44 protein-coding genes, 1 tRNA gene, 1 pseudogene and 2 riboswitches are annotated in these 49,898 nt (G+C 69.0%); of the genes and pseudogenes, 19 read left to right on the top strand and 27 right to left on the bottom strand.

The window, feature by feature from the left end:
• Positions 1 to 429, top strand: a 429-nt coding sequence (locus tag AC3IFE_RS23415) for a branched-chain amino acid ABC transporter substrate-binding protein (RefSeq protein WP_489192281.1), incomplete at its 5' end; no start/stop codon positions are given.
• Positions 430 to 558: 129 nt separating this feature from the next.
• Here AC3IFE_RS23415 and AC3IFE_RS23410 read toward each other — a convergent pair.
• Together AC3IFE_RS23410 and AC3IFE_RS23405 are read right to left on the bottom strand one after the other, a co-directional pair.
• A complete protein-coding gene (locus AC3IFE_RS23410; RefSeq protein ID WP_489192279.1) occupies positions 559 to 2,067 on the bottom strand; it encodes a class I adenylate-forming enzyme family protein in 1,509 nt (502 codons plus the stop codon).
• A 52-nt stretch (positions 2,068 to 2,119) separates the two neighbouring features.
• Positions 2,120 to 3,772 (bottom strand): acyl-CoA dehydrogenase family protein, encoded by a 1,653-nt coding sequence (locus AC3IFE_RS23405; protein ID WP_489192277.1) that lies wholly within the window; start codon positions 3,770 to 3,772, stop codon positions 2,120 to 2,122.
• Between the two features lie 121 nt (positions 3,773 to 3,893).
• On the opposite strand from AC3IFE_RS23405, the gene AC3IFE_RS23400 reads away from it, so the two are divergent.
• The 4 genes from AC3IFE_RS23400 to AC3IFE_RS23385 all read left to right on the top strand — a co-directional run bounded on the left by AC3IFE_RS23400 (position 3,894) and on the right by AC3IFE_RS23385 (position 8,204).
• Positions 3,894 to 4,562 carry a TetR/AcrR family transcriptional regulator gene (locus AC3IFE_RS23400; protein ID WP_489192275.1) on the top strand — a complete coding sequence of 223 codons (669 nt, stop codon included), beginning with the start codon at positions 3,894 to 3,896 and terminating at the stop codon, positions 4,560 to 4,562.
• A gap of 204 nt (positions 4,563 to 4,766) precedes the next feature.
• Positions 4,767 to 5,921 (top strand): pyridoxal phosphate-dependent aminotransferase, encoded by a 1,155-nt coding sequence (locus AC3IFE_RS23395; protein WP_011694020.1) that lies wholly within the window; start codon positions 4,767 to 4,769, stop codon positions 5,919 to 5,921.
• Between the two features lie 48 nt (positions 5,922 to 5,969).
• Positions 5,970 to 6,758: an ABC transporter substrate-binding protein gene (locus AC3IFE_RS23390; RefSeq protein WP_301739551.1), complete on the top strand. Its 789-nt coding sequence runs from the start codon at positions 5,970 to 5,972 to the stop codon at positions 6,756 to 6,758.
• A gap of 15 nt (positions 6,759 to 6,773) precedes the next feature.
• Positions 6,774 to 8,204: an FAD-binding oxidoreductase gene (locus tag AC3IFE_RS23385; protein WP_489192272.1), complete on the top strand. Its 1,431-nt coding sequence runs from the start codon at positions 6,774 to 6,776 to the stop codon at positions 8,202 to 8,204.
• Between the two features lie 45 nt (positions 8,205 to 8,249).
• Here the strand turns inward: AC3IFE_RS23385 and AC3IFE_RS23380 are convergent, their stop codons facing one another.
• The 4 genes from AC3IFE_RS23380 to AC3IFE_RS23365 all read right to left on the bottom strand — a co-directional run bounded on the left by AC3IFE_RS23380 (position 8,250) and on the right by AC3IFE_RS23365 (position 9,854).
• Positions 8,250 to 8,822 carry a PadR family transcriptional regulator gene (locus AC3IFE_RS23380; protein ID WP_089466329.1) on the bottom strand — a complete coding sequence of 191 codons (573 nt, stop codon included), beginning with the start codon at positions 8,820 to 8,822 and terminating at the stop codon, positions 8,250 to 8,252.
• A gap of 69 nt (positions 8,823 to 8,891) precedes the next feature.
• The gene (cadR, locus tag AC3IFE_RS23375) at positions 8,892 to 9,323 is read right to left on the bottom strand and encodes a Cd(II)/Pb(II)-responsive transcriptional regulator (RefSeq protein ID WP_089466330.1); all 432 of its coding nucleotides are present in this window, start codon (positions 9,321 to 9,323) and stop codon (positions 8,892 to 8,894) included.
• Positions 9,324 to 9,390: 67 nt separating this feature from the next.
• Positions 9,391 to 9,747, bottom strand: a complete 357-nt coding sequence (locus AC3IFE_RS23370) for a hypothetical protein (RefSeq protein WP_489192270.1) — start codon at positions 9,745 to 9,747, stop codon at positions 9,391 to 9,393.
• On the bottom strand, positions 9,678 to 9,854 hold the full coding sequence (locus AC3IFE_RS23365) for a hypothetical protein (RefSeq protein WP_226122078.1): 177 nt from the start codon (positions 9,852 to 9,854) through the stop codon (positions 9,678 to 9,680). Before AC3IFE_RS23365 ends, AC3IFE_RS23370 begins: the two co-directional genes overlap by 70 nt.
• A 4-nt stretch (positions 9,855 to 9,858) precedes the next feature.
• Between AC3IFE_RS23365 and AC3IFE_RS23360 the strand changes: the two genes are divergently transcribed.
• Together AC3IFE_RS23360 and AC3IFE_RS23355 are read left to right on the top strand one after the other, a co-directional pair.
• The gene (locus AC3IFE_RS23360; protein ID WP_489192268.1) at positions 9,859 to 11,967 is read left to right on the top strand and encodes a heavy metal translocating P-type ATPase; all 2,109 of its coding nucleotides are present in this window, start codon (positions 9,859 to 9,861) and stop codon (positions 11,965 to 11,967) included.
• 10 nt (positions 11,968 to 11,977) lie between these two features.
• The gene (locus AC3IFE_RS23355; RefSeq protein WP_089466332.1) at positions 11,978 to 12,370 is read left to right on the top strand and encodes a zinc ribbon domain-containing protein; all 393 of its coding nucleotides are present in this window, start codon (positions 11,978 to 11,980) and stop codon (positions 12,368 to 12,370) included.
• A 158-nt stretch (positions 12,371 to 12,528) separates the two neighbouring features.
• On the opposite strand, the gene AC3IFE_RS23350 is transcribed toward AC3IFE_RS23355, so the two are convergent.
• A complete protein-coding gene (locus AC3IFE_RS23350; RefSeq protein WP_089466333.1) occupies positions 12,529 to 13,410 on the bottom strand; it encodes an AraC family transcriptional regulator in 882 nt (293 codons plus the stop codon).
• A 276-nt stretch (positions 13,411 to 13,686) separates the two neighbouring features.
• Here AC3IFE_RS23350 and AC3IFE_RS23345 point away from each other — a divergent pair, with 276 nt between their 5' ends.
• The 4 genes from AC3IFE_RS23345 (at position 13,687) to eutC (ending at position 19,090) form a co-directional block, all read left to right on the top strand.
• The gene (locus AC3IFE_RS23345) at positions 13,687 to 15,150 is read left to right on the top strand and encodes a mechanosensitive ion channel (RefSeq protein WP_089466334.1); all 1,464 of its coding nucleotides are present in this window, start codon (positions 13,687 to 13,689) and stop codon (positions 15,148 to 15,150) included.
• 232 nt (positions 15,151 to 15,382) lie between these two features.
• On the top strand, positions 15,383 to 16,795 hold the full coding sequence (gene eat / locus AC3IFE_RS23340; protein WP_089466335.1) for an ethanolamine permease: 1,413 nt from the start codon (positions 15,383 to 15,385) through the stop codon (positions 16,793 to 16,795).
• 103 nt (positions 16,796 to 16,898) lie between these two features.
• A complete protein-coding gene (locus tag AC3IFE_RS23335; protein WP_301739546.1) occupies positions 16,899 to 18,296 on the top strand; it encodes an ethanolamine ammonia-lyase subunit EutB in 1,398 nt (465 codons plus the stop codon).
• On the top strand, positions 18,293 to 19,090 hold the full coding sequence (gene eutC, locus AC3IFE_RS23330; protein WP_089466337.1) for an ethanolamine ammonia-lyase subunit EutC: 798 nt from the start codon (positions 18,293 to 18,295) through the stop codon (positions 19,088 to 19,090). Before AC3IFE_RS23335 ends, eutC begins: the two co-directional genes overlap by 4 nt.
• Here eutC and AC3IFE_RS23325 read toward each other — a convergent pair.
• Positions 19,083 to 19,967 carry a LysR family transcriptional regulator gene (locus AC3IFE_RS23325; protein ID WP_489192263.1) on the bottom strand — a complete coding sequence of 295 codons (885 nt, stop codon included), beginning with the start codon at positions 19,965 to 19,967 and terminating at the stop codon, positions 19,083 to 19,085. The genes eutC and AC3IFE_RS23325 overlap by 8 nt on opposite strands.
• A gap of 159 nt (positions 19,968 to 20,126) precedes the next feature.
• Between AC3IFE_RS23325 and AC3IFE_RS23320 the strand changes: the two genes are divergently transcribed.
• Positions 20,127 to 21,740, top strand: a complete 1,614-nt coding sequence (locus AC3IFE_RS23320; protein WP_489192261.1) for an MFS transporter — start codon at positions 20,127 to 20,129, stop codon at positions 21,738 to 21,740.
• 161 nt (positions 21,741 to 21,901) lie between these two features.
• On the opposite strand, the gene AC3IFE_RS23315 is transcribed toward AC3IFE_RS23320, so the two are convergent.
• On the bottom strand, positions 21,902 to 22,330 hold the full coding sequence (locus AC3IFE_RS23315; RefSeq protein WP_489192259.1) for a pyridoxamine 5'-phosphate oxidase family protein: 429 nt from the start codon (positions 22,328 to 22,330) through the stop codon (positions 21,902 to 21,904).
• Between the two features lie 331 nt (positions 22,331 to 22,661).
• Between AC3IFE_RS23315 and exaC the strand changes: the two genes are divergently transcribed.
• From exaC to AC3IFE_RS23300, 3 genes are all read left to right on the top strand, one after another.
• Positions 22,662 to 24,188 (top strand): acetaldehyde dehydrogenase ExaC, encoded by a 1,527-nt coding sequence (gene exaC / locus AC3IFE_RS23310; protein WP_089466340.1) that lies wholly within the window; start codon positions 22,662 to 22,664, stop codon positions 24,186 to 24,188.
• A gap of 183 nt (positions 24,189 to 24,371) precedes the next feature.
• Entirely contained in the window at positions 24,372 to 24,920 is a 549-nt protein-coding gene (locus AC3IFE_RS23305; RefSeq protein ID WP_089466341.1) for a hypothetical protein, read from the top strand.
• A 205-nt stretch (positions 24,921 to 25,125) separates the two neighbouring features.
• The gene (locus tag AC3IFE_RS23300; protein ID WP_089466342.1) at positions 25,126 to 26,142 is read left to right on the top strand and encodes a helix-turn-helix domain-containing protein; all 1,017 of its coding nucleotides are present in this window, start codon (positions 25,126 to 25,128) and stop codon (positions 26,140 to 26,142) included.
• 185 nt (positions 26,143 to 26,327) lie between these two features.
• Here the strand turns inward: AC3IFE_RS23300 and AC3IFE_RS23295 are convergent, their stop codons facing one another.
• The gene (locus AC3IFE_RS23295) at positions 26,328 to 27,425 is read right to left on the bottom strand and encodes a glycosyltransferase family protein (RefSeq protein WP_089466343.1); all 1,098 of its coding nucleotides are present in this window, start codon (positions 27,423 to 27,425) and stop codon (positions 26,328 to 26,330) included.
• Positions 27,422 to 29,125, bottom strand: coding sequence for a thiamine pyrophosphate-binding protein (locus AC3IFE_RS23290; protein ID WP_489192256.1), 1,704 nt, complete (start codon positions 29,123 to 29,125; stop codon positions 27,422 to 27,424). Before AC3IFE_RS23290 ends, AC3IFE_RS23295 begins: the two co-directional genes overlap by 4 nt.
• Positions 29,126 to 29,461: 336 nt before the next feature.
• On the opposite strand from AC3IFE_RS23290, the gene vapB reads away from it, so the two are divergent.
• Both vapB and AC3IFE_RS23280 read left to right on the top strand, forming a co-directional pair.
• Entirely contained in the window at positions 29,462 to 29,698 is a 237-nt protein-coding gene (gene vapB / locus AC3IFE_RS23285; protein ID WP_012327630.1) for a type II toxin-antitoxin system VapB family antitoxin, read from the top strand.
• Positions 29,698 to 30,099 carry a type II toxin-antitoxin system VapC family toxin gene (locus tag AC3IFE_RS23280; protein WP_089466345.1) on the top strand — a complete coding sequence of 134 codons (402 nt, stop codon included), beginning with the start codon at positions 29,698 to 29,700 and terminating at the stop codon, positions 30,097 to 30,099. The genes vapB and AC3IFE_RS23280 overlap by 1 nt, the downstream gene beginning before the upstream one ends.
• A 67-nt stretch (positions 30,100 to 30,166) precedes the next feature.
• Here AC3IFE_RS23280 and AC3IFE_RS23275 read toward each other — a convergent pair whose 3' ends face one another.
• The 8 genes from AC3IFE_RS23275 to AC3IFE_RS23240 form a co-directional block, all read right to left on the bottom strand.
• Positions 30,167 to 31,555, bottom strand: a complete 1,389-nt coding sequence (locus AC3IFE_RS23275; protein ID WP_489192253.1) for an L-serine ammonia-lyase — start codon at positions 31,553 to 31,555, stop codon at positions 30,167 to 30,169.
• A 30-nt stretch (positions 31,556 to 31,585) separates the two neighbouring features.
• Positions 31,586 to 32,728: an alginate lyase family protein gene (locus AC3IFE_RS23270; RefSeq protein ID WP_489192251.1), complete on the bottom strand. Its 1,143-nt coding sequence runs from the start codon at positions 32,726 to 32,728 to the stop codon at positions 31,586 to 31,588.
• A gap of 152 nt (positions 32,729 to 32,880) precedes the next feature.
• Entirely contained in the window at positions 32,881 to 35,808 is a 2,928-nt protein-coding gene (gene gcvP, locus AC3IFE_RS23265) for an aminomethyl-transferring glycine dehydrogenase (RefSeq protein WP_489192249.1), read from the bottom strand.
• Between the two features lie 60 nt (positions 35,809 to 35,868).
• Positions 35,869 to 36,249 carry a glycine cleavage system protein GcvH gene (gcvH, locus tag AC3IFE_RS23260; protein ID WP_089466348.1) on the bottom strand — a complete coding sequence of 127 codons (381 nt, stop codon included), beginning with the start codon at positions 36,247 to 36,249 and terminating at the stop codon, positions 35,869 to 35,871.
• 124 nt (positions 36,250 to 36,373) lie between these two features.
• Positions 36,374 to 37,492 (bottom strand): glycine cleavage system aminomethyltransferase GcvT, encoded by a 1,119-nt coding sequence (gene gcvT, locus AC3IFE_RS23255; RefSeq protein ID WP_301739537.1) that lies wholly within the window; start codon positions 37,490 to 37,492, stop codon positions 36,374 to 36,376.
• Positions 37,493 to 37,575: 83 nt separating this feature from the next.
• Positions 37,576 to 37,709: riboswitch (glycine riboswitch) on the bottom strand.
• A gap of 12 nt (positions 37,710 to 37,721) precedes the next feature.
• Positions 37,722 to 37,824: riboswitch (glycine riboswitch) on the bottom strand.
• A 113-nt stretch (positions 37,825 to 37,937) separates the two neighbouring features.
• Positions 37,938 to 38,303 (bottom strand): hypothetical protein, encoded by a 366-nt coding sequence (locus tag AC3IFE_RS23250; RefSeq protein ID WP_089466350.1) that lies wholly within the window; start codon positions 38,301 to 38,303, stop codon positions 37,938 to 37,940.
• A 194-nt stretch (positions 38,304 to 38,497) separates the two neighbouring features.
• A complete protein-coding gene (locus AC3IFE_RS23245) occupies positions 38,498 to 39,550 on the bottom strand; it encodes an oxidoreductase (RefSeq protein WP_489192246.1) in 1,053 nt (350 codons plus the stop codon).
• A gap of 278 nt (positions 39,551 to 39,828) precedes the next feature.
• The gene (locus AC3IFE_RS23240; protein ID WP_489192244.1) at positions 39,829 to 40,536 is read right to left on the bottom strand and encodes an SGNH/GDSL hydrolase family protein; all 708 of its coding nucleotides are present in this window, start codon (positions 40,534 to 40,536) and stop codon (positions 39,829 to 39,831) included.
• Between the two features lie 310 nt (positions 40,537 to 40,846).
• Between AC3IFE_RS23240 and AC3IFE_RS23235 the strand changes: the two genes are divergently transcribed.
• Entirely contained in the window at positions 40,847 to 42,934 is a 2,088-nt protein-coding gene (locus AC3IFE_RS23235; RefSeq protein WP_050015912.1) for a UvrD-helicase domain-containing protein, read from the top strand.
• Positions 42,935 to 43,042: 108 nt separating this feature from the next.
• Here the strand turns inward: AC3IFE_RS23235 and AC3IFE_RS23230 are convergent, their stop codons facing one another.
• Positions 43,043 to 43,930, bottom strand: a complete 888-nt coding sequence (locus AC3IFE_RS23230; RefSeq protein WP_301740392.1) for a c-type cytochrome — start codon at positions 43,928 to 43,930, stop codon at positions 43,043 to 43,045.
• 251 nt (positions 43,931 to 44,181) lie between these two features.
• Between AC3IFE_RS23230 and AC3IFE_RS23225 the strand changes: the two genes are divergently transcribed.
• Positions 44,182 to 44,257 (top strand) — tRNA-Arg (locus tag AC3IFE_RS23225).
• Positions 44,258 to 44,322: 65 nt separating this feature from the next.
• Here the strand turns inward: AC3IFE_RS23225 and AC3IFE_RS23220 are convergent.
• The 7 genes and pseudogenes from AC3IFE_RS23220 to AC3IFE_RS23190 form a co-directional block, all read right to left on the bottom strand.
• Positions 44,323 to 45,399 carry a tyrosine-type recombinase/integrase gene (locus AC3IFE_RS23220; RefSeq protein WP_489192241.1) on the bottom strand — a complete coding sequence of 359 codons (1,077 nt, stop codon included), beginning with the start codon at positions 45,397 to 45,399 and terminating at the stop codon, positions 44,323 to 44,325.
• Positions 45,400 to 45,512: 113 nt separating this feature from the next.
• Positions 45,513 to 45,602: pseudogene (locus AC3IFE_RS23215) on the bottom strand (MerR family transcriptional regulator); the annotation flags it as partial.
• Positions 45,603 to 45,672: 70 nt separating this feature from the next.
• Entirely contained in the window at positions 45,673 to 45,969 is a 297-nt protein-coding gene (locus AC3IFE_RS23210) for a hypothetical protein (protein WP_489192239.1), read from the bottom strand.
• A 320-nt stretch (positions 45,970 to 46,289) separates the two neighbouring features.
• On the bottom strand, positions 46,290 to 49,082 hold the full coding sequence (locus AC3IFE_RS23205; RefSeq protein WP_489192237.1) for a toprim domain-containing protein: 2,793 nt from the start codon (positions 49,080 to 49,082) through the stop codon (positions 46,290 to 46,292).
• A gap of 2 nt (positions 49,083 to 49,084) precedes the next feature.
• Complete coding sequence (locus tag AC3IFE_RS23200) at positions 49,085 to 49,333, bottom strand: hypothetical protein (RefSeq protein WP_489192235.1); 249 nt, start codon at positions 49,331 to 49,333, stop codon at positions 49,085 to 49,087.
• Positions 49,330 to 49,692 (bottom strand): hypothetical protein, encoded by a 363-nt coding sequence (locus AC3IFE_RS23195; RefSeq protein WP_036036970.1) that lies wholly within the window; start codon positions 49,690 to 49,692, stop codon positions 49,330 to 49,332. The genes AC3IFE_RS23200 and AC3IFE_RS23195 overlap by 4 nt, the downstream gene beginning before the upstream one ends.
• 3 nt (positions 49,693 to 49,695) lie before the next feature.
• Positions 49,696 to 49,890 (bottom strand): hypothetical protein, encoded by a 195-nt coding sequence (locus AC3IFE_RS23190; protein WP_489191881.1) that lies wholly within the window; start codon positions 49,888 to 49,890, stop codon positions 49,696 to 49,698.
• Positions 49,891 to 49,898 lie beyond the last annotated feature (8 nt).

The raw sequence follows: 49,898 nt of genomic DNA, 5'->3' as shown, positions 1-49,898 counted from the left end.
AAGCAGATGAAGACGCTCGGCATTACCGCTCCGCTGATGAGCGGCGAAATGGTGAAGACGCCGACGTTCCTGAAGATCGCGGGCAACGCGGCCGAAGGCACGATCGCATCGCTGGCCGGCCTCCCGCTGGAAGAAATGCCGGGCGGCAAGGCTTACGCCGACAAGTACAAGAAGCGCTTCGGCGAAGACGTGCAGACGTACTCGCCGTACGCGTACGACGGCGCGATGGCGATGCTGAACGCGATGAAGAAGGCCGATTCGACCGATCCGGCGAAGTACCTGCCGGTGCTCGCGAAGACCGACATGGCCGGCGTCACGTCGACGCACGTCGCGTACGACGCGAAGGGCGACCTGAAGAACGGCGGCATCACGATGTACAAGGTCGAGAAGGGCGACTGGAAGCCGCTGAAGAGCATCGGCGGGAAGTAAGCAGGTTGATGTGATGTGACGCGCGGGCGGCGGCGAAGGGCGTCGTCCGGCCGATCGTGCATGCAGAAAAAGCCATCGAGCCTTGACGGCCCGGTGGCTTTTTTATTGACGTTGACCCATGAGCGCGCGCTACCCCCCGCGCACGCGCAGCAGAAACTTCTGCAACTTGCCCGTCGGCGTGCGCGGCAGCGCCTGCACGAACGCGAACTCACGCGGGACCTTGTACGCGGCGAGCCGCTCGCCGCAGAACGCGCGCAGCGCATTCGCATCGGGCGCCGCGTTCGCCCGCGTCACGACGTGCGCGACGACCGTCTCGCCCCAGTCCGGATGCGCGACGCCGACGACGGCCGCCTCGGCGATGTCCGGGTGCGCGCCGAGCACGTCCTCCACCTCCTTCGAATAGACGTTCTCGCCGCCGGTGACGATCATGTCCTTCAACCGGTCGACGATGAACAGATAGCCATCCCGATCGATCCGCGCGAGGTCGCCGGTGCGATACCAGCCGCCCGGCGCGAACGCGGCGCGCGTCGCCGCCGCGTCGTCGAGATAGCCGAGCATCATGCTGTCGGCCTTCAGCCAGATCTCGCCGGTCTCGCCCGGCCGTGCATCGACGCCGTCCATCCGCACGACCCGCAGGTCGACGCCCGGGCCGCCGTGGCGGCCGATCGAGCCGGCTTTCGCGATCTGCTCGTCCGGATACAGCGTCGTGCCGGCCGGCCCGGTTTCCGTCATTCCGTACACCTGGAAGAACGCGCGGCTGCGATACGCGAGCGCAAGCCGTTCGGCCTGCGCGGCGCCGATCGGGCCGCCGCCGTACAGCCACGCGCGCACGCTCGACAGGTCGAACGCCGCGAAGCCGTCGACCATGTCGAGCGGCAGCGTGTACGACACCGGCGCGCCGAAATACAGCGTCACGCGCTCGCGTTCGACCGTCTGCAGGAAGCGCAACGGATGGTATTCGCGCAGCAGCACGACGGTGCCGCCCGCGACCAGCGTGCCGCCGAACCAGTTGTTCAGCGGCGACGAATGCCAGATCGGCATCGCCATCAGCGTGCGCTCGTCGCGGCCGATACCGATCGCGAGCGCCGCCTGCATCGCGGCGAGCGTCACCGTGCGATGACTGTGCACGCAACCTTTCGGGCGGCCGGTCGTGCCGGACGTATAGAGGATCTGCGCGACGTCGTCGTCGGCCGGCTCGATGCCCGCGAGGCCGTCCATCGTCGCGCACATCGTGTCGAAGTTCGGCACGCCGTCGAGTTCGCCTTCGGTCACGAGCCGCCGCGCGGGATGGACGATGCGCTCGACCACCGGCGCGAGCGCCACGTCGAACAGCAGCGCGGTGCTGCCGCTGTGTTCGAGCACGTAGTCGACTTCCGGCGCCTGCAGCTTGTGGTTGATCGGCACGAACGCCGCGCCGAGACGCCACGCGCCGAACATCAGGTCGACGAAGGCCGGCGTGTTGAAGCACATCGCGGCCACGCGGTCGCCGGCCGCGATGCCGAGCGCGCTCAGCACGGCCGCCGCGCGGTGCGAACGCTCGCGGGCGGCGGCATACGTGATCGTCGCGGATTCGCTGACGAGGAACGGTTTGTCGGGCGTCGCACGGGCGGCGCGGTCGAGGGCGGCGACGAGGTTCATCGGGGCTCCGGGGCGGGGGCGAACGAACGCGAATTCGGGGAGCGGGCCGGCGTCAGGCCGGGTACGCGCGCTGCAGCAGCGCGGCGACGTCGATCGCGTGCGGATCGAAGCCGCCCGCGATGCAGCCCCAGTCGGGCGCGGCGAGTCGCGTCGCGACGAACGCGTCGGCGACGGCCGTCGGCGCATCGCGGCGCAGCAGGCACGCCTGTGCGACGAGCGCGAGCCGCTGCGCGAACACGCGGCCCGACGCTTCGAGCGTGTCGGCCGGGGCGGCGAGCATCGCGCGCAATCCGTCGAGCGCGGCCCGGATGCGCGGTTCGCCCGCGCCGAGGTCGGCCAGTTCGTCGAACAGCGCGGCGGCCGCGTCGGGCTCGCGCGACACCGCGCGCAGCACGTCGAGGCACATCACGTTGCCCGAGCCTTCCCAGATCGAGTTGACGGGCGCCTCGCGGAACAGGCGCGCGATCGGGCCGTCGTCGACGTAGCCGTTGCCGCCGAATACTTCCATCACCTCGCCGGTCAGCTCGACCGCGCGCTTGCAGACCCAGAATTTCGCGGCGGGCGTGACGATCCGCTTCCATGCGCGTTCACGCGGCGAGTCGTCGCGCTCGAACGCGTCGGCGAGCCGCATCGCGAGCGACAGCGCCGCCTCGCTTTCGAGCGCGAGATCGGCGAGCACGGTGCGCATCAGCGGCTGCTCGGCGAGCGCGCGGCCGAACGCGTGGCGCTGGCGCGTGTAGGCGATCGCTTGCACGACGCCCTGGCGCAGCATCGCCGCGCTGCCGAGCACGCAGTTCAGCCGCGTGGTGGTGGCCATCTCGATGATGGTCGGAATGCCGCGGCCTTCGTCGCCGAGCATGATCCCCCACGCGTCGTTCAGCTCGATCTCGCTGCTCGAGTTGCTGCGGTTGCCGACCTTGTTCTTCAGCCGCTGGATCTCGACCGCGTTCTTCGTGCCGTCGGGGCGCCAGCGCGGCACGTAGAAGCACGACGGGCCGCCGTCTTCGGTGCGCGCGACGACGAGGTGCGCGTCGCACATCGGCGCGGAGAAAAACCACTTGTGGCCGCGCAGCCGGTATTCGCCGCCGCGGCCGCCCGCGCCGACCGGCGTGGCGAGCGTCGTGTTCGCGCGCACGTCGGAGCCGCCCTGTTTCTCGGTCATGCCCATGCCGAACCAGATCGCGCGCTTGTCGGCGACCGGCACGTCGCGCGCGTCGTAGTCGTCGCTGTAGAGCTTGTCGCGCAGCAGGTCCCATAGCGCGGGCTCCTTCTGCAGCACGGGGATCGCGGCCTGCGTCATCGTCGCCGGGCACAGCGTGCCGGCCTCGATCTGGCCGTGCAGGTAGAAGCCGGCGGCCGTGGCGGCCCAGCGGCCGCGGCGCGTGTCGCGGAACGCGAGCGACACGAAGCCTTCGTGGCGGTACTGGCCGAGCAGCGCGTGCCACGCGGGATGGAAGTCGACGCGGTCGATGCGCCGGCCGCGCCGGTCGAACGCGTTCAGTTCCGGTGTGTGGCGGTTCGCTTCGTCGGCGAGCCGCGCGGTGTCGGCGCTGCCGAGCCGCGCGCCATATGCGTCGAGCTGCGGCACGGCCCACTCGGCCCCGGCCCGGACGAGCGCGTCGCGCAGCGCGAGATCCGTCGCGAAGAGGTTATAGTCGACGAGTTCGTCGAACTGGTTCGTGACGGCGTGGGTCGAGTCGGTCATCGCGGTTGTCTCCGGTCTCATGCGTCGCGGGCAGCCGGCGCGATGCCGCCCGCAAGGGCGCTTCGGCGCGGGTTCCGGCCTCCGGTAAAACGTATTCCCTGCTGAATTCAGAGTAGCAAATATGCCGCCGCGACATGTTCAGGTTCCGGCGCCGCCCGGCTCGCCGGCGGCGCAACCCGCGCCCGCATTGCGCCGCCGGCCGCGCCAGTCGCGCGCGCAGGCGAGCTCCGACGCGTTGCAACAGGCGTTCGTTCAGCTTTTGCTCGAACGCGGCTACGCGAAGGCGACGATTCGCGAGATCGCGGCCGTCGCGGGCGTCAGCATCGGCACTTTCTACGAGTATTTCGGCGACAAGCAGAGCCTCGCGGCGCTCTGCATTCACCGCCGCGTGCTGGCGCTGGCCGACCGGCTGCGCGACACGGTGCAGCAGTCGCGCGGTGCGCCGCGGGCCGAACTCGCCGTCGCGCTGGTCGATCTCCAGGTCGATACGATCGCCGCCGACGCGGCGCTGTGGGGCGCGTTGCTTGCGCTGGAGCGGCAGGTGTCGCCGCTGGCCGCCTATCGCCGGCATTACGACGCCTATGTCGCGCTGTGGCGCGACGCGCTGGCCCACGCGGCCGATCCGCCACCGGCCGCGCGGCTCGACGGGCTCGCGCGGATGGCCCACACGATCTGCTACGGCGGCCTGTCGCAGGCGCTGCTGACGCTCGGCCCCGCGCTCGATTTCGCCCCGCAACGCCGCGAACTGCGGGCCGTGCTGCTCGCATACCTCGCGGCGGCGCACGCCTAGCCTTCCGTAGGGAAATGCCCGATTTGCATGCCGGCCCGTCGAGCCGGTCTTGCCGTTGCGCGCTTCTCCCGGATAGTCATGAGAAAAATGCATGGCCGCCATGACGAACTTTCGATTGTCCGCCGATATTGGCTCGGGCTAAATCATGCGGCAGATGCAGGGCCGCGCAGGGTGCGGCCCGCCCGAAGAACATCAGGAGGAGTCATGCGAAGCGCTACCGCGCCCCGTTCGAAACTGCCCGACGTCGGGACGACGATCTTCACGGTGATCGGCCAACTGGCGGCGCAACACGATGCGTTGAACCTGTCGCAGGGCGCACCCAATTTCGCGCCCGATCCGGCGCTCGTCGAAGGCGTCGCGCGCGCGATGCGCGACGGCCACAATCAGTACGCGCCGATGGCCGGCGTGATCGCGCTGCGCGAGCGGCTCGCCGAGAAGACCGAGGCGCTGTACGGCGCGCGCTACGACCCGGCGACCGAGATCACGGTGATCGCGAGCGCGAGCGAGGGGCTCTATGCGGCGATCAGCGCGCTCGTGCATCCGGGCGACGAGGTGATCTATTTCGAGCCGTCGTTCGACAGCTATGCGCCGATCGTGCGGCTGCAGGGCGCGACGCCGGTCGCGATCAAGCTGTCGCCCGAGCATTTCCGCGTGAACTGGGACGAGGTGGCCGCGGCCATCACGCCGCGCACGCGGATGATCATCGTCAACACGCCGCACAACCCGACCGCGACGGTGTTCTCCGCCGACGATCTGGAGCGGCTCGCGCAGCTCACACGCGATACGGGGATCGTGGTGCTGTCCGACGAAGTCTACGAGCACGTCGTGTTCGACGGCGCGCAGCACCAGAGCGTCGCGCGCCACCGCGAGCTGGCCGAGCGCAGCGTGATCGTGTCGTCGTTCGGCAAGTCGTTCCACGTGACCGGCTGGCGGGTCGGCCATTGCCTCGCGCCGGCCGAGCTGATGGACGAGATCCGCAAGGTGCACCAGTTCATGGTGTTCTCGGCCGATACGCCGATGCAGGTCGCGTTCGCGGAGATCCTCGCGCGGCCGGACAGCTATCTCGGCCTGTCGGCGTTCTACCAGGCCAAGCGCGACCTGCTCGCGCGCGAGCTGGCCGATTCGCGTTTCGAGCTGCTGCCGAGCGAAGGCTCGTTCTTCATGCTCGCGCGCTTTCGCCACTTCTCGGACGAAAGCGACAGCGATTTCGTGCTGCGCCTGATCCGCGACGCGCGTGTCGCGACGATTCCGCTGTCGGCGTTCTACACCGACGGCACCGACGCCGGCGTGATCCGGCTCAGTTTTTCGAAGGACGACGCGACGCTGGTCGAAGGCGCGCGGCGGCTGCGTTCGCTGTAAGACAACCGGCGGCGGAGACGTCGCATCGACCCGACACAGGAGATCACGATGAAACACACGGCCACCCTGAAACTCGCGTTCGCACTCGCGTGCGCCATCGGCTCCGGCGCGGCGCTCGCCGATGCGCCGACGCTGCGCTTCGGCCTCGAAGCGCAATACCCGCCGTTCGAATCGAAAGCGCCGAACGGCGACCTGCAGGGCTTCGACATCGACGTCGGCAATGCCGTCTGCCAGACGGCGAAGCTGTCGTGCAAATGGGTCGAGACCTCGTTCGACGGGCTGATTCCGGCGCTGAAGGGCCGCAAGTTCGACGCGATCAATTCGGCGATGAACGCGACCGAGCAGCGTCGCCAGGCGATCGACTTCACGACGATCATCTATCGCGTGCCGACCCAGCTGATCGCGCGCACCGGCAGCGGCCTGCTGCCGACGCCGGAATCGCTGAAGGGCAAGCGCGTGGGCGTGCTGCAGGCGTCGATCCAGGAGACCTTCGCGAAGGCGCACTGGGAGCCGGCCGGCGTCACGGTCGTCGCGTACCAGGACCAGAACCAGGCGTATGCGGATCTGGTCGCGGGCCGCCTCGACGCGACGCTCGTGCTCGCGCCGTCGGGCCAGCGCGGCTTCCTGTCGCGCCCGGACGGCAAGGGCTTCTCGTTCGTCGGCCAGCCGGTGCACGACGACAAGATCCTCGGCAGCGGCATCGCGTTCGGCCTGCGCAAGGGCGACGACGCGCTGAAGGCGAAGCTCGACGCGGCGATCGACAAGCTGAAGGCGGACGGCACGGTGAAGTCGCTCGGCCTGAAGTATTTCGGCGATATCGACATCTCGACGAAGTAAGCGGGGCCTCGCACGATGCCGACCTCGAACCGGAGCGCCGCGGGCAGCGAACCGGACGGCAGGCCGCTGCCAGGCGGGGCCGTCGATGCCGTGCTCGCCGCCGAACTGGGCGACGCGCTCGTCACGCGCGCGGCCGATATCGAGCCGCGTTACTTCACCGCGTACAACGAGCCGGCCGGCGTGCGGCCGCGTGCGCTGGTGCGCCCGCGCAGCGTCGACGACGTGTCGCGCACGCTCGCGCTGTGCACGCGGCTCGGCCAGCCGGTCGTGCCGCAAGGCGGGTTGACGGGGCTCGCACGCGGCGCGGTCGCGCTGGGCGGCGAGGTCGTGCTGTCGATGGAGCGCTTCGCGGGCGTCGAGGCGCTCGACGCGGCGGCCGGCACGATCACCGTGCGCGCGGGCACGCCGCTGCAGACGGTGCAGGAGGCCGCGCAAGCGGCGGGCTTCACGTTCGGCGTCGATCTCGGTGCGCGCGGCTCGTGCCAGATCGGCGGCATGCTCGCGACCAATGCGGGCGGCACGCGCGCGATCCGCTACGGGATGATGCGCGAGCAGGTGCTCGGGCTCGAGGCGGTGCTCGCGGACGGCACGGTCGTGTCGTCGATGAACCGGATGCTGAAGAACAACGCGGGCTACGACCTGAAGCAGCTGTTCATCGGCAGCGAAGGGACGCTCGGCGTCGTCACGCGCGCGGTGCTGCGCCTGCATCCGGTGCTCGCGGCGCCGGCCACCGCGCTCTGCCGCGTGCGCGACTACGACGCGGTGGTGGCGCTGTGGAACCGCGTGCGCACGCTGCCGGAAGTGGTCAGCTTCGAGGCGATGTGGCCGGCGTTCTACGACTACGTCGCGCGCCATACGCCGGGCGTCACGGCGCCATTCATCGGCGACGACGGTTTCGCGGTGCTGATCGAATGCGCGACGAGCGCGCCGGGCGGCGATGCGCACCAGGCGCTCGAAGCGGGGCTGGCCGCGGGGCTTGAAGCGGGGCTCGTCGACGACGCGGTGCTCGCGACCTCCGAGCGGCAGGCGCGCGATTTGTGGACGCTGCGCGAAGGGCTCGCGATCGATGCGCTGCCGCATCTCGTCAATTTCGACGTGAGTCTGCCGACCGGCGAACTGGGCGCGTTCGCCGAACGCTGCGAGGCGGCGTTGCGGGCGCGCTGGCCGGCGCTCACGTGCCTGTTCTTCGGCCATGTCGGCGACGGCAACGTGCATATCGGCGTGTCGCTCGCCGACATGACCGACGCGGACGCCGATGCGCTCGATCACTGCGTGTATGCGGTGGTACGCGACATGGGCGGCTCGGTGTCGGCCGAGCACGGAATCGGCGTGCTCAAGCGTCCTTATCTGGCGCACACGCGCAGCGACGCGGAAATCGGGTTGATGCGGCGCCTGAAGGCCGCGCTGGACCCGCGCGGCATCCTGAATCCCGGCAAGGTGCTTTGACCGCGCCGACGCGCGTTCCTCGCGGAAAACGGCTGGCGCCGCGCGTCAGCCGTCCACCCAGCGCAGCGCGCCGATCTTCAGGTGTTCGACGACGCTGCGCGCCCAGTCGAGCTCCGCATTGAGCAGCACGAGCGCATATTCGTTCTGGAGCAGGAACAAGCGCGGCACCTGGTCGGCCTGCGCGGTGGCGCGCAGCGCTTCGAGCCGCTCGCGCTCGGCGTCGAGCCGTGCGATGCGCAGCTCGAGCTGGTGACGCGCATCTTCCGCGTCGAGCAGCGGCAGGAATGCGAGGCCGGCGCCGAACGCCGGAAATTCCCGCGCGGGCTCCGCGAGCAACGCATGCAGCCACGCCTGCCCCGCGGTGTGCCCGGCTTCCGTCAGCGCATACACCGTGCGCTCCGGAAACGCGCCGTCGCGCTCGGTGTCGTGCACGACGATCAGCCCGTCGCGCAGCAGCCGGTCGATCGTCTGGTACAGGCTCGTGCGCTGCCGCACGTTGACGACTTCGTCGTAGCCGCGGGCCTTCAGTTGCTGCAGCATCCCGTACGGATGCATCGGCGTTTCGGTGAGCGTCGCGAGGACGGCCAGCGCGAGCGGGGATGGGCGACTCATGGACATGAATAGTTAAATTATATCTAGTCAGAATATAACTATTCTCGATGAGGCTATCTTATTTGACAAGGCTTTTCAGCCGAGATGCGAGCGCTTCGCGGCCGGTGCGACGGTTTCCATCGTCGCGAGACCATGCACGATGCCGCACTCCTCGACGGAATGCTCGCCGACGCACTGGCGGCGCAATTCGGTCAGCTGGTCGCGCAGATGCGTGAGTTCCGCGAGGCGGGCATCGACGTGTCCGATGTGATCGTCGAGCAGCGAATTGATCGAATCGCAGCGGTCGGCCGGCGTGTCGGTGAGCCGCAGCAGCGCGCGGATTTCGTCGTGCGCCATGTCGAGCGCGCGGCAGTTGCGGATGAAGCGCAGCCGCTCGACGTGCACGTCGGTGTAGTTGCGGTAGTTCGAATCGGTGCGCTCCGCATCGGGCATCAGGCCCTCTTTCTCGTAGAAGCGGATCGTCTCGGGCGTGCAGCGGGCCGCTTTGGCCAGTTCGCCAATCTTCATGCCTTTCTCCCGTGTAAGGGTTGACCTTGTAGTGGCTTCAGGGTGTTAACTCTACACCGTCAAGCCATCAAAGGAGGTTGTCATGACCGACGCCCAGCGTCCCCACGACCCACGACACCGTCATGCCGGCGGCGCCGATGCGTGCTGCGCCGATACGCGCGACACGCAGACGGCGACCGTTGCCGATGCGGTGCCGGCGGCCGGCGAGCGCGCGCACGGCCATGAACACGATCACGATCATGGCCGCGGGCACGATCACGCTGCACATGGCGACAGGGAGCATGACCACGATCACCACGAGGCGCGTGACGATACGCATCAGCATGGCGCCACGTGTTCGCACGACCATGCCGGTCACGACCACGACCACGACCACGACCACGACCACGACCACGACCACGACCACGACCACGACCACGACCACGACCACGCGGCCGGCGATTGCTGCGCACCCGCCGCGCTGACGCTCGCGCCGCTGCCGGTCGCGCAGGCGACCGCGTCGGGCCACGTGCGCTCCGCGTTCCGGATCATGCAGATGGACTGCCCGACCGAGGAAACGCTGATCCGCAAGAAGCTCGGCGGGATGGAGCAGGTATCGGCGCTCGAATTCAACCTGATGCAGCGGATGCTGAGCGTCGAGCACGTGCCCGGCGCGCAACCCGCGATCGAAAGCGCGATCCGCTCGCTCGGGATGACGCCGGAAGCGGCGTCGGCCGACGCAACGGCCGCGCCCATCGCGCCGCCGCCCGCGAAACCGTGGTGGCCGCTGGCGCTCGCCGGCGTCGCCGCGATCGCGTCCGAAGGCGCGACCTGGGCCGGGCTGCCGGTGTGGCTGTCCGCTGCACTCGCGCTCGCCGCGGTGCTCGCGTGCGGGCTCACCACGTACAAGAAGGGCTGGATCGCGATCCGCAACGGCAACCTGAACATCAACGCGCTGATGAGCATCGCGGTGACGGGCGCGATGGCGATCGGCCAGTGGCCGGAAGCCGCGATGGTGATGGTGCTGTTCACGATCGCCGAGCTGATCGAGGCGAAGTCGCTCGATCGCGCGCGCAATGCGATCCAGGGGCTGATGCAGCTCGCGCCGGACACCGCGACCGTGCAGCAGGCCGACGGCGCGTGGCGCACGATCGAGGCCGCGCAGGTCGCGCTCGGCGCGGTCGTGCGCGTGAAGCCGGGCGAGCGGATCGGGCTGGACGGCGAAGTCGTCGCCGGCCGCTCGACGGTCAACCAGGCGCCGATCACCGGCGAGAGCCTGCCCGTCGACAAGACCGCCGGCGACGCCGTCTACGCGGGCACGATCAACGAGTCGGGTTCGTTCGACTACCGCGTGACGGCCGTCGCGGCCCACTCGACGCTCGCGCGAATCATCCACGCGGTCGAGGAAGCGCAGGGCGCGAAGGCGCCGACGCAGCGCTTCGTCGACCAGTTCGCGCGCGTCTATACGCCGATCGTGTTCGCGGTCGCGCTGCTGGTCGCGGTGGCGCCGCCGCTCGTGATGGGCGGCGCGTGGCACGACTGGATCTACCGCGCGCTCGTGCTGCTCGTGATCGCGTGCCCGTGCGCGCTGGTGATCTCGACGCCGGTGACGATCGTGTCGGGGCTCGCGGCCGCGGCGCGGCGCGGGATTCTCGTGAAGGGCGGCGTCTATCTGGAAGAAGGCCGCAAGCTCGCGTGGCTCGCACTCGACAAGACCGGCACGATCACGCACGGCAAGCCGGTGCAGACCGACTTCGACGTACATGCGGACGACGTCGACGCGGCGCGCGTGCGGCACCTCGGCGCGAGCCTCGCGGCGCGCTCCGATCACCCGGTGTCGCAGGCGATTGCCGCGGCGGCCCGCGACGCCGGCACGACCGCATTCGCCGACGTACAGGACTTCGAAGCGATCGTCGGGCGCGGCGTGCGCGGCACGATCGACGGCACGCGCTACTGGCTCGGCAATCACCGGCTCGTCGAGGAACTCGAGCGCTGCTCGACGGCGCTCGAGGCGAAGCTCGACGCGCTGGAGCGGCAGGGCAAGAGTGTCGTCGTGCTGGTCGACGCCACGCGCGTGCTCGGCATCTTCGCGGTGGCCGACACGATCAAGGACACGAGCCGTGACGCGATTGCCGATCTGCACGCGCTCGGTATCCGCACCGCGATGCTGACGGGCGACAACCCGCATACCGCGCTGGCGATCGCGCAGCAGGCCGGCATCGACGACGCGCGCGGCAACCAGTTGCCGGAAGACAAGCTCGCGGCGGTCGAGGAACTGTCGGCGGGCGGCGCGGGCGCGGTCGGGATGGTCGGCGACGGGATCAACGATGCGCCGGCGCTCGCGCGCGCCGACATCGGCTTCGCGATGGGCGCGATGGGCACCGACACCGCGATCGAGACGGCCGACGTCGCGCTGATGGACGACGACCTGCGCAAGATCCCCGCGTTCGTGCGGCTGTCGCGCGCGACGCACCGCGTGCTGGTGCAGAACATCGGCTTCGCGCTCGGCGTGAAGGTCGTCTTCCTCGGCCTCACGGTCGCGGGGCTCGGCACGATGTGGATGGCGGTCTTCGCCGACGCGGGCGCGAGCCTGATCGTCGTGGCGAACGGCTTGCGGCTGCTGTCGTCCTCCGGGGCGTTCGGCGACGCCCGGGCCACGCGTTGAGGCGCGGACGATGAATTTTCTGAAGCGGATTCTTGGCGGCCACGGCGGTGGTCATGGCAGCGGGCACGGCAACGGCAATAGCGGAAACGGGGGCCACGGCGGCGCGCATCACGGCGGCGCGCGCCAGGGCGGGCACGGCGGCCACGATGCGCGCGGCCGCGACCGCCACGGCTGGGGCTGGGGCTGGCAGGCGGCCGATGCCGGCAACGGGCAACGCGGCCACGACGGCAACATGCCGCTGAGCCAGCTCGCCTGCGCGGGCTGCGGCGCACTCAATGCAGCCGATGCTCGCTTCTGCACGCAGTGCGGCGCGGCGCAACGCGGCAGCGCCTGCAGCCGCTGTCACGCGGCGCTGGCGGCCGACGCGCGCTTCTGTCCCGGCTGCGGGACGCAGGCTGCCTGAAGCTATCCGCACGTTCGCGCCGGCCGAGCATACGCACAGGCCGGCGCGCTTCGTTCGACAGCCGGCGCACCGGCATGCCCGATGTCGTCCCGGGCATGCTCGCACCGCAATATCGTCGCGGTCCGTTCAGATACACGGCGCCACGACGTATCCGTCGCTCAGCGAAGCGGCAGGTGAATTTCGGTGCGCAGGTCGGCCGGCGCCGTATCCATCGGCGTATTGAGGTACAACTCGAACGGCGGCGCGTCGGCGGCTTCGCGGCCCGAGTGACGCAGCCAGTCGCCGTAGAGCCACTGGTAGGCCGTATTCAGGTCCGCATACGGCCCCGTATGCAACAGCACCGCGTATTCACCGCCCGCGATCGTCGCACGCTCGACCGGCGGCACGGGCGCGACGTCCGGCGCGCCGTCGGCCGGCATGACGCACGCTTTCGCGCGCAATTGCGCTTCAGGCGTCGTGTCCGGATCGTCGTAGAAGATCCCGATCATCTTCGCGCCCGGGCCGATCAGCCCGTGCTGCCCGACCCACGCGCCGATCTGCCCGAACGCATCGCCGACCTTCATGTACGCGCCAGTGTGCGCCACCGCGTAGCCACGCAGTTCCGGCAGGCGCCGGATCTCGACCTCGTGCTTGAACATGTCTGCCTCGCCTCTCTGTAGTGGATAAATCGGCCGGTGGGTGCCCGTGCGCCGATGCTGCGCGGGCAGCACGCCGTACGCGTCGCGAAACGCCCGTGCGAACGCGTGCGTCGAACCGTAGCCCGCGCGCCGCGCGATCTCGTCGAGCGGCCGCGTGGTGCAGACCAGATCCTCGGATGCCCGCACGATCCGCATGCGTCGCACCGTCAGCACGATCGATTCGCCGTACAGCGCGCGGTAGACGCGCTGCCAGTGATACGGCGACAGGCACGCGATTTCGGCGAGCCGGTTCAGGTCGAGCGGGCCGTCGAGATGCGCGCCGATGTATGCATGGACGCGCGCCACGCTTCCCGCATAGCGCACCCACGCGGGCGGATCGGTTTTGGTGTCGGCTGGGGTCATCGGCGTGTCCGGGCTGGAACCGACGCCACGGCAGCACGGGCCGAATGGACAAATCTTGCGGAAATGTCGGACACCCAACGATTCGCCCCTTTTTGATTCCCGACGAAATAGGGTCTTGCCCCTCCGGGATCACCGACTAAAGTTAAAGACGGTGAAATCGGGTGAACGCGTCATTTTTCTCGGGTAAGTTGCTCGGACGGGGCAGCATGCTTTTCGAATTACGCAGGTCGTTCGTCGATGTTCAATCGTCACACCACGTTTTCGGGAGAAGAAGAAATGGATGCTTCCAGCTTCATCACGTCGCTGCAGGCCACGCTAGGCGGATACCTGCCCAAGATCGCCGGCGCGATCGGCATCCTGGTGATCGGCTGGCTGATCGCCGTCGCGGTGCGGGCCGGCGCGCTCCGGCTGCTCAACGCGCTGAAGGTCGATCAGCGGATTACCGACAGCACGGGTCAGGGCGCGTGCGTCGAACGCATCATCGCCAGCGGCCTGTTCTGGCTCGTGCTGCTCGTCACCGCGGTGGGCATCTTCAACGTGCTCAACCTGTACGCGGTCTCCAATCCGTTCTCGCTGCTCGTCACGCACATCGTCAACTACCTGCCGAACCTGATCGGCGGCGCGGCGCTGACGCTGATCGCGTGGCTGATCGCGTCGCTGCTGCGCAGCCTCGCGAACCGCGCGCTGAAGGCGAGCAAGGTCGACGCCACGCTGTCCGAAAGCGCCGGCATGCAGCCGATGAGCGGCTATCTCGGCGACGTGCTGTTCTGGCTCGTGATCCTGATGTTCCTGCCGGCGATCCTCGCGTCGTTCGCGCTGTCGGGCCTGCTCTCGCCGGTGCAGGGGATGGTCGACAAGCTGCTCGCGATCGTGCCGAACATCTTTGCCGCCGCGGCGATCGGCTTCGTCGGCTGGATCGTCGCGCGCGTGCTGCGCGGCCTCGTGACGAACCTGCTGGTCGCCGCCGGCGCCGATCGCCTCACGCAAGGCATCGACAGCCCGACGCCGGTGCGCGTGTCGAGCCTGGTCGGCACGATCGTCTACGTGTTCGTGTTCGTGCCGACGCTGATCTCCGCGCTCGACGCGCTGAAGATCGACGCGATCTCGATCCCCGCGACCAACATGCTGAACCAGTTCCTCGGCGCGGTGCCGGACATCGTCGCGGCGATCGTGATCGTGCTCGTCACGTTCTACTTCGCGCGCTTCGTCGCGTCGCTCGCGCAGAAGCTGCTGGAAGCCGCCGGCGTCGACGGGCTGCCGGCCGTGCTCGGTGTCGAGCGCGTGTTCTCGGGCATCCTGCAGCCGTCGGTGCTGGTCGCGCGGCTGATCGTGTTCTTCGCGATGCTGTTCGCGTCGGTCGAGGCCGCGAACCGGCTCGGCTTCACGCAGGTGCGCGACGTCGTCACGCTGTTCATCGAATTCGGCGGCCACGTGCTGATGGGCGGCGTGATCCTCGTGATCGGCGTGTGGCTCGCGGGCCTCGCGCGCCGCGTGATCGAGCAGGCCGACCGCGAGCACAGCGTGCTGTTCGCGCGCATCGCGCAATTCGCGATCCTCGGCCTCGTGTTCGCGATGGGGCTGCGCGCGATGGGCATCGCGAACGAAATCGTCCAGCTCGCGTTCGGCCTCGTGCTCGGCGCGATCGCGGTGGCCGTCGCGCTGTCGTTCGGCCTCGGCGGCCGGGAAGCGGCCGGCAAGCTGCTCGACCGCTGGTTCAATCAGCGCGGCGGCGGCCAGTAACGCCGGCCGGCATGGCCGATCCGGCCCGCATCGCGCGGGCCGGATCGGCGTGGCAACGCGCGCGGCCGAGGTTGCCGCGAGCGGTACCGCCAGCGTGTCCGCAAGCATTTCCGCAAGCGAAATGTCAGCCGCGATCTTTGCCGAATTTCGATAACACGTCGTTTAATGACTCTCTAGCATCGATTCTCAGTCGCGCGGGCCCGCAGGCCGGCGCCTTTGAGGAGAGAGTCCGATGAAAGCAGAGTCGAATGGCCGGCCCGCCGCCGGCGCCAAGTCCGCCGGCCAGCCCGCGCTGCAGCAGACGCTCGGGACCTGGCAACTGTGGGGCATCGCGGTCGGCCTGGTGATTTCCGGCGAATACTTCGGCTGGAGCTACGGCTGGGCGAGCGCCGGCACGCTGGGTTTCGTGATCACCGCGCTGTTCGTCGCGGCGATGTACACCACCTTCATCTTCAGTTTCACCGAGCTGACGACGTCGATCCCGCACGCGGGCGGCCCGTTCGCGTATGCGCGCCGCGCGTTCGGCCCGACCGGCGGCTATCTGGCCGGCGCGGCGACGCTCGTCGAGTTCGTGTTCGCGCCGCCCGCGATCGCGCTCGCGATCGGCGCGTACCTGCACGTGCAGTTTCCGGGGCTCGAACCGAAACACGCGGCGATGGGCGCGTATCTCGTGTTCATGGCGCTGAACATCGTCGGCGTGCAGATCGCGGCGACCTTCGAGCTCGTCGTCACGCTGCTCGCGATCTTCGAGCTGCTGGTGTTCATGGGCGTCGTGTCGCCGGGCTTCTCGTGGAGCAACTTCACGAAGGGCGGCTGGTCGGGCGCCGATCACTTCAGCGTGGGCGCATTCCACGGGATGTTCGCGGCGATTCCGTTCGCGATCTGGTTCTTCCTCGCGATCGAGGGCGTCGCGATGGCCGCCGAGGAAGCGAAGAATCCGAAGCGCTCGATTCCGATCGCCTACGTGGCCGGGATCCTGACCCTCGTCGCGCTCGCGATCGGCGTGATGGTGTTCGCCGGCGGCGCGGGCGACTGGACCAAGCTCGCGAACATCAACGATCCGCTGCCGCAGGCGATGAAGTACATCGTCGGCGCGAACAGCGGCTGGATGCACATGCTCGTGTGGCTGGGGCTGTTCGGGCTCGTCGCGTCGTTCCACGGGATCATCCTCGGCTATTCGCGCCAGATCTTCGCGCTGGCCCGCGAAGGCTATCTGCCGGAATGGCTCGGGAAGGTGCATCCGCGCTTCAAGACCCCGCATCGCGCGATTCTCGCGGGCGGCGTGGTCGGGATTGCCGCGATCTACAGCGACGAGCTGATCCAGTTCGGCGGGCAGACGCTCACCGCGAATATCGTGACGATGTCGGTATTCGGTGCGATCGTGATGTATATCGTGAGCATGGCCGCGCTGTTCAAGCTGCGCCGCTCGCAGCCGAACCTGGAGCGGCCGTTCCGCGCGCCGCTGTATCCGATCTTCCCGGCCTTCGCGATCCTGGCCGCGCTCGTCTGCCTCGGTACGATGGTGGTTTTCAACGGGCTGGTCGCGCTGGTGTTCGTCGGCTTCCTCGCGGTCGGCTACGCGTACTTCCTCGCGACCCGTTCGCAGCGCGCGAGCGCGCCCGGCGACGCGCTGCTGGAGGAGTGAGCGCGGTGGTGACGACGATGAACGTGAAAGGCCGTTCCTGACGGCATCCGGCGCGCCCCGTCGAACGGGCGCGCCGTCGGCTTTTGGCAAGGAGATTCGAACGATGTCCTATACGGAGACGATCGGTCCGCGCACGTACCGCTTCGCGGACCTGAAGACGCTGCTCGCGAAGGCGAGCCCGCTGCGTTCCGGCGATCAGCTCGCCGGCGTCGCGGCGGCGAGCGAGGAGGAGCGCGTCGCCGCGAAGATCGCGCTCGCGGGCGTGCCGCTGAAGGCGTTCCTGAACGACGCGGTGATCCCGTATGAAGACGACGAGGTCACGCGGCTCATCATCGACGATCACGACGCGCACGCGTTCGCCGAAATCTCGCACCTCACCGTCGGCGATTTCCGCAACTGGCTGCTGTCGCCCGCGGCCGACGGCGCGGCGCTCGAACGGATCGCGCCGGGGCTCACGCCCGAGATGGTCGCGGCCGTGTCGAAGCTGATGCGCAACCAGGACCTGATCGCGGCCGCGAGGAAGCGCCGCGTCGTCACCCGCTTTCGCAACACGGTCGGGCTGGCCGGCCGGATGTCGGTGCGGCTGCAGCCGAACCATCCGACCGACGACGTGAAGGGGATCGCCGCGTCGATGCTCGACGGGCTGATGTACGGCTGCGGCGACGCGATGATCGGCATCAACCCGGCCACCGACAGCCTCGCGGCGATCGTGAAGCTGCTCGCGATGATCGACGGCTTCCGCGAGCGCTACGGCGTGCCGACGCAGTCGTGCGTGCTCACCCACGTGACCAACACGATCGCGGCGATCGAGAAGGGCGCGCCGGTCGATCTCGTGTTCCAGTCGATCGCGGGCACCGAGAAGGCGAACGCGAGCTTCGGGATCTCGCTCGCGCTGCTCGCCGAAGCGCGCGAGGCCGCGTTGGCGCTCAAGCGCGGCACGGTGGGCGACAACCTGATGTATTTCGAGACGGGCCAGGGCAGCGCGCTGTCGGCGAACGCGCATTTCGGCGTCGACCAGCAGACCTGCGAAGTGCGCGCGTACGCGGTCGCGCGCAAGTTCGAGCCGTTCCTCGTGAACACGGTGGTCGGCTTCATCGGGCCCGAATACCTGTACGACGGCAAGCAGATCATCCGTGCGGGGCTCGAGGATCACTTCTGCGGCAAGCTGCTCGGCGTGCCGATGGGCTGCGACATCTGCTACACGAACCACGCGGAAGCCGACCAGGACGACATGGACACGCTGCTGACGCTGCTGGGGGCGGCCGGCATCAACTTCATCATGGGGATTCCGGGCGCGGACGACGTGATGCTGAACTACCAGAGCACGTCGTTCCACGATCAGCTGTACGTGCGCGAGGTGCTCGGCCTGCGCCGCGCGCCGGAATTCGAGGAATGGCTGGAGACGATGGAGATCGCCGACGCGCACGGCGCGCTGCGCGCGGCGTCGGCACGCGTGCCGCTGCTCGCGGGCGCGAACGACTGGATGGGGATTTCCGCATGAGCGACGCCGTCGAGAAGAATCCGTGGGCGCAACTGAAGTCGTTCACGAACGCGCGGATCGCGCTCGGCCGCGCGGGCAACAGCCTGCCGACCGCGCCGCTGCTGGCCTTCAACCTGTCGCATGCGCAGGCGCGCGACGCGGTGCATCAGCCGCTCGACGCGGACGCGCTGCGGCGCGAGATCGAGGCGGCCGGCATGCTGCCGACGCTGCGCGTGCAGAGCGCAGCGCCCGACCGCGACCACTACCTGCGCCGGCCCGATCTCGGCCGCAAGCTGTCGGACGACAGCCGCGGACTGCTGGCCGGCTACGGGGCCGCGCTCGACGACGCGCCCGATGTCGTGTTCGTGGTCGGCGACGGGCTGTCGGCGTTCGCGGCCGCGAAGCAGGCGCTGCCGCTGTTGCAGGCCGTGCGGCCGAAGCTCGACGCGGACGGCTGGCGGATCGGCCCGGTGGTGGTCGCGACGCAGGCGCGCGTCGCGCTCGGCGACGAGATCGGCGAGCTGCTGCGCGCGAAGGTGGTCGCGATGCTGATCGGCGAACGGCCGGGGCTCAGCTCGCCGGACAGCCTCGGCGTGTACCTGACGTGGGCGCCGAAGGTCGGCTGTCACGACGCGCTGCGCAACTGCATCTCGAACGTGCGGCCCGAAGGGCTGCCGCACGCGGCCGCCGCGCACAAGCTGCATTACCTGATGACGCACGCGCGCCGCCTCGGGCTGACGGGCGTCGGGCTGAAGGACGACAGCGACGCGCTGCTGCCGCCGGCGCAAGCGGAGCGGATCGGCGCGACTACCTGAACAGCCGCTCGCACAGGAAATCGACGAACACGCGCAGCTTCGGCGACAACTGCCGGCTCGACGGCCACACGATCGAGAACTGCCCCGGCGCGATCCGGTAGTCGTCGAGCACGGTGACGAGCGCGCCGTGTTCGAGCGCGTCGCGCGCGAGGAAGTCGGGCATGTAGCCGATGCCGAGCCCCGCGAGCACGGCGCCGCGCAGCGCCTCCATGTTGTTGCAGGTCATCGCGGTGCGCAGCGTGAGCGGCGTGCCGTCGTCGGCCGCGAGCGCCCAGTCCTGCAGCTTGCCGGTGGTCGGGAAGCAGTAGCGCACGCAGTCGTGCGCTTCGAGCTCGCGCGGCGTGCGCGGCGTGCCGGCCCGCGCGAGATACGCGGGCGTCGCGCACAGCACGAACGCGAACGGGCCGAGCCGCCGCGACATCAGGCTCGAATCGGACAGCGGGCCGCTGCGGATCACCGCGTCGAAGCCGCCTTCGACGACGTCGACCATCCGGTCGTTGAAATCGAGATCGAGCTCGACGTCCGGATAGCGCTGCCGGAACTCGGGCAGCACCGGCAGCAGGAAGCGGTAGCCGATCACCGGCAGGCTCACGCGCAGCTTGCCGCGCGGGCGCTGCGCGGACGCCGTGACGGTTGCCTCCGCGTCGCGGAAATCCTCGAGGATCCGCTGGCAGCGCGCGTAGAAATGCCGCCCCTCGTCGGTGAGCGTCACGCGCCGCGTCGTGCGGTTGAACAGGCGCACGCCGAGCGACTGCTCGAGTTTCGCGATCGTCTTGCCGACGGCGGACGCCGAAATGCCGAGCGCACGGCCGGCCGCGACGAAGCTCAGCGCTTCGGCGGCACGGACGAACGCGACGATGCCGGTGAGGTTTTCCATCGAATCGAACGGTGTGCGGGGCAACGCACGGTAGTTGGCGCGATTGCGGAATTTTAATCCGTTATATGCGGAGCTTCGCGTGGTTTTTCGCGAATTGAATCCGATTTATCTTCTGTCGCGCTGAGGGCGCATCCGCGCCGGCTTTTTCGAGGAGCGATGATGGATCACCCTGTTTCAGCCGTTTCGGCCCACGCGGCGCGCCGGCGCGCCTGGGTGCTGGCCGCCGTCTGCATGGCCGCCGTCGCGCTGCCGCTGTCGTTTTCGGGCGGCGCGGTCGCGACGCCGGCGATCGGCCGCGACCTGCACGGCAGCCCGGTCGCGATGAACTGGATCACCAACGCATTCATGCTCGCGTTCGGCAGCTTCCTGATGGCGTCGGGCGCGCTGGCCGACCAGTTCGGCCGCAAGCGCCTGTTCGCGATCGGCGTCGGCGGCTTCACGCTGATGTCGGTCGCGCTCGCGTTCGCGCCGTCGATCCTCGCGGTCGACCTGCTGCGCGCCGCGCAAGGGCTCGCGGCGGCCGCGGCGCTCGCCGGCGGCACGGCCGCGCTCGCGCAGGAATTCGACGGCGCGGCGCGCACGCGTGCATTCAGCCTGCTCGGCACGACGTTCGGGATCGGGCTCGCATTCGGGCCCGTGCTCGCCGGCGGGCTGATCGGGCATTACGGCTGGCGCGCGATCTTCGTGACGAGCGCGGTGGCCGGCGTGCTGTCGCTCGCGTTCGGGCTGCCGCGCATGCACGAATCGCGCGATCCGCACGCGACGGGGCTCGACTGGCCCGGCACGATCGCGTTCACGGCCGCGCTGACGCTGTTCACGTTCGGCGTGATCGAGGCGCCCGCGCGCGGCTGGTCGAGCCCGCTCGTGATCGCGCTGCTGGCCGGCGCGGCGCTCGGCGCGTGCGCGTTCGTGACGATCGAGACGCGCGTCGCGCGGCCGATGCTCGACCTGTCGCTGTTCCGCATCGCGCGCTTCGTCGGCGTGCAGGTGCTGCCGGTATCGACCTGCTGCTGCTACATCGTGCTGCTCGTCGTGCTGCCGCTGCGCTTCATCGGCATCGACGGCTTCAGCGAGATCGACGCCGGCTGGCTGATGCTCGCGATCTCCGCGCCGATGCTGGTCGTGCCGCTCGTCGCCGCGACGCTCACGCGCCGGCTGTCGGGCGGCGTGATTTCCGGGCTCGGGCTGCTGGTCGCGGCGGCGGGGCTCGTGTGGCTCGGCATCGCGCTGCGCGGCGGCGCGGGGCCGGCGGCGATCGCGCCGATGCTCGCGATCGGCGTCGGCGCCGGCATGCCGTGGGGGCTGATGGACGGGCTGTCGGTGAGCGTCGTGCCGAAGGAGCGCGCGGGGATGGCCACGGGCATTTTCAGCACGACGCGCGTGGCCGGCGAGGGGATCGCGCTGGCGATCGTCGGCGCGGTGCTGGCCGCGCTCGCGCAAACGAGGCTCGCGCACGCGGCAGGGGCTGCCGGCACGCCGGACGCGACGCTGCGGGCCGCCGCGCGGCTCGCGACCGGCGATCTCGCGGGCGCGGCTGCCGCGTTGCCGGGTGTCGGCCGTGCGGCGTTGATCGCGAGCTACGCGCACGCGTTCGACCGGCTGCTGACCGCGCTGGCCGTCGTCACGGTGCTGTGCGCGGTGGTGGTGTTCGGGTTTCTCGGCGGGCGGCCGGTTGTCGACGACACGGGCGACGAGGCGGACGGTCACGCGCGGGCCGAAGCGTCGACGCGCAGCCGGAGCGAACCGGCGTGTGCGGAGACGCACGGGCGTTGAGCGTTGCGCTGCGGCGGAGCATCGGCGCTTCGGCATCCCGGCATCCCGGCACATCGGCACATCGGCACATCGGCACATCGGCACATCGGCACATCGGCTTTCCGGACTACGCAGCCGCCGCGCCCGCGTCGTCCGTTCGTTAAAGCCTCCCCCGCCGCGCGTCACGCCAGCACGAGCGGCGGCAGCCCCGCATCCGCGCGCGCCTGTGCGCATTCCACCTCGATCACCAGATAGCGCAACGCATCCGGCCACAGATGCGCGCGCCCTTGCGCATCCTCGTCGAGCGTCGCGCGGCCCTGCACGAGCCAGGTCGTCTGCCGCACGAAATCGACGAACAGCAGCGCGATGGCCGGATTCACGAGCAGGTTGCCGATCGTGTTGAGCAGGTTGTTGCCCGCGAAGTCGGGCAGCACCAGCGTGCGGCGGTCTGGGATATCGACGAGCGGCGCGAACGAGCCGTCGGCGCGCGGCTGGCGGCCGCGGTACGAACAGTCGGCGTTGCCGGCCGCATCGGCGGTCGCGACGATCAGGAAAACCTGCTCGCGGATGAAGGCGATGGCGTCGTCGGTCAGCGGGCCGCGATCGGTCATGGTGTCGGTCGGCGCGTGCGCCGTGGCGTGTGGATCCGCAACGGGCACGCAAGCGACATGCCACACGGCACGACGCGCGTGCGCGGGCAGCGCATCGCCGCGCACTGTGGAAATTCCGAACACCGGCCCCCTGGCTGCGCAATCGCGGTGTTCAGAATCGGTACACCGGCCGTGTTGCGGGCATGAACACCGCACGGTGCGAACCCGTGCCGGCCGCGATCGACGTGCGCCCGTTGCCGCCCGTTCCGTTTGGCACGCATGTTGCATGAGCGGGACCAGCGCATTCCAACCGGCGCTCTACTCACACAAGCACGATGAACAGGAGACATGTATGAACCCGTTTGACCTGAAACAACTGGGCCTCGACGTCGAATACCCGTACCGTCAGCAATACGACAACTACATCGGCGGCAAGTGGGTGGCGCCGGTGAAGGGCGAGTATTTCGAGAACGTGTCGCCGATCAACGGCCAGCCGTTCTGCCGCATCCCGCGCTCGGGCGCCGACGATATCGAGCTGGCGCTCGACGCCGCGCATGCCGCGCGCCGCAAGTGGGGCAAGACGTCGGTTGCCGAGCGCGCGAACCTGCTGCTCGCCGCCGCCGACCGGATGGAAAAGAACCTGAAGCTGCTGGCCGTGGCCGAGACGATCGACAACGGCAAGCCGCTGCGCGAGACGATGGCGGCCGACCTGCCGCTCGCGATCGACCACTTCCGCTACTTCGCGGGCTGCATCCGCGCGCAGGAAGGCGGCATCTCCGAGATCGACGACAACACCGTCGCGTACCACTTCCACGAGCCGCTCGGCGTGGTCGGCCAGATCATCCCGTGGAACTTCCCGCTGCTGATGGCCGCGTGGAAGCTCGCGCCGGCGCTCGCGGCCGGCTGCTGCGTGGTGATGAAGCCGGCCGAGCAGACGCCCGCGTCGGTGCTCGTGCTGATGGAGCTGATCGGCGACCTGTTCCCGGCCGGCACGATCAACATCGTGAACGGCTTCGGCAAGGAGGCGGGCGAAGCGCTCGCGACCAGCAAGCGGATCGCGAAGATCGCGTTCACGGGCTCGACGCCGGTCGGCAAGCACGTGCTGCGCGCCGCCGCCGAAAGCCTGATCCCGTCGACGGTCGAACTGGGCGGCAAGAGCCCGAACATCTTCTTCGCCGACGTGCTCGACCAGGACGACGCGTTCCTCGACAAGGCGCTCGAAGGCCTCGCGATGTTCGCGCTGAACCAGGGTGAAGTGTGCACGTGCCCGTCGCGGATCCTGATTCAGGAATCGATCTACGAACGCTTCATCGAGAAGGCCGTCGCGCGCGTCGAGCGCATCAAGTCCGGCCACCCGCTCGACCTGCAGACGATGATCGGCGCGCAGGCGTCGCAGCAGCAACTCGACAAGATCCTGTCGTACATCGACATCGGCCGCGGCGAAGGCGCGCAATGCCTGACGGGCGGCGAGCGTACGGCGCCGGCCGCCGATCTCGGCACGGGCTACTACGTGAAGCCGACGATGCTGCTCGGCAACAACAAGATGCGCGTGTTCCAGGAAGAGATCTTCGGGCCGGTCGCGTCGGTGATGACGTTCAAGGACGAGCAGGAAGCGATCGAACTCGCGAACGACACGTTCTACGGGCTCGGCGCGGGCGTGTGGACGCGCAACGGCACGCGCGCGTACCGGATGGGCCGCGAGGTCGAGGCCGGCCGCGTGTGGACCAACTGCTACCACCTGTACCCCGCGCATGCGGCGTTCGGCGGCTATAAGCAGTCGGGCATCGGCCGCGAGACGCACAAGATGGCGCTGTCGAACTATCAGCAGACGAAATGCCTGCTGGTCAGCTACCAGGCCGAGGCGCTCGGGTTCTTCTGATCGCCGAAGCCGTGGCGACGTGTCGGGGCCGGTCGGGCCCGGCACGTCGCGCGGTTCGATTTTCCTGTTCGACAGCCGGCGCCGGACGCGCTTTGTTGCGCAGCCGGCGCCGGCAACGCTGCCGGCCGCCGCGCACGCGTGGCGGCACGGCGCGCCAATGTGTGCGACGACCCCCGGCCCGGCATGGCAGACCTGCCCCGATCCTTTCCGCGTCACCCGGTCTTCCACCCGGGCGAACTCGACGCGCAACACCGCTTCGGCGTCGCCGACGAAGCCGAGCGGATGAGCGACGTCGTGACCACCCGATTGAGCGTCGGCGTGCGGCAGTTCGTCGAATCGCAACCGTTCATGTTCGTCGGCATGGCCTCCGGCGCCGGCGCATCGATGACCTGCGACATCGTGCGGAGCCGGCGCGACGCGAATGGCGATCTGCTGCCGGTGGTGCGCGTGATCGATACGAAGACGCTGCGGTTCGCGTTGCCGGCCGCGCATGACGGCGACGGCGGCCGGATCGACGCGGCCGCCTGCGACGGCCGGGGCGTCGGATTGCTGTTCGTCGATTTCGTGCGCGGCCTGCGCTATCGGATCAACGGTCGCGCCACGCTGCGCGCCGATCTGCCCGAAGCGGACGCGGCGCCGTGGGCGGCAGGCAGCGCGATCGTCGAACTGGCGATCGCGCAGGCCTACGGCAATTGCGGCACGCGGGTCGTGCGGCTGAAGCCGGGCCGGTAGCCGGCCTCGGGCACGCGCGGCGGCGCGCATGCGCGGTCGCCGCGCGGATCGCACCGGCCGCGTGCGCGGCATGCCGCCTTCGGGTGCGCCCGCATGGCGTGCATCGGCCGGACGGGCGTGCAATGGCGGGTTGCGCGCCCGGCCGTGCGGTTCGGCACGGGACTTGCGTGATACGCAGGGTTCCGCGCAGGTGAGGGAGGACACGATGAATCAACACGTGGCGTATACGGAAGAACCGACCGCCGAGGACACGCGGCGCAGCGCGCTGGGTGACGACGCGTTCGCCGGGCAGGCCGTCGTCAGCGTCGCGCACGATGCGGACGAGCAGGCGCGCAACCTGATCGGCTGGCGGCAGACCTACGACCAGCTCGCGGCCGGCCGCTTCGTCGGCACGCTGACCGAGCTGCCGCTCGACACGATGAAGCTGTTTCGCGAGTCGACCAGCCATCTGCTGCGCCAGGCGTGCGAAGTGCGCGGCGACGCTTACTGGTTCGGCATCCCGCTCGTGTGCGACGGCTCGGCGCGCGTCGATGCATGCCGGATCGGCCCCGGCGCACTCGCGTTCCGGCCCGGCAACGTCGAATTCGAACTCGTGACGCCCGCGCAGTTCTCGATCTACGGCGTCGTCGTGCGCGGCGACGTGCTGCGCCGCTACGCGGAGGAAGTCGAGCACCGCGCGCTCGACGAGCGGCTGTTCACGCAGCGCGTGATGCAGGTCGGCGACGCGCGGCTCGCACGCCTGTGCGCGCTGCTTGGCCGCCGGCTCGACGGCGCGGTGGCGATGGCCGGCCCGCTGCCCGATGCGCAGCGTGACGACCTGCAGGCCGAAGTGCTGGCCGCGCTGTTCGATGCGTGCGCGCAACCGGCGGACGATGGCAGCGGCGCCGCGCCGTCGACGCGCCGCTGGATCGTCGACCAGGCGCGCGATTACGTGCTCGCGCACCGCACGCGGCCGGTCGGCGTGCCCGAGCTGTGCGAACAGTTGCACGTGAGCCGGCGCACGCTGCAGTACTGCTTCCAGGACGTGCTCGGGATGGCGCCCGCGACCTACCTGCGCACGCTGCGGCTGAACGGCGCGCGGCGCGACCTGTGCGGGCGCGCGGCCGGCTCGGTTCAGGACGTCGCGGAGGCGTGGGGCTTCTGGCATCTGAGCCAGTTCGCGACCGATTACCGGCGCCTGTTCGGCAAGCGGCCGTCGGAGACGCTGCGCGATCGCGCGTGAGGGGCGCGGCGAGCCGGGCGGCCGGCGCGGCGCTGGCGGTTCGACCGTTCCGCTTGCCGCCGTGCCGGCTTCGCCCGAGTGGCCGGTGCGAATCCGACGGGATCAGGCGGGCAGCCGAAGCGGCGCCGGTGCGGTGCGCATGCTGCCGCCGGTTCGATCGTCGCGCTCGCCTCGCGCCGCTTCGCTCAGATGGCCGGCGCTGCCCCGTCGCGCGGTGCGGGCCACGCCAGCGCATCCCAGTCGACCACGCGGTACGCGGCTTCGACCGCCGCCAGATCCTCCGGCCGCTCGCTGCGATGCAGCCCGTGCAATTCGGCCGGCACGTCGAGCGTGACCGGCACGCAATGCGGATAGTCGCGCACGCGCAGCGCCGGCCCGATCGTCGTGAAGCACGCGAGCGTCGGCACGTCGAAACCGTCGGCGAGATGCACGGCGGCCGTGTCCGGCGCGAACAGCAGGCTCGCGCCCTTGACCCACGCGATGAAGCGCGCGGTGTCGGTCGCGTCGCCGCTCATATCCACGTAAGCGGGATGCGCGAGCGGGCCGAATCCCACCACCGGCAGCCCGTACCGCCGCGCGAGTTGTTCCACGAAGGCGACGCGCAGCGCGGGCGGCACGCTGCGCACCGCAGTGCTCGCAGTCGGGCAGAACAGCACGTACGGCCGCTGCCACTCGGCCGGCAGCGCGGGCAGCGATAGCCGCGCGAGCCAGCGGTTGCGCTTCGCGGCAGCCGGCACGGCGGCCGGATCGACGCCGAGCGCATCGAGGAAGAAATCGATCATCGGCAGCCGCGCGAACGCGGGCCAGTACAGGTGATTGCCGACGTCGATGCAGTGCGCGTCGGCGCGTAGCGCTTCGGCGGGGCACGGCAATGCGCGCGACGGCGCGACGACGTCGGCCGCGAGCGCATACAGCGCATCGACATAGCGCGGCGCGCGCGCCGGCCGGTACAGCGTGAAGCGCAGGTGCGCATGGGCCGCACGCAGCGCGGCGACGGCCGTCAGCCCGATCACCGAATCGCCGAGCGTGACGCCCATCCCGTTGATCACGTGCACGTGCCGCGCATCGCCGTAATCGAGCCGGAACGGCCGGTGCGCGGCGTGCAGCAGGCCAAGCGCTGGCGCGGCCGCCGCGTAGCCTTCGGCGCGCACGTCGCCGTATTCGAGGTCGTACGGCGCGACGAGCGTGCCGTCGGGCGCGAGCAGCGTGCCGGGGCAGGCCAGCGCGTCGTCGTGCGACAGTGCGGCGACGGGCAGCGCGGCGCGCATGTCCACCGTCGTCATGCGCCGCGCGCGCGGCGGCCCTGCTCGCGGATCTGTTCGAGCGTCGCGGCGGGCGTGCTGGCGTCCTGCGGGATGCGGATCTCGATCACCGCGGGCCGCCCGCAGGTCAGCGCGCGTTCGAGCGCGGGCGCGAAATCGGCGGTGCGCTCGACCGTCTCGCCATGCGCGCCGAACGCACGCGCATACGCGGCGAAATCCGGATTCGTGAGCCCCGTGCCATGCACGCGGCCCGGATAGTTGCGCTCCTGATGCATGCGGATCGTGCCGAAATGGCCGTTGTTGACGACGATCGCGACGATGTTCAGCCCGTATTGCATCGCGGTGGCGAGCTCGTTGCCGGCCATCATGAAGCAGCCGTCGCCGGCGAGCGCGACGACGGCGCGCTCCGGGTACAGCGACTTCGCGGCGAGCGCGGCCGGCAGCCCGTAGCCCATCGCGCCGCTCGTCGGCGCGAGCTGCGAACGGAAGTGCCGGTACGCGAAGTGGCGATGCAGCCAGATCGCATAGTTGCCCGCGCCGTTGGTCAGGATCGCGTCGTGCGGCAGGCGCTCGCGCAACTGCACCATCACGTCGCCGAGCTGCACGTCGCCGGGCATTGGCAGCGGCGCATGCCATTCGCGGTACGCGCGATGCGCGTCGGCGGCCGAGCCGGCCCATGCGGGCCGCTCGGGCGGGTCGAGCGCGGCCAGCGGCGCGGCGATCTCGGGCATGCCCGACACGATCGGCAGGTCGGCGGCGTATACGCGGCCGAGCTCGTCCGCGCCCTGATGCACGTGGATCAGCGTCTGGCGCGTTTTCGGGATGTCGAGCAGCGTGTAGCCGCCGGTCGTCGCTTCGCCGAGGCGCGGCCCGATCACGAGTAGCAGGTCGGCGTCGCGGATGCGTTTCGCGAGCGCCGGGTTGATCCCGAGCCCGACGTCGCCCGCGTAGTTCGGGTGCGCGTTGTCGATCGTGTCCTGGAAGCGGAACGCGCACGCGATCGGCAATTGCCAGCGTTCGACGAAGGTGCGCAGGTTCGCGCAGGCATCCGGCGTCCAGCCGCTGCCGCCGACGATCGCGAACGGCCGCTCCGCGCGCGCGAGCCGCTCGCGCACTTCGTCGAGCTGCGCGGCCGACGGCGCGGCCGCGATGCGTTTCGCGGCCGGCACGACGGGCTGCGGCGCGCACGCGTCGGACAGCACGTCCTCCGGTAACGCGAGCACGACCGGGCCGGGCCGGCCGGACGTCGCGACGTGGAACGCATGGCTCAGGTATTCGGGGATGCGGCGCGGGTCGTCGATCTGCGCGACCCATTTGGCCATCTGGCCGAACATCCGGCGGTAGTCGATTTCCTGGAACGCTTCGCGGTCGAGGTGTTCGCGTGCGCACTGGCCGACGAACAGGATCATCGGCGTCGAATCCTGGAACGCGGTGTGCACGCCGATCGACGCATGGGTCGCGCCGGGCCCGCGCGTGACGAACGCGATGCCGGGGCGGCCGGTCAACTTGCCGACCGCTTCGGCCATGTTCGCGGCGGCCGCCTCGTGGCGGCAGACGACCGTCTGGATGCGGGCGGTGTCGTCCGCGAGCGCATCGAGCACGGCGAGGAAGCTCTCGCCCGGCACGCAGAACACGCGTTCGACGTGATTGGCGAGCAACGCATCGACGAGCAGTCGCGCACCGGTGGTGGCGCGCGGCTCGAGATCCTTGGAATGCGACATGGGCTGCCGTCTCCCTGGGTAGCGGGACGTACAGCTTACGCCGGTTGGCCGGGCGCCGGTACGCCGGCCGCTGAAAAGTGTCGGAGCGCTGAGGGGGCGGCGAGGGCGCGTCGGCTTCGATTGGCTGAACGGCCAGCTTGTGCACGCTAGTGCGACAGGGGAAAGTGAGCGCTACGGATGTTCAGCCGGACGCTGAATCGCATGTCGGCGTTCAGCGGTAGCGTTGATGCTGACGCGTCGAGCGGAATGCCATGGAGGCTTATGTACACACATGGATTTACATCTCGGCCCGCATCGGATAATGTACATACAATGTACATCCGGTCGGAGATCGACATGCATACCACGAGGGTATTTCGGAACGGCAACTCGCAGGCTGTGCGTATTCCTGCGGACCTTGCCTATGAGCGCAGCGATATCGAACTGGAAATCGAACGCGTCGGTGACGAAATCCGCATTCGGCCGATGCGGCGGCCTTTGACCCAGGTACTGGAGAAGTTCGCGAAATTCGGGCCTGACTTCATGACAGAAGGGCGTGGCGACCACGAGCAGGCCGAACGCGAGGGTTTGTGATGCCGCGCTTCATGCTCGACACCAACATGTGCATCTATCTGATGAAAAATCAGCCGGAGCAGGTCGCGAGACGGTTTGCGCAGTGCTACACGGGCGACGTCGTCATGTCGGCGATCACCTATGCCGAGCTCGAATACGGCGTGACCGCATGCGCGAGGCCTGCCCGGGAGCGCCGCCATCTCGCTGCGTTGATCGAGGATATCCCCGTCGCGCCTTTCGACGTCGCGGCAGCCCAAGCGTATGGTCCGGTCCGGGAGGCCACCCGCGAGCGGAAGAAGGATCACCTCGACAAACTGATCGCCGCGCATGCGGTGTCGCTCGATGTCGTCCTGGTGACCAACAACGAGCGGGATTTCGTCAGCTATCCGGGGGTGCGACTGGAGAACTGGCTGAACGACTAGCGTCGGGCGCCAGGTCCGGTGGCAAAGCAGGGTATCGGGCGGCCCCGCGCCACCGCCGGCTTCCGCATCAGCACTCGACGATATTCACCGCCAGCCCGCCGCGCGACGTTTCCTTGTACTTGGTCTTCATGTCGGCGCCCGTCTCGCGCATCGTCTTGATCACGGAGTCGAGCGACACGTAGTGCGAGCCGTCGCCGCGCAGCGCCATGCGCGCCGCGTTGACGGCCTTCACCGACGCCATCGCGTTGCGTTCGATGCACGGGATCTGCACCATCCCGCCCACCGGGTCGCAGGTCAGGCCGAGGTTGTGTTCCATCCCGATCTCGGCCGCGTTCTCGACCTGCTGCGGCGTGCCGCCGAGCACGGCCGCGAGCGCGCCGGCCGCCATCGAGCAGGCCACCCCCACTTCGCCCTGGCAGCCCACTTCCGCGCCCGAGATCGACGCGTTGAGCTTGTACAGGATGCCGATCGCGGCGGCCGTCAGCAGGAAGTCGATCACGCCCTGTTCGTTCGCGCCCGGCGTGAAGCGCGTGTAGTAGTGCAGCACGGCCGGGATGATGCCGGCCGCGCCGGTGGTCGGCGCGGTGACGACGCGGCCGCCGGCCGCGTTTTCCTCGTTGACCGCGATCGCGTACAGGTTGATCCAGTCGATCATCGACAGCGGATCCTGCAGCGCGCGCTCAGGGCTGCCCGTCAGCGTGCGGTACAGCTGCGGCGCGCGGCGCTTGACCTGGAACGGGCCGGGCAGGTTGCCGTCGGCGTCGGGATTGCCGATCCCGCAGCCGCGCGACACGCACGACTGCATCACGGCCCAGATCTTCAGCAGCCCGTCGCGCGTTTCCTCGTCGGTATGCCACGCGCGCTCGTTTTCCCACATCAGCTGCGCGATCGACTTGCCGGTCGACGCGGTCAGCGCGAGCAGCTCCGCGCCGGTGCGAAACGGGTGCGTCATCTGCTCGGCCGCGCTCAGCACCTTGGTGTTCGGCGCGCCGGCCGTCACGACGAAGCCGCCGCCGACCGACAGATAGGTGCGCTCGACCAGCACCGCGCCGTTCGCGTCGCTCGCGCGCAGCTTCATCCCGTTCGGATGTTCGGGCAGCGCCTGGCGGTAGAACGCGATGTTCTCCTTCAGTACGAACGGCACCGGATGCGTGCCGAGCAGCGCGAGTTGCTTCGTCTTGCGGATGGCTTCCAGCCGCGCGTCGATCGTGTCGGGATCGACGGTGTCGGGCGCGTCGCCGAGCAGGCCGAGCATCACGCCGCGGTCGGTGCCGTGGCCCTTGCCGGTGGCGCCGAGTGACCCGTACAGCTCGACCTTCACGTGGGCCGTCGCGTCGAGCAGCCCGTCGCGCTCGAGGCCCTGGACGAACATCAGCGCCGCGCGCATCGGTCCGACCGTGTGCGAACTGGACGGACCGATGCCGATCTTGAAGAGGTCAAACACGCTGACTGCCATTTCGATACCTGCCTTGTTATAAGAATGGTGCTAGCGCGCCTGCAATGGCAGGCACGCGGCGAGCCAGGCGGGCGGCGTTGGGGAAAGCTGCTGCGCGACGCGGGCATAGCGCCCGTCGAGCCGCGCGGCCAGATGAAAGAGTTCGGTGGCGTTTTTCGGGTCCCACTGCCCCGTGTAGCCCGGCAAGCCGGCCTCGCGGCGCTTCGCGTCGAACGGCACCGGCGAATTCACGAATTCCTCGTGGGTTTTCTCGCCGAGCGCATACGGCACGAGCCAGTCGAGCGCGGCCTCGAGCGTCGCGCCGTTCGCGCCGCGCTCGCGCAGCCAGTTGCGGTTGAAGCGGCGCGCGGCGAGCGCGGCCGTCACGAGCGGCTGCAGATCGTAGACCGCGTAATGCAGCGCGTCGCGTTCCTCGAAATCCCAGGTCTTGCCGTCCGGCCCGATGTTGTCGGCGAGATGCTCGACGAACAGCCGTTGCGCGGCGTTCATCATCTTGCGGTCGCCGAGCGTGAACGCGGACAGCGCGATCAGCTTGATCCGGTGGCTCTGCCAGTTGTTGCGCCACGTGCCGGTGAGCGGGCGCTTCTGCGCGTCGACCCGTGCGACGTAGCCGGCGCCGAGCTTCGCGATGAACGCGGCCGTCGCGTTGCGCGTCTTCACCGGCAGCGCGCTCGCGGTCATGTCGTACGCGACGATCAGGCTCTCGAAGCGCGTCTCGTCGATCGGGTTGAAGCTCGGCTGGTAGGTGGAGACCCACGCGGACAGGAAGCGGTCGACGAGCTGCAGGTAGCGCGGCGCGTTCGTCACGCGCCACGCGAGCGCCGCATCGCGCATCAGCTCCATGTCCTTGAGCGCGGCTTCGCTCTGGTCGTAGATGCCTTCATGCGGCAGCGTGCCCTCGGTGTGCACGCGCGCCATTGCCTTCGGCTGCTCGCCGATGCGCGCGTCGACGCTGCGGATCAGCGCCTGCACACCCGGCTCGGCGTGCGTCGTCTCGCTCGACTGCAGCGCCGGCGCCGCGCAGAAATTCATCGCCGCGCGCGCACTGCCGGACAGGCCGAGGCCGGCGGCGGCCAGCGACAGCGATGCGACGAGCATCGGCACGTAGCGGCCTGCGCGCGGGCGCGGCCGCCGCGTCGTTGCACCATGGCCCGGAAACATCGGACGCACCATGCGGAACTCCTTCATTGGCTGGATCGCGTGTGATGTTAGCCGGATTGGCGGGCGAGCGTGAAACGGTTGGCCGGGCGGCGAACGTAAAAACCGCACGCAACCGGTGGCTGCGTGCGGTGGGGTCACGGTCGGATGCTCCGGTGCGAGGCGCGTTATGCGTAGTCCGACATCGGCACGCACGAGCAGAACAGGTTGCGGTCGCCGTACGCGTTGTCCGCGCGGCCGACCGGCGGCCAGTACTTGTTCGTGCCGAGCGACGCGACCGGGTACGCGGCCTGCTCGCGCGAATACGCGTGCGGCCATTCGTTCGCGGTGACGACGGCCGCCGTGTGCGGCGCGTGACGCAGCGGGTTGTCCTCGCGATCGGCGCGGCCTTCCTCGACCGCGCGGATTTCCTCGCGGATCGCGATCATCGCGGCGATGAAGCGGTCGAGTTCTTCCTGCGATTCCGACTCGGTCGGCTCGACCATCAGCGTGCCCGGCACCGGGAAGCTCATCGTCGGCGCGTGAAAGCCGTAGTCCATCAGGCGCTTCGCGACGTCGTCGACGCTGATACCGCTCGTTTCCTTGATCGGACGCAGGTCGAGAATGCACTCGTGCGCGACCAGTCCGCCCGGGCCCGAATACAGCACCGGGTAGTGCGGCGCGAGGCGCTTCGCGATGTAGTTCGCGTTGAGGATCGCGGTTTCGGTCGCGGCGGTCAGGTTCTTCGCGCCCATCATCGCGATGTACATCCACGAGATCGGCAGGATCGACGCCGAGCCGTACGGCGCGGCCGACACCGCGCCGATGCCGTCTTCCGCGCGGGCGTAGCCGGTCGAACGCTGGTTCGGCAGGAATTTCGCGAGGTGCGCGCCGACCGCGACCGGGCCGACGCCCGGGCCGCCGCCGCCGTGCGGGATGCAGAAGGTCTTGTGCAGGTTCAGGTGCGACACGTCGCCGCCGAACTGGCCCGGCGCGGTCAGGCCGACCATCGCGTTCATGTTCGCGCCGTCGACGTACACCTGGCCGCCGTGCGCGTGGACGATCTCGCAGATCTCGCGGACGTTCTGCTCGAACACGCCGTGCGTCGACGGATACGTGATCATGATCGCCGCGAGGTTCGCCGAATGCTGCTCGGCCTTCGCCTTCAGGTCGGCGATGTCGACGTTGCCCTGCGCGTCGCACGCGACGACCACGACCTTCATGCCGGCCATGTGCGCGGACGCCGGGTTCGTGCCGTGCGCGGATGCCGGGATCAGGCACACGTCGCGATGGCCTTCGCCGCGCGATGCGTGGTACGCGTGGATGATCAACAGCCCCGCGTACTCGCCCTGCGAGCCCGCGTTCGGCTGCAGCGACACGGCCGCGTAGCCGGTGGCCGCGACGAGCATCTGCTCGAGCTGGTCGATCATTTCACGGTAGCCGACGGTCTGCTCGGCCGGCGCGAACGGGTGGATGCCGCCGAATTCGGGCCACGTGACCGGCAGCATTTCCGACGTCGCGTTCAGCTTCATCGTGCACGAGCCGAGCGGGATCATCGAGCGGTCGAGCGCGAGATCCTTGTCCGACAGGCTGCGCAGGTAGCGCAGCATTTCGGTTTCGGAATGGTGGCGGTTGAACACGTGGTGCGTCAGGTACGCGCTCGTGCGCTCGAGGCCGGCCGGCAGCGCGGCGACGCCGCCGAGGCCCGAGTCCAGCGCGTCGACGGCCGGCGCGGTGCCGCCCGCGGCCTGCGCGAACACGTCGAGGAGATCGGCGAGGTCGTCGCGCGTCGTCGTTTCGTCGACCGATACGCCGACTTGCGTGTCGCTCACGCGGCGCAGGTTGATGCGCTTGGCCTTCGCGAATTCGTGGACCTGCGCGGTGCGCGCGCCGGTGTCGATCGTCACCGTGTCGAAGAACGTGTCGTTGACGGTCGCGAAGCCGAGCTGCTTCACGCCGGCGGCGAACAGCGCCGCGATGCGGTTCACGCGCAGCGCGATCGTCTTCAGGCCGTGCGGGCCGTGGTAGACCGCGTACATGCTGGCCATGATCGCGAGCAGCGCCTGCGCGGTACACACGTTCGACGTCGCCTTCTCGCGGCGGATGTGCTGTTCGCGCGTCTGCAGCGCGAGGCGCAGCGCGGGCTTGCCCTGCGCGTCGACCGTCACGCCGACGAGGCGGCCCGGCATCTGGCGCTTGAATTCGTCGCGCACGGCCATGTAGGCGGCGTGCGGGCCGCCGAAGCCCATCGGCACGCCGAAGCGCTGCGTGTTGCCGATCGCGACGTCCGCGCCCCATTCGCCGGGCGGCGTCAGCACGGTCAGCGCGAGCAGGTCGGCCGCGACGACCACGTGGCCGCCGGCCGCGTGGATCGCGTCGGTGAGCGCGCGGTAGTCGCGCACGTCGCCGTTCACGCCCGGGTACTGCAGCAGCACGCCGAACGCGTTCGCTTGAGCTGCTTCGGCGGCCGGGCCGGTCTTCACGTCGATGCCGACCGGCAGCGCGCGCGTGCGGATCACTTCGAGGGTTTGCGGCAGCACGTCGTCGGCGACGTAGAACACGTTCGACTTCGGCTTGCCGGTGCGCTGCAGCAGCGTCATCGCTTCGGCCGCGGCGGTGGCTTCGTCGAGCAGCGATGCGTTCGAGATCGCGAGGCCCGTGAGGTCGGCGACCATCTGCTGGAAGTTCAGGAGCGCCTCGAGGCGGCCCTGGGAAATTTCAGGCTGGTACGGCGTGTAGGCCGTGTACCACGCCGGGTTTTCGAGCACGTTGCGCAGGATCACGGCCGGTGTGTGCGTGTCGTGATAGCCCTGGCCGATATACGAGCGGAACACCTGGTTCTTGTCCGCGAGCGCACGCAGCGCGGCGAGCGCTTCGGCCTCGCTCTTCGGCTGCGCGAACGGGCCGAGCGGCAGCGTTTCGGCGCGGCGGATCGAGGCCGGGATCACGGCGTCGATCAGCGCGGCGCGCGACGCGAAGCCGAGCGTGTCGAGCATGGCCCGCTGGCTGGCGGCGTCGGGGCCGATGTGGCGTTCGGCGAACGCGTCGTGCGTTTCGAGCGCGGCGAGCGAGAGGGGCGTGCGGTTCATCAGGCGGTCCGGGTGTTCGAGCTTCATGGCGTGACTCTGGTCCCGCGCGGGCCGGCTGCCCGGCCGCGCGCGGTTCGGGTAGGGAAATTAGTCGATCAGCTTGCTGTAGGCGTCGGCGTCGATCAGCTTGTCGGTCGATGCGCCGGCCGCGAGCTTGATCTTGAAGAGCCACACGCCGTATGCGTCGCCGTTCACGTCTTCCGGCGAGTCGGTGGCGGCTTCGTTGATGGCGACGATCTCGCCGGACACCGGCGAGTAGATGTCGGATGCGGCCTTCACCGATTCGACGACGCCGACGGCGTCGCCCGCGTTCACCGACTTGCCGACTTCGGGCAGTTCGAGGAAGACGATGTCGCCGAGCGTGCTCTGCGCGTGATCGGTGATGCCGACCGTCAGCGTGCCGTCCGCCTCGGTGCGGATCCACTCGTGTTCGTCGGTGTATTTCAGATCGGCCGGGACGTTGCTCATCGGATGCTCCTGGATAAAAGGGTGTGTTCGTTTTGCTGGCGCGCCGCCATGGTGCGCCGGATGGGGTTGCGCCGGGCGCCATCTCCCGGCAGGCCGGGAAGCGGCGCCGGCCGCCTCCCGGTCGTTACGCAGCGAGGACCTTGCCGTTGCGCACGAACGGCAGTTTTACCACGCGCGCGGGAAGATTCTTGTCACGAATTTGCACCTGGACGGTGTCGCCGATCTGGACGGCCGTCGGCACGCGTGCGAATGCGATCGATTCCTGCATCGACGGCGAGAACGTGCCGCTCGTGATCTCGCCTTCGCCGTGCGGCGTGACGACCTTCTGGTGCGCGCGCAGCACGCCGCCCGCCTTGCCGTTTTCCTTTTGCAGGATCAGGCCGACGAACGCGGCGCGCGTGCCGTTGGCTTCCAGCGCGGCGCGGCCGACGAAGTCGCGCGGCGCGGTGAGGTCGACGGTCCACGCGAGGCCCGCGTCGAGCGGGGAGACGGTGTCGTCCATGTCCTGGCCGTACAGGTTCATGCCGGCCTCGAGACGCAGCGTGTCGCGCGCGCCGAGCCCGCACGGCCGCACGCCGTTTTGCTGGAGGGCATGCCACAGCGCTTCGACGTGCACGGCCGGGACGATCACTTCGAAGCCGTCTTCGCCGGTGTAGCCGGTGCGTGCGACGGTGAGATCGCCGAACGGCGTGCCGGCGACCTGCGCGGCGTTGAACGGCTTGAGCTCGCTGGTGGCGGCGCGCGCGGCGGGCACCGTCGCCCAGACCTTTTCGCGGGCGTTCGGGCCCTGCACGGCGACGATCGCGAAATCGCGGCGCGGCGCGATCGTCAGGCCGTAGCCGCCTTGCTCGTTCAGCTGGTTGAACCACGCGATGTCTTTCTCGGCGGTGCCGGCGTTGACGACCACGCGGAAGAATTCCTCGGTGAAGTAGTAGACGATCAGATCGTCGATGACGCCGCCCTGCGGGTTGAGCAGGCACGAGTAGAGCGCCTTGCCGGGCGTCTTGAGCTTGCCGACGTGGTTCGCGATCGCATGTTCGAAGAACGCGCGCACGCGGCTGCCGGTGAAATCGACGACGCACATGTGCGACACGTCGAACATGCCGGCGTCGGTGCGCACGGCTGCGTGTTCTTCGATCTGCGAGCCGTAGTTGACGGGCATGTCCCAGCCGCCGAAGTCGACCATGCGGGCATTGAGCGCGCGGTGCGCGGCGTTGAGCGGGGTGTGATTCAGTGCAGTCATCGAGGCCTCAGGCAAGGCGCTTGCGCGCGGATCAGAACGGCCATGTGCCGACCGCCGCGGCCGATGGCCTCGAGCGATCCGGTACATGCCCCTCTGTCCTCGATACCTGAGAGATTGCGCTGCGGGCAAAGCCCGGCGAACGCGCGCCCCTTCGGTGGGCAGCTTGCCCGCGCAGCCAAGGCGCTGCGGGCTACTGCCGCTCTCCAGAGTGCGGGGAGCGTGGTGCTCCCCGACGCGGTCGGTCCTTTTGCCTGAGAGTTTGCGGGTGTGCCCCTTCGGCGGCGCAACCGGTGTCGCAACGACCCGGTCACACGCTCTCCCGACGCGTGCGGGCGACTGTACGCGAGCGGGTGGGCATTGTCAATTTGAGCAAAAGAATGTCGCTTCGCGACAAGCGGCGGCAGCCGGCGCCGCCGCTTCATCCGCGCCGGCAGGCGCCGGCGCGTTACTCGCCGATCGCGCGTGCGGCCGTGTCGAGTTCCTGGTTCAGCACCCGCTGCTCGTCGCCGGACAGGCCGCCGTTGTGCTGGGCCGACATGTCGTTCGCTTCCCGGCGGATCACGTCGAGGCGGTGGTGCAACTGGGCGCCATACGGCGGCGGGTAGTAGCCGCCGTTCACGCGCGCGTCGATCCGGCGATGCAGGTTGTCGATCCGGCCCTGGACCTCCTGCAGGCGGTCGTTCGCGACGACCTGGGGATTCGGTCGCGGCGGTGGAGGCGCCTGCCGGGCCGGCCGCTGCGGCTGCACGATACAGGCCGCGAGCGAGGAAACCAGGACGCAGCATGCCGCTGCGCGAATCAACCGTTGCATCACATTCTCCTGACGGATAAGTGTCGAATCGACTTTTTGAGAAACGCGTCAGACCGGGCGACCGCTGACTTTCGTTCCCGCACTATTTGTAACGGAATGTTGGGGGCCGGGCCGGCGGGGCGGCGGACGCGGTGCCGCCGCCCGGCGCGTGGCGCGGGATGGCGGTCGGGTCGGCGCGGAGCGGCCGGCTGCCGTCAGACGATACGGCGCACGAACGGCACCCGGCGGCCGTCGTGTTCGCTCTGCGCGGCGAGCTCGATGATCGTCATCACGTCGACCGCGTCCTGCGGGGTGATCGGGAACGGCGCGCCGTCGCGGATCGACGCGGCGAGCGCGCGGTAGAACTCCGCGTACTGGCCGTCGAGCGTCGGCACGGGACGCTCGACCTCGACGTCGCCGTCGAGCACGCGCAGCAGGCCGGGCGGATTGCCGCCGCCGAATTCGACGTCGTCCGCGGTGAGGCCGGCCTTGAGCTGGTCTTCCTGCGTGTCGAGCCCGAACTTCTGGTAGCTGCCGCGCGTGCCGTGCAGCGTGAAGCGCGCGGGCTCGATCGCCGACAGCGCGCTTGCATGCAGCGCGACGTCCTTGTCCGGATAGCCGAGCAGCAGGTGCACGAAGTCGGGCGCCGTGCCGTTGTCGCGGCGCGTCTTGACGGTGGCGCTCACCGTTTCCGGCGTGCCGAACAGCGCGAGCGCCTGGTCGATCAGATGCGGGCCGAGGTCGAGCAGCAGGCCGCCGCCGCGGGCCGGTTCCTCGCGCCAGCGCGTGCGCGGCGTCGGCCGGAAGCGGTCGAAGTGCGACGCGAAGTAGGTGAGGCGGCCCAACTCGCCCGATTCGACGACGCGGCGCACGGTGAGGAAATCGCCGTCCCAGCGACGGTTGTGGAACGGCGCGAACAGCCGGCTGCGCGCGTTCGCGAGCCGCGCGAGCGCGAGCGCCTCGTCGGCGGTGAGCGTGACCGGCTTGTCGACGACCACGTGGCGGCCCGCTTCGAGCACCTGGCGCGCGAGCGTGAAGTGCGTGTCGTTCGGCGTGGCGATCACCACGCATTCGATATCGTCGAGGCCGAGCAGCGTGTCGAGATCGGGGACGATGCGCGCGCCCGGATACGCGGCGTGCGCGCGATCGGACTGACCCGTCGCGATCGCGGCGACTTCAGTGCGGCCGCTCGTGGCGATCACGGGCGCGTGGAACGTCGCGCCGGCGAAACCGAAACCCATCAAACCAATCCTGAGCAATGACGACATGGCAATTCCTGGCTGCGAAGGAAACTAAAGGATGGCGCGCCGGAGCGGCGCGAAGACGACCGGCTATTTTGGCATGGCGCCGCTGCCTGCACAGACGCGTCGGGCAAAATGCGCGAAGTGATGCGGCGGCTGCGCAAGGAGTGCCGGCATTTGCGCGGGAGTGGGCGCCGTGCGTGCGACTGGCCGGCTTTCGGCGCGCGGCTCTGTTCGCGGCTTTCGGCGCTGCGCGTCGTGCGACGAGCCGTGGCGGCCAACCTGCCGCCGGAGAGCGTGCTGCATCATGCGCCCACCCGCTGCCGCACGGCCGCCGCCACCTGCGCGGCCCATGCCGCGCACGCGGCTGCGCCGGGATGGAAGCCGTCGGCGGCCATCAGGTGACGTTCGAGCGGCAGGTCGACCCGCAGGAACGTGCAGTCCGGCTGCGTGCCGGCCCAGCCGGCGAGCGCCGCGTTGAGCCGCTTCGCGCGCAGGCCGAGATACCACGCGAGCGGCTGCGGCAGCGCCGGGAAGCGCTCCATCGGCGGCACCGCCGACAGGATCGCGTGCCCCACCTGGAAACGCGCGGTGAGCAGCCGCACCAGCTCGGCCTGCTGCGCGAGCCAGCGTGCGGGCGGCACGCCGCCCGTCACGTCGTTGACGCCGAGCGACGTGACGGCCACGTCGAACGGCTCGGCCGGCTCGGCGGCGAGCCAGTTGACCAGCTCCCGCGTAGTCAGGCCGGTGCGTGCGAGCAGTTTCCAGCGCACGCGGTGCGTGGCCGCCAGCGCGTTCGCCAGTTGCCCGCTGAGCGCGTCGTCTTGCGTCGCCACGCCGACGCCCGCGGCGGCCGAATCGCCAACCACCAGCACGCGCAGCGGCGGGCCGTCGCCGGCCACGCCCTCACGCGGGCCGGCCGCCTCGGGTAGCCGCGGCGTGACGCGGCGCACGTAGCGCCCCTGCACGAACAGCAGCGGGCCGAGGGCGGCGGTGGCGAACGGGTATCCCATGAGGTCGATCCGGTGACGATTCAGGCGAGTTGAAGCGGGCCGGCGCGGGTGGTGCCGGGGAGTGCGTATTGTGTCCGATCGCGGCGCCGACGGGGCCAGATTGGCCGAGCGGACAGGCGCGACCACGCCGAACGGACAGGGGGCGCCCGCCCGGCAAGCCTGCCCGCGCCCGTCAGGCGGCGCGCCCGAAATACGCGCCGCCGACGTGTTAACATGCGCGTCCTGCCCGCGTGTCCGCCTGCTTCGCCAGCCTGTCGCGCACGGCATCCTCCCGGCGTTCCGCCGTCAACCAGCAACACCATCCGCCATCATGTCCGCAGGCCTGAATCCCGCTCAGAATGAAGCGGTGCGCTATCTCGACGGTCCCTGTCTCGTGCTCGCCGGCGCGGGCAGCGGCAAGACTCGCGTGATCACGCAGAAGATCGCGCACCTGATCGAAGCGAAAGGCTTCGAGCCGCGCCATATCGCCGCCGTCACGTTCACGAACAAGGCGGCCGCCGAAATGCGCGAGCGCGTGTCGAAGCTGCTGGAAGGCAAGACGCTCACCACGCCCGGCAAGGAAGGCCGCAAGGTGCCGGTCAACCAGCTCACCGTCTGCACGTTCCACTCGCTCGGTGTGCAGATCCTGCGCCAGGAGGCCGAGCACGTCGGGCTGAAGCCGCAGTTCTCGATCATGGATTCGGACGACTGCTTCGGGATGATCCAGGAGCAGCTCGGCACGACCGACAAGGGGCTGATCCGCAAGATCCAGAGCATCATCTCGCTGTGGAAGAACGGCCTGATCATGCCCGACGAGGCGATGGCGATCGCGGCCAACGAGGACGAGCACCAGGCCGCGCTGGTCTACCGCAACTACGTGGCGACGCTGCACGCGTACCAGGCGGTCGACTTCGACGACCTGATCCGCCTGCCGGCCGAGCTGTTCGCGAAGAACGAGCCGGTGCGCGACCGCTGGCAGAACAAGCTGCGCTACCTGCTGATCGACGAATACCAGGACACCAACGCGTGCCAGTACGAGTTGCTGAAGCAGCTCGCGGGCCCGCGCGCCGCGTTCACCGCGGTCGGCGACGACGACCAGGCGATCTACGGCTGGCGCGGCGCGACGCTCGAGAACCTCGCGCAGCTCGGCAAGGATTTCCCGAAGCTGCACGTGATCAAGCTCGAGCAGAACTACCGGTCGACGGTGCGGATCCTGACCGCCGCGAACAACGTGATCGCGAACAACCCGAAGCTGTTCGAGAAGAAGCTGTGGTCCGAGCACGGGATGGGCGACTCGATCACCGTCACGGCGTGCAACGACGAGGAGCACGAGGCCGAATCGGTCGTGTTCCGGCTGTCCGCGCACAAGTTCGAGCGGCGCGCGCAGTTTCGCGACTACGCGATCCTGTATCGCGGCAACTTCCAGGCGCGCATCTTCGAGCAGGTGCTGCGGCGCGAGCGGATCCCGTACGTGCTGTCGGGCGGCCAGTCGTTCTTCGACAAGGCCGAGATCAAGGATCTGTGCGCGTACCTGCGGCTGATCGCGAACGCCGACGACGATCCCGCGTTCATCCGCGCGGTCACGACGCCGCGCCGCGGGATCGGCAACACGACGCTCGAGGCGCTCGGCTCGTTCGCGGGGCAGGCGAAGGTGTCGCTGTTCGAGGCCGTGTACATGGGCGGCATCGAGGCGCGGCTGTCGGCGCGCCAGGTCGAGCCGCTGCGGATGTTCTGCGACTTCATCCAGCGCCTGACCGAGCGCGCGGACAAGGAGCCCGCGACCGTCGTGCTCGACGACATGATGGAGGCGATCCACTACGAGGCGTACCTGTACGACGCGTTCGACGAGCGGCAGGCGCAGTCGAAGTGGCAGAACGTGCTCGAATTCCTCGAATGGCTGAAGCGCAAGGGGACCAAGCCCGAGACGGAGGCCGTCGACGGTGAGGCCGAGGGTTTCCACAACGCGGACGGCCTCGCCGACACGGGCAAGAACCTGCTCGGCTTGATCCAGACCGTCGCGCTGATGTCGATGCTCGAGGGCAAGGACGAGGATCCGGACGCCGTGCGGCTGTCGACCGTCCATGCGTCGAAGGGGCTCGAGTATCCGCACGTGTTCCTGGTCGGCGTCGAGGAAGGCATCATGCCGCACCGCGGCGGCAGCGACGACGACGGCCCGATCGACAACGAGCGAATCGAGGAGGAGCGCCGGCTGATGTACGTCGCGATCACCCGCGCGCAGCGCAGCCTGCACCTGAACTGGTGCAAGAAGCGCAAGCGGGCGCGCGAGACGGTCGTGTGCGAACCGTCGCGCTTCATCCCCGAGATGGGGCTCGACGAAGCGCCGCCGCCGACGCCGGAAGAAGCGCCGATGTCGCCGAAGGACCGGCTCGCGAGCCTGAAGGCGTTGTTGCAGAAGTGACGGGGCGCCGCCGCAAGCACGATGGCGGACGAACCGGCGGCACCAAAACGAAACCCCCGCGATGCGCGTGCGTCGCGGGGGTTTTTTACGGAGGGCCGTGCGGACGCGTTACTTCGCCGCGTTGACCATGTAGTCGACGGCCGCCTTCACGTCGGCATCCGACGCGTTCGACCCGCCCTTCGGCGGCATCGCGCCCTTGCCGTGCAGCGCGTAGTTGTAGACCGTATCCATCGAGTCCTTCAGGCGTGGCGCCCAGTCTTCCTTGCTGCCGAACTTCGGTGCGCCGAGCACGCCGGCCGCGTGGCAGGCCTGGCAGGTCGACGCGTACAGCGCCTTGCCGGCCGTTGCCGCATCGGCGCTGGCCGGGGCGGCCGCGGGTTTTTCGCCGGCCTTGGGGATCGCGGCGATCGCGGCCATGGCCGCGGCGGCTTGCGCGTTCGACGCGTCGGCGCCCGACGCGGGTGCACCGCTGGCGGGCTGCGCCGCGTTGGCGGCCGGCGCGGCCGGTTCGGGGAAGTTCGCGCCGTCGTTGTTCGCCATGTAGACGATCGCGCGGGCGATTTCATAGTCGCTGACGTCGTCGGGGCTCGTGCCGCCGCGCGGCGGCATCGCGCCCTTGCCCGCGAGGGCCGTCTTCAGCAGCGTGTCGAAGCCTTGCGAGATGCGCGGCGCCCAGTCGTCCTTGTTGCCGAACTTCGGCGCGCCGGCGGCGCCGGTGCCGTGGCAGGTCACGCAGACGGCCTTGTAGACTTCCTCGCCGGTCTTGTACGTGCGGGGCGCGTTGGCGTCCTTCACGTCGACCTTCGCGATCGGCGCGATACGGGCGGCGACCTGCTCGTCGGACAGCGCGTCGGTGCCGGCGCCGGAACGGAACGCATGGTTCGCGTAATTGGCGAACAGGACGATCAGGACGATCGGGATCGCGAACGACGCGATGATGACGGCAATCAGCTGCCCGGGGGTTTTGACGGGAGATTCGTGGGGTGCTTCGCTCATGCTTGCCTCGTCTCCGTGAATAGGAATTGTGAGCGCGGTGCAACGGCAAAATGGCAGTCCAATGAAGCACGGACGATTATAGACGGAACGTTTACATCACGGCGAGCCGCGCGATGGCGCGTGTTTACCCGCACGCAGGGCCGTCCGGCGGCGATTCGGCGGGCAAGGTGGACGCGTCTTGGGAAACCGGGTATCCTTGCCGTCTTGCCAATCGTGGGCGGCCTGTATATGGGGTCGCTTCACTGTCTCACGCGCCCGTAGCTCAATGGATAGAGTACTGCCCTCCGAAGGCAGGGGTTGCTGGTTCGATCCCAGCCGGGCGCGCCAAGCCTAGTAAGGCTCTCAGCAGTTTCGCTACTTCATCGGTTTCTCCCACTTCAGTGAAATTACAGTCAGCCGGCGACGACGTGCAGGTCGGCGGCCTGCGTGTGCGACTGCACCCACTGCGTCAGGTGGTCCGCTGACAGGTGCGCGTAGCGCTGCACCATTTCCAGCGTTTCCCACCCGCCCAGCTCCTTCAACACCTGCAGCGGCGTGCCGCGCTGCACATGCCAGCTCGCCCAGGTGTGGCGCAGGTCGTGCCAGCGGAAGTCTCGGATGCCGGCGCGTTTCAACGCCTTGCGCCAGGCTTCGGTCACGGTCTGATAGACCGGCCGGCCGTGGTAGACGAACACGCTGTCGACGAACTCGGGCGCGCGCTTCTTCGCGCGCTGGCGCAGCAGCACGGCGATCGCCGCATCTGAAAGCGGCACGGTGATCGCCTTCTTCGCCTTCGCCTGGTCCGGATGAATCCAGGCGACGCGCCGAACGATGTCGACCTGGGACCACTGCAGCCCGGTCACGTTCGAGCGGCGCAAGCCGGTCTCGAGCGCGAAGCGCGCCATGTCGGCCAGGTGATCCGGCAGCTCGGCGAGCAACCGCTCGGCCTCGGCTGGCGTGAGCCAGCGAATCCGCTTCTGCACGACCTTCGTGCGTTTCGTGACCGGTACGCGGTCCAACCATTCCCACTCGACGGCAGCGTTCAGCACGGCCTTCAGCACGCCGATTACGCGCGTCACGGTGCCGGCGCTGACGTACTCATCGGTGGTCACGATCCCGTGCTTCGTGCGGATCACCTTCGGTTCTCTCCGTTTGGCGAGAGCGATCGCGTCGATACGGTTGCGGTCGATGTCGGCCAGCGCGACGCCGGACAGGTGTTGGTCAAGCCAGCGCAGGTGCGTTTTCGACGTTTCCAGGCTCGACAGCCCTTCGCGGTCGCTGATGTACCGCACGACGGCGTCGTTCCAGGTGTAGCGCGGCTTGTGGCCGAGCCGCGCCTGGTTCCACAGATCGACTTTCAGCCGATCGTGCAGCTCTTTCGCCTGGGCTTTGTTGCTGGTGCCAGTGCTGCCTTGTACGACCGGACCGCCGCCAGGCGGGGTGAGACGGTAATACCAGTTGGGACTGTTACTGCGTTTATAGAGCGACATGATTCAAATTTCTCCTGCGGGTCGCCCTGCACAACTCGCGGAATCCATTCTCCGGCGAGGTAACGCTGCAGGGCAACTGTCGAAAACATCCAGCGCTTGCCGACCTTCCGACCAGGCAGCGCGCCAGCCTTCGCTTTGAGGCGCACCGTTTCAGGGTGCGCACCGAGCAGCGCGGCGGCTTGTTCGAGGTTCACGGTGTTCATCGGGCTATCTCCCGAGCGTGACGCGGCGGGGGGAGGGGCAAAGCAACTCGTGGATTCGTGGCATGCCCTGTTATTCATACGTAACCATCTGATTTTTAAGGTTTTCGTTTGCCATCATTTGCCATGAAAAACACATGGCACCCCCTTCCGACTCGTGGCCTAAAAAATAGGCAGCGCCAGCGACTCGTGGCAAAACGTGCCCGACTCGTGGCATCGCTTTTCGGTCAATTTCCGCCCCTTCTACGTATTCTTTCTTCTTCTTTTTCAATGAATTAAAGAGGAGAGAAAAAGGCACGGCGGTGGCCGGCGCAAAAACCGGATTAGTGGCAAAACCGCATCGACTAGTGGCAATTCGAATGCGATTCATGGCGGCACTCTTCTCAACAATCAAAGACTTACGAGCGGACAGCCCCGAAAACCACGATTCGCGTGCGCTGCCTGCCCGTTCCCTGTGGAAAAACCGGTCCGGGCGCCCCCTCTCCCTCAAGGCTTGCGTAGTTGCCCGGCCGTTTCGACTTGCGGGGGGGACGGGGGGAAGCGGACAGCACGGCGGCCGCGTGACGGCGTGCGCCGATTGCTGCGCGCATCGACGCACGCATCCGAAACTCGAATACAGGGCCGCTACGCGGCCAGAAAGAAGGAGGAAAGGGGTACGGCCGCGCTGCGGCCGCATCGGCTGAGAGGGCGTCACGCTGCGGCCCCTTGTCGTGCGTCGGTCGCCAGGTCTTCACGGATGGACACGTGCAGGCCGAACGTGGCCAGGCGGTCCAGCGAGATCGGCGTGAGGTACGGCACGCGTCGGGTGTAGATGCGCCGCTCGACTTCCTTCTCGCCGACCACGACGCCGGCGTGCTTGAGTTGCGCCTTGAACACGCGATCGGATTTCACCGGCAGGCCATTCCATTTGTCGCGCAGTGCGCTCGTGTGGGCGATGTGGTCCATCACGTGGCCGGTGCGCAGCAGCAGGCAGAACTCGCCGTCGACGGTATCGAACGTGAACGGGTGCTTGTAGTTGCCGCCGTCGATCTCTGACAGCACGGTTTCCATGATCCAGACCCACGGCTCGCGATCGGCGCTCGTCTCGGCGATGTGGCCGTTCATTTCGGCGAGCAGGTCGCGCGGGAAGTCGCCTTCGCTCGGGTCCATGCCGGCGAACTCGCACAGGTAGAGCCAGGCCAAGGCGACTGCCGCATAGTTGCCGGCCATCCGCTTGGCGCCGTCGTCCTCGCCGCTCGCGCGGCAGTTGGCCAGCGCCTTGTCGCGCAGCGTCGCGTACTGGTCGGACACGGCGCGCTTGTCCAGGCCGGCGAGGAATTCGAGCCACTGCCGAACCGGGAAGCGCGGCAGGTCGTCAGGCATCAGCGGGCCGCGCTTGCCGGTCAGCGTCGTGCGCACGAGCTTGCCGAGCAGACTGCGCACGGGCACGTCTTCGCCGGCCAGCATCACGGGCGCGCACAACAGGTATTCGGTCATGTCGGTGCCGCGACGTGTCACGGTGTACTGGTAGTTCTCCTGCAGGAGGCCGACCGCCTTGTCGATCACGTCCTGCCGGCGCGCGGACAGCTCTTCCCATCCGACCGGGTGGCTCGTATGGCTGATGCTGGTCAGCAGGCGGAACTCGGTCTGCAGCGACTGCCCGGAAAACATCGTGAACGCGAGCGAGCGCTCGAGGCGCTTGATGAGCGTCGACTTGCCGGCGCCTTTGTTCGCCTGGATCGTGATGTGCGGCCAGAAGCCGAGCAGCGCCTTCAGGTGGCCGCCGAGCGCCCACACGAGCGGGATCGTCGCGGCGTTCTGCTTGAACGTCGCCTGGTATGCGGCGATCACGCGACGCGCGTCGCTGGCCGGGCCGGTCGGGAAGGTCAGGTTGTGGTACGGGCACTGCTTGTCGGCTTCGGTGAAGTAGCAGTCGGGGCCTTCGTTGACGATCAGGCGGCCGTCGCGCCAGGCGAGGCCGACGAAATTTGCCGCTTGGCGCGCGCCGAGGTCGGCGCCGCGCTCGAGGATGTTGACCATCCGCTTGAACGGCGCCGGCGCCCAGATCGGGCCGAACTTGCCCCACTGGTCAACGTTGTGGAGCTGGTCGTCGAGCATGACGCGGCGCACGAGCTGCGCGCCGTGGCGCGGCGCCTGCACTGACACGGCGAAATAGACGGTCGGCGCCTGGTCAGCGTCGCCCGTCATCGTCGACGTCGCGCTCGCCACGGACACGCGGCTGATGCCGGCGATGCGGAACCCGCACAGGTCCGTCATGACGGGCGTCTCGATGCCGCTTTCCTCGTTCTTGTCCATCTTCGTGATGTAGCTGGTGAAGTCCGGCCGCACGCGGAAACGCCAGTACTGCGCGAAGTCGTGCGACGGCAGGAAGATGCGCGGCCGGCCGCGACGCGTGGCGTCGCCGGCGAGACCGGCGATGAGCCACGGCTCGAGCTGGTCGAGTGCACGCTGCAGGTCGGCCGCGCCGCGCAGTTGCAGGTAGTCGTTCACGTCGTTGATCGGCTTGACTGCCTTCTCGCCGTCCGCGAGGTCGGCGAACCAATTCGCCTGGTCGACGAGCACGGCGCTGATATTCAGCGCCGTGAGCCGTTCGTAGAGCGCGCAGGCAGCTTCCGGCCCAGGCCGGCGGCCGGCGCGCGGGTGGCCGTCCGCGAACGGCTCGTCATTGTCCAGGCAGATCACGACCTGTTTGCCGCGCAGGAACGCGAAGTCGATGCCGTCGACGTTCGCCAGGCCGCGCAGCGCGAGCGCGGCGGCACCAGGCAGCGCGCAGGTGTCGATCGACAGCGCGTTGATCGCGCTTTCGACGATGAACACGCGCTTCGCCTTGTCGAGCCGGCGAGGATCGGCGGTCCAGCCGTAACCGGCCTTGTCGCCCTGGGTCTGCGTCTTGACGCCGCCGTTGAGCGCCGGATCGACATAGCGCATGTCGACCGCAACGACGCGGCCGTCGCCAGGCGCGCGCACGATGAACGCGGCGGCCGGGCCGGCGTGACCCACTTCGCCGGCCGCGACCTTCGAGCTGGTCCATGTATTGAAGCCGAGCGAGCGCGCGGCGATCGCCGCGTCGATCGCGGCTGCGGAAATGCCGCGGCCGACGAGGTATTCGCGCACCTGGTCGCGCTCGGCGAAGCACCGATCGGCGATGTATTCGATGGTCGTTTTCTCGCGGCGCTCGGCCGGCGCCTGGCGGTCGAGCGGGATGCCGTACGCGTCGTGCAGGTAGCGCACCGCGTCGGCGACCGTGCCGCCGCGCGCGTGAATGACCAGGTCGATACACGAGCCGCCGACGTCGGCGCTGTGGTCGCGCCAGCCGGTTCCGTGCTTCGGGTGGTTCACGTAGATCGACAGGGACGGGCTCTTGTCGTCGTGCTGCGGCGAGTGGTACAGCGCGCGGTCGCCGCCGCGACCGCGCTTCAAGCCGAGGCGATCGGCGAGGTCGTGCAGGTCGATGCGTTGTTTCAGTTCGTCGATCGAGGCCATCGTTATTGCTGTTGGTGCAGGGAGAGGGCGGCAGGATTGCCGGGTGTCGCAGGGCTGTCGACGAGCGCGCGGAGCGCGCCGGCCGAAGCAGGGAAGGCGAGCGCCACGCGATCGCCCAGGACGCTGACGAACAGCGCGAGCACCGCGACGCGCTGAAGGCCGCCGGGTTCATGGTCGAAGCGAAGGGCGTCGGCGGCCGCCGCGATGGAGGCCGCGAGCGCGGCGTCATGAGGGGTAGTTGCGTGTGTCATGCTGCGGCGCCTCCGAGGATGTCGTGATGGTTCTGTTGCAGGCGTTGAACGGCGTGCTGCAGCTCGTAGCGCGAGGTGATCGCCTGGTCGAGCATGGTGCGCAGGCGCTTGCGGTTGCGTTCGAGATTCGACGTCGCGTTCGCGAGGGCTGCGGTACGCGTCGCGCCGTGGCCGATGCGCATGCCCGATATCAGGTGCGTGACGACGCATTTTTCGGGGTGGCCGTCATGCAGGTGCGACTCGGTGTGAATGCCGAATGCGGCGCCGGCGTCGTTCGGGATGACGACGTGATCGCCGGCGACGGTGCGCAGGCCGGCCGTCGTGAGCAACTCGTAGCGGATGGTGGGTTCGAGGTTCATGCTTCACCCACGCGGCGGAACGGACCATGCCAGGGCCGCGATCAGGACGATCATCGCGACGACGCTGATCACGAAAGCGATCGCGCGGGCGTTTCGAACGTCGAACAGGCGCAGCACGTCGGCGGCCAGGTAGTAGATGCCGGTGAGGGAGAGGGAAAGCATCAGCAACACGCTGATGCCGAACACGTATGGCTTCATGGTGTGGT

The sequence above is a fragment of the Burkholderia sp. APQ4-4ca genome, from assembly GCF_057837105.1.
Note: the sequence above shows the minus strand (reverse complement) of the source record. Positions and strands in the feature narration are given on the sequence as shown.

Excerpts from the sequence above, each read along its gene's own strand:
- AC3IFE_RS23410 (WP_489192279.1), bottom strand. The coding sequence starts at position 2,067 with ATGAACCTCGTCGCCGCCCTCGACCGCGCCGCCCGTGCGACGCCCGAC.
- AC3IFE_RS23405 (WP_489192277.1), bottom strand. The coding sequence starts at position 3,772 with ATGACCGACTCGACCCACGCCGTCACGAACCAGTTCGACGAACTCGTC.
- AC3IFE_RS23400 (WP_489192275.1), top strand. The coding sequence starts at position 3,894 with ATGCCGCCGCGACATGTTCAGGTTCCGGCGCCGCCCGGCTCGCCGGCG.
- AC3IFE_RS23395 (WP_011694020.1), top strand. The coding sequence starts at position 4,767 with ATGCGAAGCGCTACCGCGCCCCGTTCGAAACTGCCCGACGTCGGGACG.
- AC3IFE_RS23390 (WP_301739551.1), top strand. The coding sequence starts at position 5,970 with ATGAAACACACGGCCACCCTGAAACTCGCGTTCGCACTCGCGTGCGCC.
- AC3IFE_RS23385 (WP_489192272.1), top strand. The coding sequence starts at position 6,774 with ATGCCGACCTCGAACCGGAGCGCCGCGGGCAGCGAACCGGACGGCAGG.
- AC3IFE_RS23380 (WP_089466329.1), bottom strand. The coding sequence starts at position 8,822 with ATGTCCATGAGTCGCCCATCCCCGCTCGCGCTGGCCGTCCTCGCGACG.
- cadR (WP_089466330.1), bottom strand. The coding sequence starts at position 9,323 with ATGAAGATTGGCGAACTGGCCAAAGCGGCCCGCTGCACGCCCGAGACG.
- AC3IFE_RS23365 (WP_226122078.1), bottom strand. The coding sequence starts at position 9,854 with ATGATCCGGAACGCGGAGCGCACGTGGCCCGACGCGGTCGCCTGCGCG.
- AC3IFE_RS23360 (WP_489192268.1), top strand. The coding sequence starts at position 9,859 with ATGGACTGCCCGACCGAGGAAACGCTGATCCGCAAGAAGCTCGGCGGG.
- AC3IFE_RS23355 (WP_089466332.1), top strand. The coding sequence starts at position 11,978 with ATGAATTTTCTGAAGCGGATTCTTGGCGGCCACGGCGGTGGTCATGGC.
- AC3IFE_RS23350 (WP_089466333.1), bottom strand. The coding sequence starts at position 13,410 with ATGACCCCAGCCGACACCAAAACCGATCCGCCCGCGTGGGTGCGCTAT.
- AC3IFE_RS23345 (WP_089466334.1), top strand. The coding sequence starts at position 13,687 with ATGGATGCTTCCAGCTTCATCACGTCGCTGCAGGCCACGCTAGGCGGA.
- eat (WP_089466335.1), top strand. The coding sequence starts at position 15,383 with ATGAAAGCAGAGTCGAATGGCCGGCCCGCCGCCGGCGCCAAGTCCGCC.
- AC3IFE_RS23335 (WP_301739546.1), top strand. The coding sequence starts at position 16,899 with ATGTCCTATACGGAGACGATCGGTCCGCGCACGTACCGCTTCGCGGAC.
- eutC (WP_089466337.1), top strand. The coding sequence starts at position 18,293 with ATGAGCGACGCCGTCGAGAAGAATCCGTGGGCGCAACTGAAGTCGTTC.
- AC3IFE_RS23325 (WP_489192263.1), bottom strand. The coding sequence starts at position 19,967 with ATGGAAAACCTCACCGGCATCGTCGCGTTCGTCCGTGCCGCCGAAGCG.
- AC3IFE_RS23320 (WP_489192261.1), top strand. The coding sequence starts at position 20,127 with ATGGATCACCCTGTTTCAGCCGTTTCGGCCCACGCGGCGCGCCGGCGC.
- AC3IFE_RS23315 (WP_489192259.1), bottom strand. The coding sequence starts at position 22,330 with ATGACCGATCGCGGCCCGCTGACCGACGACGCCATCGCCTTCATCCGC.
- exaC (WP_089466340.1), top strand. The coding sequence starts at position 22,662 with ATGAACCCGTTTGACCTGAAACAACTGGGCCTCGACGTCGAATACCCG.
- AC3IFE_RS23305 (WP_089466341.1), top strand. The coding sequence starts at position 24,372 with ATGGCAGACCTGCCCCGATCCTTTCCGCGTCACCCGGTCTTCCACCCG.
- AC3IFE_RS23300 (WP_089466342.1), top strand. The coding sequence starts at position 25,126 with ATGAATCAACACGTGGCGTATACGGAAGAACCGACCGCCGAGGACACG.
- AC3IFE_RS23295 (WP_089466343.1), bottom strand. The coding sequence starts at position 27,425 with ATGACGACGGTGGACATGCGCGCCGCGCTGCCCGTCGCCGCACTGTCG.
- AC3IFE_RS23290 (WP_489192256.1), bottom strand. The coding sequence starts at position 29,125 with ATGTCGCATTCCAAGGATCTCGAGCCGCGCGCCACCACCGGTGCGCGA.
- vapB (WP_012327630.1), top strand. The coding sequence starts at position 29,462 with ATGCATACCACGAGGGTATTTCGGAACGGCAACTCGCAGGCTGTGCGT.
- AC3IFE_RS23280 (WP_089466345.1), top strand. The coding sequence starts at position 29,698 with ATGCCGCGCTTCATGCTCGACACCAACATGTGCATCTATCTGATGAAA.
- AC3IFE_RS23275 (WP_489192253.1), bottom strand. The coding sequence starts at position 31,555 with ATGGCAGTCAGCGTGTTTGACCTCTTCAAGATCGGCATCGGTCCGTCC.
- AC3IFE_RS23270 (WP_489192251.1), bottom strand. The coding sequence starts at position 32,728 with ATGGTGCGTCCGATGTTTCCGGGCCATGGTGCAACGACGCGGCGGCCG.
- gcvP (WP_489192249.1), bottom strand. The coding sequence starts at position 35,808 with ATGAAGCTCGAACACCCGGACCGCCTGATGAACCGCACGCCCCTCTCG.
- gcvH (WP_089466348.1), bottom strand. The coding sequence starts at position 36,249 with ATGAGCAACGTCCCGGCCGATCTGAAATACACCGACGAACACGAGTGG.
- gcvT (WP_301739537.1), bottom strand. The coding sequence starts at position 37,492 with ATGACTGCACTGAATCACACCCCGCTCAACGCCGCGCACCGCGCGCTC.
- AC3IFE_RS23250 (WP_089466350.1), bottom strand. The coding sequence starts at position 38,303 with ATGCAACGGTTGATTCGCGCAGCGGCATGCTGCGTCCTGGTTTCCTCG.
- AC3IFE_RS23245 (WP_489192246.1), bottom strand. The coding sequence starts at position 39,550 with ATGTCGTCATTGCTCAGGATTGGTTTGATGGGTTTCGGTTTCGCCGGC.
- AC3IFE_RS23240 (WP_489192244.1), bottom strand. The coding sequence starts at position 40,536 with ATGGGATACCCGTTCGCCACCGCCGCCCTCGGCCCGCTGCTGTTCGTG.
- AC3IFE_RS23235 (WP_050015912.1), top strand. The coding sequence starts at position 40,847 with ATGTCCGCAGGCCTGAATCCCGCTCAGAATGAAGCGGTGCGCTATCTC.
- AC3IFE_RS23230 (WP_301740392.1), bottom strand. The coding sequence starts at position 43,930 with ATGAGCGAAGCACCCCACGAATCTCCCGTCAAAACCCCCGGGCAGCTG.
- AC3IFE_RS23220 (WP_489192241.1), bottom strand. The coding sequence starts at position 45,399 with ATGTCGCTCTATAAACGCAGTAACAGTCCCAACTGGTATTACCGTCTC.
- AC3IFE_RS23210 (WP_489192239.1), bottom strand. The coding sequence starts at position 45,969 with ATGAATCGCATTCGAATTGCCACTAGTCGATGCGGTTTTGCCACTAAT.
- AC3IFE_RS23205 (WP_489192237.1), bottom strand. The coding sequence starts at position 49,082 with ATGGCCTCGATCGACGAACTGAAACAACGCATCGACCTGCACGACCTC.
- AC3IFE_RS23200 (WP_489192235.1), bottom strand. The coding sequence starts at position 49,333 with ATGACACACGCAACTACCCCTCATGACGCCGCGCTCGCGGCCTCCATC.
- AC3IFE_RS23195 (WP_036036970.1), bottom strand. The coding sequence starts at position 49,692 with ATGAACCTCGAACCCACCATCCGCTACGAGTTGCTCACGACGGCCGGC.
- AC3IFE_RS23190 (WP_489191881.1), bottom strand. The coding sequence starts at position 49,890 with ATGAAGCCATACGTGTTCGGCATCAGCGTGTTGCTGATGCTTTCCCTC.